We start from the raw sequence: 57,671 nt of genomic DNA on the forward strand, positions 1-57,671 counted from the left end.
CTTTCCGAGGCCGCAGTGAAAGGGCCCATACGACTGTTTACTAAAAACACAGGTCCCTGCAAAGTCGAAAACGACGTATAGGGACTGACGCCTGCCCAATGCCGGAAGGTTAAAGCAAGGGGTCATCGGGAGCAATCCCGAGAAGCTCTGAACTGAAGCCCCGGTGAATGGCGGCCGTAACTATAACGGTCCTAAGGTAGCGAAATTCCTTGTCGGGTAAGTTCCGACCTGCACGAATGGCGTAACGAGATGGGCGCTGTCTCGACGAGGGGCTCAGCGAATCTGTAGCACCGGTGAAGATGCCGGTTACCCGCAACTAGACGGAAAGACCCCGTGCACCTTTACTATAGCCTAGCAGTGAATTTTGGTGCTGTATGTGTAGGATAGGTGGGAGGCTTTGAAGCGTGGGCGTCAGCCTGCGTGGAGCCAACGGTGAAATACCACCCTTACGGCTCTGAGATTCTAACCCAGGACCGTCATCCGGTTCGGGGACACTGTTAGGTGGGTAGTTTGACTGGGGCGGTCGCCTCCTAAACTGTAACGGAGGCGCCCGAAGGTTCCCTCAGGCTGTTTGGAAATCAGCCGTAGAGTGCAAAGGCACAAGGGAGCTTGACTGCGAGACCTACAAGTCGAGCAGGTGCGAAAGCAGGGCTTAGTGATCCGGCGGTCCCGCATGGAAGGGCCGTCGCTCAACGGATAAAAGGTACGCCGGGGATAACAGGCTTATCCTCCCCAAGAGTTCACATCGACGGGAGGGTTTGGCACCTCGATGTCGGCTCATCGCATCCTGGAGCTGAAGCAGGTTCCAAGGGTTGGGCTGTTCGCCCATTAAAGCGGTACGTGAGCTGGGTTTAGAACGTCGTGAGACAGTTCGGTCCCTATCTGTTGTGGGCGTAGGATACTTGAGAGGATCTATCCCTAGTACGAGAGGACCGGGATGGACGGACCTCTAGTGTACCAGTTGTCCCGCCAGGGGCACCGCTGGGTAGCTATGTTCGGAAAGGATAAGCGCTGAAGGCATCTAAGCGCGAAGCCCCCCTCAAGATGAGGTATCCCTTCCACCTTCGGGTGGACTCAAGACCCCTTGTAGACCACGAGGTTGATAGGCCAGAGGTGTAAGTGGGGTAACTCACTGAGCTGACTGGTACTAATCGGTCGTGAGGCTTGACCATAAAACTCTAGACCCGCCGTAGCTCTTCCCGCATTCGCGCCCAGATTCTCCTCCCGACGCTGTCGTTCTGCAGCAGAGCCCGGCGTTTCCAGGTTGACTGGGAGGAACTCTGTGCGTACGCTTTCAAGGAAGGTTTCAATTGTCAGGGCGAACCGAGGTGAGCATGCGGTTTCCATCAGCCTTAGTGGCGGGCGGGGTCATCGTGACGGTCCTTTCGGGAACGCCTCTCAGGGCTGAGGACACGCGCAAGAAGTGGCAGTTCGGAGGCGGCTTCTCCTACTGGTCGACGGATGACAATATCCGCAGCAACGCTACGACGGCGTTCGCTCCGATCGACGCCAGCCAAGCCCAGAATCTTCCGTCAATCCGTTTCTCGGACCCCAGGCCTGATGCCAACGAGCTCAACGAGCCGACCATTCAAGACAACTTCAAGCTCGACTTCCAGTCGAGCTTCGGAATAACTCGCTGGGTGGCCCTTCAGCTGGATATGAGCTATTTCAGGGGGGACGTGGGGAACATCGAGTTCTACTCGGAGGACACCACGGTTCCGGTAGACCTCTTTGCCCAGGCTCCGGATGATAACCTTCCGCCGAACGAACGCACCCAGCCTCGGAATCCTCTCGATCCGACGACATCGATTTGTGCTCCGGTCCAAAGCGGAATCCCCGCGCCCCCCGGAACGAAACGTTGCTACGTGATGAGCCCGCAGGCGTCAAGCACGGTGCGGCGCAACGGGTTCCTTCCGGTAGGGCAGATCACGGAGATTCCAGTAAGTATCTCCGGGCTGGTCAGGTTCCGGCCCGAGAGTCCCTTCGATCCCTATGTCGGTGCCGGGGTGGGTTACATCTTTACGAGCCTCGACACGAGCAAGAGCCGGATTGGGACTCCACTCGTACTGACCTCCTCGAACAGCGCCGGCAGCAACAGGATTTTTACCATGAACGGATTCGATGATGTCAGCGATTTCACCAACGGCCTGGTGGTCCAGGCGATTCAATCCGGGGCTCGGGGCGTACTGAGCTACCCCTGTCATCAGACTTTCAATCCGAACGGCTGTATCGCCGATCCGAATCGGCCGGCTGGAGGAACACCGCTCACGGCACTAAGCGCTTCGGTAGATGACGGAATGGAGTACCATCTGACGGGGGGAGTGGACTATTATTTCTCCGATCGTTGGTCCATCTATATCGATGCCCGGTACGTCTGGGCGCAAAGCAAAGTTAAGGTGCGAATCAATAATGAAGAGCAGGTGCTCACGAACTACCAGGATTACGGATGTGTGAATGGAGCTCCCACCTGCCGCGCCGTTTCCGGAGTGACGGACATTTCGAATGCGATCATCCTTAACCCTACGGTCGACGAGGCCAACGATATCATCCTCATTCAGGGAGGCGACATCCGGCTCGGCGGATTCTCCATAGGAGTAGGCGCAAAAGTCACTTTCTAAAAAATCAGGCTTTCCCGGTGATTCTAGCGGAGGGGCCACACCCGTTCCCATTCCGAACACGGAAGTTAAGCCCTCCAGCGCCGATGGTACTGCACGGGCAACTGTGTGGAAGAGTAGGCCGTTGCCGGGGAGTTAATTAGGCTCGCATGGTACTCATGCGAGCCTTTTTTTTTGACTCCGTCAAGCCGTGCAATGAAGGTCATTTCGAGCCAGCCTTCAAAGGCGGGGATCAACTTCTATGTTATCATACGCCCAAGATCGAGGAGCCTGGGGAGGAACTGATGTCCGGCCATTCCAAGTGGAGCAAGATCAAGCACGTCAAGGGCGCTCAAGACGCGAAACGGGGAAAGATCTTCACGAAGCTGATCAAGGAGATCACCGTTTCCGCAAGACTTGGAGGGGGAGATCCGGGCGGAAATCCGCGGCTGCGGACCGCGATCGAAGCGGCGCGGGCGGCGAACATGCCCAGCGACAACATCAAGCGGGCCGTCCAGAAGGGGACCGGCGAACTTCCCGGGCAGCAATACGAGGAGATCGCCTACGAAGGCTACGGTCCGGGGGGCGTGGCCATCTATGTCCAGGCGATGACCGACAACAGGAACCGCACCCTTCCCGAGATCAGGCACCTGTTCGCGAAATTCGGCGGCAATCTGGGTGAGCAGAATTCGGTGGCCTGGATGTTCGAAGCGAGGGGATACCTCGTCGTCGACAAGGGTCCCCTGTCGGAAGACGAGCTCATGGAGACGGTGCTCGAGGCGGGAGGGGAGGATCTCCGGGATGACGGCGAGAGCTATGAGGTTTTCACCGCGCCGGAATCCTATCAGCGAGTCCGCGAAGCCCTGGAGAAGAAGGGCCTTCCGATTGCCACCGGCGAGGTGGCCATGATCCCGAAGAACCGGATACGGGTCGAGGGTAAGAAGGCGCAGAACCTCCTGAACATGATGGAAGCCCTCGAGGATCACGACGACGTCCAGCACGCCTATGCCAACTTCGACATTCCGGACGAAGAGCTCGATCGAAGGGCGTCCTGAACCAAGAGACGTCTTTCGCATCCTGGGAATCGATCCCGGCTCTCATTCCACCGGTTATGGCCTGCTCGAGGAGAGCGGGGGACGGCTGCGTGAGATAGAGTCCGGAGCCATCCGCCCGGGCCGGGACAAGCAGTTTCTGCATCGCCTCTCCGACATTCACGACGCCCTTTCAGAGTTGGTGATACGGTTCAGACCCGACGCCGTTGCGGTCGAGAATCCGTTCCTGGCGCGTAACGTGCGCAGCGCCATGCAGCTCGGTGAGGCGCGAGCGGCGGCGCTGCTGCCAGCCGTCAGGGCGGGAATTCCGGTCTTCGAGTATGCCCCGCGCCACGTGAAGGCGGCGGTGGTCGGGCACGGCGGTGCCGAGAAGGCCCAGGTCGCACGCATGGTCGGGCTCTTGCTGGGCCTGTCCGCTTTGCCCATGCCCCTGGATGCCACCGATGCGCTGGCAGTCGCCATCTGTCATGCCAACCGCTCGTCGGGACTGAGACGTCTGCAAAAACTCACATGACCTCTCCGGCCCCGCGGCGGCTCGTCCTGATCGCCCTCCTTGTCCTCCTCATCGCGGCCGTCTTCGTCAGAATCGTTCCTGCCAAGCGGATCTCCGTGCTGCAGAATCGCGTGGGCCGATCCAACCCTCTCCTCCTTTCCAAGGGAGTTCACTGGCGAATTCCCGGGTGGGAGGCCATCTACGTCTATTCCGCGGAACCTCTGACCCTACGAGGCGAGATCCCGGCGATCAGCAAGGATCGAATCAAGGTCGCCGTTCCCTTCGAGTTTCGGGTCCGTCTCGACGACGGCATCGTTCTGAAGGCCCACCGTGAGCGCGCCGCAGGCGAAGATGCTCCCGGCTGGATTCGCAGGCAGGCGGAGGGCTTCATCGTCCGGATTGCGAAGCGCACTCCGGCCTACCAGCTGTGGAGGGAGAATCTTCCGTCCCAGCAGAGGAGCATCCTGAGCGAGGACCTGAAGCCTCTGGGTCTCGTGGAAGACAGTCTTAGAGTGGGTTCCGGCAAGACCGATCCCAAGATCCTGGCCTCCTATGGCACGGAGAAGCTCGCGGCAATGAGAAGGAACACCGGAGCTAAGATCGCCGTCATCGGTCTGGACGGCGCCGACTGGGATTTCGCCCTCCCCATGATCCGAAAAGGCGAGCTTCCCAACCTCGCCCGCTTGAGGAAGGAGGGAGCGTACGGAGAGATTCGAACCAACAATCCTCCGCTCTCCCCGCTTCTCTGGACGACGATCGCCACCGGGAAATCGCCCGACGTCCATGGAATCAATGACTTCCTGGTGCTCGATGCGAAGACGCGGCGCATGGTCCCGATCTCCAGCGAGTTTCGCAAGGTCAAGGCGGCCTGGAACATCGCCTCGGACGCCGGACTCACGACGGAGTTCGTCGCTTGGTGGGCTACCTGGCCTGCCGAGCCCGTCCGCGGGATCATGGTCTCCGATCGCGTCTCCTACTCTCTCTTCAGCTTCGTCTCGGGGATGAGCTTGAGCGGGAAGGAGACCTTTCCGGAAGGCTATTTCAAGGAGATTCAACCCTTCCTGAAGAGCGAAGCGGCCGTCACGCTGGACGACATCTCGGGCATGGTGCACGTGACGCCGGCGGAACTGGCGGCGGCGCGGACGCCGGAGGCGCGGCGAGGCGCGAAGGGAGAGGATCTGGAGTCTCTCGCCACGCTGATCCGAGTGGTGGCCAGCACCGAGAACTACTCCCGCATCGCGCAGGATCTCCTGCGCCGCAAGCAACCCGATCTCTTCGCCGTCTACTTCCAGGGAATCGACGAGGTGAGCCATCGATTCGCCCATCTGGAGCCGCCCCGAATGCCCGGGGTCCCGGCCGAGCGCTATGCGAAGTACTCCCAGGCGGTCGCCGGCTTTTACCGCTTTCAGGACCGGATTCTGGGAGAGGTGCTCCGCCTGATTTCTAGGGACACGACGCTCATCCTGCTCTCGGACCATGGATTCGATTCGGGAGAATCGCGCCCGAAGGATTTTCCTCCGTTCATCGAGGGCCAGCCCGGACTCTGGCATGCTCCTTTCGGCATGCTCGTTCTACACGGCGCCCACGTGAAGCCAGGCCCGCTTCCGACGTCGAGCCTCTACGACGTGCTGCCCACGATTCTGGATTTGCTGGGCCTTCCACCCGCCGAGGACCTTCCCGGCAGGAGCCTGCGCGTTGGCCTTGATCCCGGTTTCGTGGGAGGAGGCGCCCTGCCCAGAATCTCGTCCTATGAAGCCTACGGGGACCCGCTGCGACCCGCCCGGGAAGGGGAGAGCGAAGCATCCGGCGCCGCCGGAAGCGAGGCGATCGTCGAGACTCTTCGTTCGCTCGGATACGTCGGAGCGCCGCCGGAGCCCAAAGACTCCGGCAAGCCGGGCGCGTCGGGCGCCGTCAACGCCGCGACCACGGCCCTCTATCACGCCAATCTGGCCTCGATCCTGGCCGCCAAGGGGGACCTCAAGGGGGCCGAGGCCGAGCACCGCCTGGCGCTGCAGAGCAACCCCGACACCGTCTCGGCGCTCCTGGGACTGGCCCGGATCGAAGAGATGAAGGGCCATCCCGACCAGGCGCTCGCTCTTCTCCAGCGCATCGTGTCCCGCGGCCTGAAATACGAGCCGCACGTGCTCCTGCGAATCGCCGAGCTGTTTCACAAGTCAGGACGCGACGAGGACGGTCTCGCCTATTTCGACCGCATAGCCGGCACGGGAAAGAACGAAGCGATGATTTCAACGGCCCGTGGGGTGTTATACTCGCGCTCGAATCAGCCCCAGAAGGCGGAGGACGCCTTCCGGCGCGCTCTGGCCGAGGAGCCTCTGTCCCTTTCCCCGATGGAAGAGCTCTTCGTGCTTTACGATCAACAAGGGAGGGTCCCCGAGCTGATTCCCGAGCTCCAGGCGGCCATCCGCCGCGAAGAAGGCTCTTTCATGCACCATAACTGGCTGGGACTCGCCTACCGGCGGCAGGGCGATCTCGGTCGCGCCGAAGAAGAGCTCCGACGCGCCATCGAGCTGGGGCCGGACCAAGTGGGGCCAGCTGCCAACCTCGGAAGCATCTATCTCCAGGACGGCCGGGTAGATGAGGCGGCCAAGCTCCTCGAAAAGGCGCTGGGAAGAGATGCGGCCAGCGCCGAAGTTCGGACCAACCTGATCGTCGCCCTCGGCCGGCTCGGACAGGTGGACAAGGCGCGCGATCTCTTCGAGGAGGGGATTCGCATCACCCGGCGCCCTTCCCTCTACAACGCCATGGCTTTTGCCTATCAGATCAACGGGCGGCCGAAGGACGCGGCCGGCCTTCTCAAGGTCTCTCTCAAGATGGACCCGCACCAGGCCGATGCTCTCCGGCTTCTCCGGCAGGCGGAACCCGCGGCGCCGGTTCAGCCGCGCTAGGAGGCCAGCCTTGATCGCCCGGCTCTCCGGCACCCTGCATGAAAAGACGCCCGAGCGGGTGATCCTCGACGTTCAAGGCGTCGGCTACGATGTCAGAGTCCCGCTTTCGACCTACGGCTCCCTGCCGGCCATCGGAGCGGAAGTCCGACTGCTGGTGCACACCCATGTCCGCGAGGACGCGATCGCGCTCTACGGATTCGCCACCTCTCGGGAGCGGTACCTCTTCGAGAAGATGATCGGGGTCAGTGGCGTCGGCCCCCGTCTCGCCATCGCCCTCCTCTCCGGGCTCGCGCCCGAAGATCTGCAGGAAGCGATTCGGGGAGGAGAGGTCGCCCGATTGTGCAAAGTCCCCGGCGTGGGGCGGAAGACCGCGGAGCGACTGGTGGTGGACTTGCGCGACAAGATGGAGAACACGGACACCAAGGAGAGGGGGGGCGGCAAGCGAACCGAGGCGGTGGAGGGGCCGAGCGCCCTCGCCGCGGACGTGCTTTCGGCCTTGGTGAACCTCGGGTATCCGGCGCGGGACGCGGAGCGGGCCGTCTCCGATGCCCGCCGATCGCTGGAACCTGTGGAGTCTTCCGGCGTGAAGACCGTCACCTTCGAGCGACTGCTGCGCGACGCCCTCCGGACCGTGTCGGCATCGAGGTAGCGGACCGGATCAAGCAGCACGGGCGCGCGGGCCGCCTTTGCCGGCCGTTTGCCGGGTGAAAGGACAATGGTGCCTTCGGGAGACGATCGGAGAATCCTCTCGGGCGCGAGCCGGGACGAAGATCGGGATCTGGATCGAACGCTGCGCCCCCGGACGATGGAAGAGTACATCGGCCAGGAGCGGATGAAGCAGAACCTGCGCGTCTTCATCCAGGCCGCGCTGGAGCGGGGAGAGGCGCTGGATCACATTCTCCTGTACGGGCCTCCGGGGCTGGGCAAGACGACGATCGCGCACGTAATCGCCCACGAAGTGGGGATGCCCATTAAGGCCACGTCCGGACCAGCCATCGAGAAGGCCGGGGACCTGGTCGCGCTGCTGACCAACCTGGAGGAGAGGGGAATCCTGTTCATCGACGAGATCCATCGCCTGAGTCCCACGCTGGAGGAGGTCCTCTATCAGGCGATGGAGGACTATAAGCTGGACATCACGATCGGCCAGGGCGTCGGGGCGCGGGTCGTGAAGATCGATCTTCCTCCCTTTACGCTCCTCGGGGCTTCCACGCGCATTGGGCTGCTCACCGCTCCCCTGAGGGATCGATTCGGAATCGTCCACCACCTTCACTTCTACGGCCAGGAAGATCTCACTCGAATCATCCGGCGGGCCTCCCGGATTCTGGCGGTGGACATCGACGATCCGGGGGCGGAGGAGATTGGCCGGCGCGCGCGCGGCACCCCCCGGGTGGCCAACCGGCTGCTGCGACGGGTCCGCGATTTCGTCCAAGTCAAGGCGGACGGCCGCATCACGGGAGAGACCGCCGAAAAGTACCTCGAACGTCTCGAGGTCGACCGTTACGGCCTGGACGAGGTCGACCGGAGGCTGCTCCTGACGATCCACCAGAAGTTCGACGGAGGGCCGGTGGGACTGAATACCCTGGCAGCGTCCATCGGCGAGGAGCGCGACACCATCGAGGAAATCTACGAGCCCTACCTGCTGCAGATCGGTTTCATCGACCGGACCGCGCGGGGCAGGCGAATCACGCGCCTTGCCTGCCAGCACCTGAAGCTATCCGAATCCCCGGCCCGGAAGGTCGCTCCCCAACCGCCTCTCTTCTGAGCCGGCCGGCCACCTCTCAAAGCCCACTGTGACTCCTGCATGTAGCGCGCGGCGGAGCCGGCCCCCAGGTTGTTCCGGGCGCGGGCGGCCAGCGGTTCGTTGGCCCCTCCTTTCCTGATTCGCCGGTCGCGACGATCGTCTCAACGATTCCGGTTCCTGACTCGGGCGCAGACCCCCATCGTGCTTCTGGGGAGGCGCCTCCTCCCCCTCCTTGGCATCGCGTTGCTCCGGCAGCCGAGCACTCCTGCGGCCTGGCCAGCAGTCTGCTCATCACGGCCCTGCCTGGCGCGCTTCAGAGGCGAGATCATTTCCTCCAGGTGTGTCTCCGAGGCGTCTGCCGCTGGGCGTCGCCGATTCGGAGCAGGGTGCCGGATCGTGCCGATGTCGCGGGAGCTTGGAGAAGGCTCGAAGCTCGCCGGCATTCCGGACCTAGGATTTTGAGCAAAAAAAAGCGGGGCCCGGAGGCCCCGCTTGAGTGCCCTATCTGTCTAAGTTACGGGCAGCTAGGTGTGGTGGAACGCGTCCCGTTGGCACTGCTGCAAACGCCCCTTGACGTGTTGTTGCAGGTCTCGCCTCCGGGGCAGTCGGCAGTAACGTCGCAGCGGGTGGCCGTGGTAATCGAGCAACTCAGGCAGCTGCTCTTCACACCGGCCCCTCCTGATCCACCGCAATGGTCGGTCGGACTCAAGCTGCAGGATTCGGTCCTGGCTTGACCGTAGGTGGCGAATACCTTCGTCACTCCCGCGGGAGTCGTGAAGATGTTCCCCAGGTAGTAGTACAAGTTGGCCGACAGCGGGTTGCTGGCGCTGTCGTCCAGACTGATCTGGCTGGGCGTCGGCGGGTTGCAAGCGTGCTGCACCGCGTCGATGTCGCAGGAGCTGACCCCGGCCAGTCCGTTCGTCGTGAACGACGCGACGTTGCTGAACCCGGCCGCGGGAGTGCAACCGGAGACGGTGCAGGTTCCGGTGAGGCCACCATCGGTGCCGCCGGCCACCAGCCCGTTGCCGACGCCAAGAGCCGCGGTCCTGACGAAGGCATGACCGTACACCGGGCGCGGCATCGAAAGGTGCGGAGGCGTGCCCGGTCCGTTGAGCAGGTAGTTGGAGATGGTGACTGCCGCTGGCGCAGGCACCGAGCACGTGCCGCCGCCGAGGCACTGGGCGGCCGCGGTGCAAGCCGTACCCGGATTGGTGCCACCGGCGCAGGTGACCGCGCCGAAGAGCCCACCCGAGAGACTCGGCTCGGTGGCGGCCGGAGGCGGTCCGGCGTAGACGTTGCACCCACCTGCGACCGCACCGACCGGCGGACCGACCGGAGCGGTTGTGCAGGAGAAGTCGGAGCTGCAGCGGACCTCGACCTGATAGAGGTCGCCAGCGTTGTTCGTACTGGTAGAGGTGGTGGCCGTGTTTCCGAGCTTCAGGTTGCCGGAGGTGGACCAGTCTTGGAGAACGGTCGTTCCTCCCCCGTCGACCTTGGAGAAGCGGAACTGCGCCACGCCGTCGGCGCACCCTCCGGGGTTCGCCGTCTGCGAAGCGTCGAGGAGGAGAGACTCGCCGACCACGATGACGCCGTCCCCGTCCGCGTCATTGATGCGGAAGTCGACGGTGAAGCCGTTCGTGCCGAGGGCCTCGTTGCACTTGGCAGCCGCGGTCGCCGGACACTGGCTGGTGAGCGGGATCGAGGTAGTTTCGACCGCCGGAGCGATCGGCGTGGTGACGGCGCCGGTAATCTGGATCGAGTCGATCCACCAGCCGTCGTCGCGCGTCCCGATGTCGAACGGATTAGCGGCTCCGGGCGGCTCGAGATAGGAATCCCAGCCGTTGCCGAAGTCCCAGCCCTGGCCGACCCAGCGGAACTTGACGCGCTGTCCGAGGAACAAGCCGAGGTTGAACTTGCTCTGGACCCAGATACCCTCACCGATGCTGCCGAGAGATCCCGGACCCTGGGCATTGAAGAACGAGAAGACGTTCGTCCCCAGGACGTTTCCGGAGTGCGACCAGACGCCGTCGGGGAAGCACATCGTCTCCCCGAAGGAGCCGGGGACGTTCGCGTTGGCCGCGTCGGTCGGGGTGAATTCGCAGTAACCGAACCAGGACCAGACCTGGGTCGTGTGGTCGTAGACGTTCTGGAACGGAATCAACTTCTGCCAGCGGCCGAAGTTGTCTCCCGCACCCGGATCCTGATCCACCGAGATTTGAACGTCCGCGTGGTCTCCCGACTGGTCGACCTGGAAGTTGATCGCGTTGTCGTCCGCGAAGTCGGCGATGTGCCAGAAGGACATGAACAGGTCGCCGATGGTCGCGTTCGGCAGGATCGTCAGGTTGATCGGGTTCGTGTCGAAAGCCTCGATTTCGCGAAGAGGCGTGGTGTCGAATTTCCTCTCCGCGGCATCGGTGTGACGGCCCCAGTGCGCCGACTTGGTGCCGTGGAACGCCTTCTCCGCCGGAATCGGCCCGGTGGTGCTGTCGAAGTGCCAGTCGGTGTCGAAGTCAGGGTCGATCTGACAGCCCTGAGGACCGGTGCGGCCGCCGATCTCCATGAACCCGAAGCAGGCCTGACCCACCATCGAGGTGTTGGAGTCCGCGGCGGCATTCCTCTCGATGAACCCGAAGGTGGAGCTGAAATCGTTGTTCTGGCTGATTCCGCCCGTACCGGTCGGGCTCGGCCCCTGGATCTCGAAGTCCTCGTAGATCAGGCCGGGCTTGCAGGAGGTTGGGACGTTGCCGCAGTTCGCGTCGGAGGCGCAGGCGGCGCCCGCGAAGCTCGGAGCGAGATCAGCGTCGCAGCGGGAGGCCGTCGGTGTGACCGTGGCTCCCGTCGGAACGTCGATGTCCTCCAGGAAGGCGACGGGGATCGGCACGGTCGTGCCGCCCACCTCGTTGGAGTTCATCGTCAGGGTCAGGTTGCCGCGGGCGGGAAGCGTCCCGGTGTTGGTGGTCGTGGTCGAGGCGATGACCACCTCGAAGAACTTTCCGTCGGTCGGCTGGGCGGCATCGTCGACCGGGGTCAACGTGCGCGTATCCAGCGTCGTGCCGTTCGGGAAGCTCGCGATGGTGATCGCGGCATCGAGGATGCACGCGATGTCGGGATCGCCCGTGGAGAGCGAGAGGTTGATGCCGGTCAGGTTGATCCCGGTGATGTTCTGGAGCACCAGGCCCAGCCGGACCCTCTCACCCGGGTCGCCGAACGCATCGCCGTCACCGCAGGCATTGGCCACGTCGGCGCAGGTGGCGCCGCCGGCGCACGTCGCTCCAAGCGTGGTGCACGCCTTGCCGACGTTGGGCCCGGACAGGCAAGCGCGAACCGCCGGATTGGCGCTGGGGCAGGCCCCGAGCTCGGCCCGGTCGCGGACGAGCGGCGAGAGAACGACGAGCTCCGCCAGAGGAACGTTCTTGCAGGTCGCGGCCATCGCGAAGAACGGACCGTTGGCCACGTCGTCGGGAATGCCGTCGCGGTTCTCGTCGAAGTGCCCGACGGGGTCGCAGGCGTTGCCGATGAGGTTGAAGTTGTCATCGGACTGCACCGGCGGGTCGGAGCCGGGCAGGATCGTCTGGTTGTAGGTGACGGCGCAGTTGTCCTGGTTGTCCTGGACGAGGTCGCCGTCGGCGTCGTCGTTGGTCCCCGAGCAGACCCGGCTGACGGTGCAGGTGCCCGGAGAGACGCAGTTCGAGTTGACGAAGCACCGCTTGGTGGCATCGTTGGAACAGGTGCCCAGGCAGTCGCCGTCGCAGGCATCGCCCAGACCGTCGCCGTCGGCGTCGGCCTGGCCGCTGTTCGGCGTCAAGTCGCAGTTGTCGGTCTCGTCGCACACCGCGTCGCCGTCATAGTTGTCGGGACCGACGACATTCGGAGTGCAGCCGCTCGGCGGATCGTCGTCGCAGGCCTCTCCGTGTCCGCCGCCGCCCAGGACTTGTCCGGCCACGCAGGTTCCTCCGACGCACGCCGCCAGAGGACCACCGTGGGTGCTACAGGGAATCGTGGCGTCGTTGGTGCAGTGCCCCTCATCCGGAACATCCGGACAGAGGTCGGTGGCGTTGATCAGGCCGTCGTTGTCGACGTCGTCGTTGTCGCAGACATCCCCGACGCCGTCCAGATCGCCGTCGGCCTGGCTCGGGTTGTAGATGAAGGGGCAGTTGTCGCAGCCGAAGTAGGTGCCCCCCACCACGGTGCCGCCGACTTTGTCCCCGTCGTCATCAACCTGAAGGGGGTTGTAGACGGTGGGGCAGTTGTCGGAGGGGCCGGCGGGCGCGGTGCAGACGTCGTCGATGGACCCGGTGGCGGGGTTGAAGCCGCAAATGCCATCCAGTCCGTTGCAGGTGGTGATGTCATCCGAGCTTCCGGGGATGCCGTCGCGACCGGCGCAGGACGGCACGCCGTCACCGTCCAGGTTCGCAAAGCTCGACTGGCCGGCGATGTGGTTCTGGTTGGAGTCGCACTGGCTGTCCTCGTAGGCGACGAAGACGTTGGTCTCGGTTCCGGGAACCGTGAAGACGACGCCCGGGGAGTTGAACACCCCGGACACCTGGATCTGGCCGGTAAAGACACCCGCGGTCGCCGATTCGGCGAGGCTGATGGTTTCACCAGGGAAGGGATCGGAGTTCGACCAGACCTTGACCTGGATGGTGTCGTTGCTTCCACCCGCGGTCCCCGCGATGCAGGGAGAAGCGGCGCCCGCGCCGTAGCGGGAGTCGTTCACCGTGACCCTGAGGGTCTCGTTGCAGTCGTACAGGTTGGTCCTGTCCACCGAAAGGGTGGCGCACTTGCAACCGGCGGCGATTTCGCCGGCACCGATGCCGATGCGGCTGCAGGAGGGGGTCGCCTCGGCAGCCGGATGGACCTCGTCCCACTCGAAGACGACGTCGTCGACCGACACGCCGAAGTCGCCGTCCGACGCGCTGGGGATGATCGGATTCTGCTCCACGTACAGGAACGCGAGGCCGATCTGGAACCGGTTGCCCGCGTCGCCGGGCGTGAAGAACTGCAGGCCGTTGTCCTCGTAGTCCACCGAATCGAACTCCAGCCCTCGGCTGGGGCCGGCCACGGTGTCCTCACCCACGTGCGGCTCGGCGGCACCGGCCGGACAGCTGCCGGCACCTCCCTGGCAGGGGCCGGGGAAAGGCCGCAGGTTCGTGGGGGCGGTGGGGATGATCGGCTTGATGGCGTAGTAGTCGTTGCCGCTGGCGTTGTCGAAGCCGGTGAAGCCGGTCTCGTCGCCCGTCAGGGTGGGGGTCCCGGCGGAAAGCGATCCGTCGGGGTCGGTCCGGGGACCGAACGTCACCTGGTTGTAGTAGAACACGGTGTAGTGGGGATCGATCGGTCCGGTTTGGGTCGCGATGTAGTACTGCGTTCCGTCACCGCGAGGGCCGTTGCCAGGCCGGACGATCGCCTTCGGCACGTCGTGATCGATGTCGTTGTCGACGTCGATGTACAGCGTCGGCTCGTTGTAGTAGAACTGGATCGACTCGTTGAAGCCGAGGCGCTGGAACTCGACGGTGAACGGGTTGCCGTTCGCGTCGGTCCCCTGGTTGACCTTCTCGATCACGGGACTGATGAAGTAGTCGAGGAGGAATTCGGCGCGCCGGCCCGTCAAGTCGTTGAACGCCAGGCCGTAGTTGCCGCACTCCGGGTTGTCCGCGCCGCCGTTGCAGGGACCGTTGGCGCCGCAGTCGCTATTCAGGTAGCAGGCCGCGCCGCCGACGGCACAGGTACCCGTCACGCCGCTTCCAGTGTGCCACACGCCGCCCACGAAGGCGCCGGCGGGAATCGCCACGCAGCCGCCGCCGAGACCGTTGTCGAAGCCCGGCGTGCCGTTGGCCTGGACGCAGTTCGACTTGGACTGGGTCTGGAACCCGCAAGTGCCGTTCTGCACGTAGTGCCAGACCGGCAGAGTCGCCGCCGAGGCGCCGATGTTGCTGGCGGCGTCGCGCTGCGTGTACCAGCCGCCGTTGTTGGCATCGAAGTTCCACGGAATCAGGTCGGTGCCGGCGGGGTTCGTGTCGGTCAGGACATGCCGGTCGACGATGCCGTTGCTGTCGCCGGTGCTGTTGAAGATCCCGAGCGCCGGATACGCCTCGTCGGCCGCCACGCAGCCCGAGGGGTTCCCGGCGCCGATGCAGATCACGTTGGTGATGGCGCCGTTGTTCCCGGGCTTGCCGGCCAGCGGGGTGAACATGCTGGAGAACGTGACCGTCTCATCCAGCAGCCCGAGCGTCAGGCCGGGGCGGTCGTTCGGCTCGATGACCAGCGAGCGGTTGATGTCGCGCTGGATCGAGCCGCTGCCGTTCGGGAAGTCGGTCGAGTAGTGCAGGCTCGCCCGGTCCGAACCCAGCGCATGCTGGAAGTTGAAGACCTGGCGGCCCAGGACCGTGCCGTTGCTCGTATTGGCCAGGGTCAGACGCAGGAAGAGCTGACCCGACACCGCCACGTCGTTGACTTTGATCGAGAAGGTGACCGCCTCCGGCTGTCCTTGAGGCAGACGCCCGATGTTCTTGGGCGAATCGAGGATCGACAGCGGCGCCGGGGTGCCGCAGCTGTTGTTCGCTCCGAAAGGCACCGCGCAAGCCAACAGCGTGGCGGTGACGTCGGTGTACTCGTCGAGCCGCGAGTTGTTGACCACGGCCACCGAATAGGTCACCAGCTCGTTGCGGTCGAAGAACTGGTCGGTGTCGCAGCCGCCGAACAGCAGGTCGGTCTTGTTGCGCTGTCCCGGGATCACGAAGATGCCGCCCAGGAAGTTGGGCTCGCAATCCATCGGGGCCCGTCCGAACGCGGTCCGCGAGCCGCCGGTCGCGTCGACGTAGGTCACCTCGACAGTGTAGCCGGTGTCGCCCTCGATGACGCCGTTGCCGGGGGTCCCGACCGCGGGGGAGCCGCTGCCGAGCCGCACGGCCACGGGAATCGAGGAGAAGACGTGGCTGGCGCCGTTGAACTTGAGGTTCGCCTCGGTGTCGACGAGGGCGCCGGAGGTGTTGTAGACCCGGACGGTCGTCGCCCCGCTGATCTGGAGGGCTGAGGCGTCGGACTCCCAAACGTTCACGGCCGCGTCGTCGGAGCAGCCGTAGCGGATCTTGTCCAGCCGCGCCATCGACTGCGGGAAGCTGGCGAACTGGGGCGCGGTGTTGGTGCCGTCCTTCTCGACGACCAGCGGACCGGCCACGGCCAGCCCGTAGACCTGGCCTCCCTTGTCCAGGAAGGTGTCGCCGTCGGTGTCCTCGCCGGCGTCCAGACGGTTGTTGTTGTTGGCGTCCTCGTTGGCTCCGGTGATCTGGCTGATTTGGCCGGCCACGGCGCCTCCGGCGCCGCGCTTCACCCGCACCGTCCAAACTCCGTCGACGATCTGGTTGTCGGCGGTCCCGGGGTTGGCATCCGGGTTGTCGTGCAGGTGAACGCACTCAATCGCGTTGAAGTGATCGGCCTGATCCGGATCCCCGCCGGCCCGGCCGAGACCCCACTGGCCCACCACCTGGTTGAAGGCGTTGTAGACGTTTCCGTCGTAGACCTTGCCGGTCGGATCGATCAGCTCCAGGTCGAGATCGTTGACCAGCAGATCGCCCGGCGGATCGGGCCACGCGACGCAGGCCCGGATCTGGCCCGCGTTCCCGAGAACCCGGAAGTGATGATCGTGCTGGGTGCTGGCATTGCTGATCGCCGGCTCGGCCGTGGCGGCTCCCCCTCCGTCGGGATCCACGCCGTCCCAGACCACCAGTCCGAGGGCCGGCTTCTCAGGCGTCCCGGCGCTGATGACTGCGAAGTCCTCCGGCACCGTCTCGTTCGGCCAGTTGACGATCGGCAGGACGTGCGACGCCACCGAGCGTCCATACCCTTGCTGATTGTTCCCCAGCACCTGGGGCGAGCCGCTCACCGTCACGAGCGAGGCGCGCGACCGGGCCACCTGGTCGTCGTTAGGATCCAACCCGGCGGTGTTCCCGGCGTTGCCGAGCTGCTCTTCGGAGAAGTCGGCGGAGGCAGCGAGCATGGCCTTGACCGCGGCGCCCGAAACCGCCGAGACCCGGTCCCCCTGGACCCGGTCGCCGGTGGGGTAGAAGCCCTGATGGAAGTAGTCCTCCAGGATGGTGGCGATGCTGGCGATCGACGCGGCGCCGAAGGAGGTGCCGCGGGCCTGCTGGTCGATTTCCGTCTCCACCGGCCCGCCCTGGTTGTTGTCACGGCTGCGGACAGTGTACATGCCCATCGGCACCGGGCCGCCGCCCGTCGGGGCGCGGTCGTTGCCGACGCCCGTGACGATCGGAACGGCGCGCAGGGAGGCCGCGCTGGCGGGACCCTTCGCCGTGAAGTTCTGGGGGTTCTCCTCCTCGTTGAACGGTCCGAACATCGTTCCGGTGTCCTCGCAGGTCGCCCCGGCCGCCACGACGTTCTTGGCGGTGGAAGGCGGCGACGCTTGCAAGGGGCGGAAGATGGGACCCAAGGGGGGGGTAAGGAGCTGTTGCGCGTCGCTCCCCCCGCTCGACTCGCCGTCGAAGAAGTCGCAGATCAGGTCGCGGCCGTTGGTGAGCGAGAAGCCGCGGTTGCCGACCGGGACGAAGACCTGGTACTCGAGGTTGTTGACCAGGTACTTGTCGAGCTCGCTGGATTCGGCCGTGTAGGTTCCGGCCCCGGTGGCCTGTCCGTTGGCGACCCAGTTCGGGATGCCGAAGGCCATGACGTGCAGCCGGGCGCCGGCGGTGTAGGCGGCGTCCATCCGGGCGGTCAGCGAGCCGGGGCTCACGTTGGCGCCCCGCTCGACGATCTCGGCCGCGGTGCACTGCGACGTCAGGGCCGCATCCTGGATCGCCAGGCGCGCGCCGCGGGCCGCGCCGTCGAGGTTCAAAGCGCGCGGCACCGAGGTCTGGGAGACCAGGTGGCTCATCGAGAACTGGAAGCCCAAGGCGCTGGCGTTGCCGGCGATCATCCCGGCGATCACGTTGCCGTGGGTCTGCGCGCCGGAGAGCACGCTGTCGCAGGTCGAGCCGATGGGCACCGTGTCGGCGACCACCAGCTGGTAGGCCGCGATCTTGCGGTGCGTCCCCCCCCCGATCAGGGCGCTGATCTGCGCCTCGGTCAGGGTCGCGGTGCTGTGCGCCAGGGTCGCCGCGTCGGTCGACGCGCCGTTGTCCAGGACCGCCACGATGGTCGCCGGGACCGGCGTGGAGCAGTTCCGCGGATCGGTGTTGCCGACGGCGCCGTTGCCACAGCCGCCACCGTCCACGTTGGCGTCCCAGTAGGGCGTCGCCGAGCCGGTGTTCTCGTTCTCACCGACCTGCACGGTCGGCGGATGCTCCTTGAACACGAACGCCGAGAGCTGGTACTCCGGAACCTCGCTGATGTTCCGCACCCGCTCGTCCCGCGCCAGCTTGCGCAGATCGGCGACCGACAGGGTCGCCAGGATCGTCGCCCCGTCCTCCACCATCGACACGTTGTCGTGGTGGCCGTTCTTCATGTCCTTGAGCAGGCCTTCCACCTCCGCCGGGTCCCAGGCGGTGACGTGGACGTCCAGCTCCTTCTTGTTGGCCCGCACCTTGTCGAGCAGCATCTGCCGGCCGGCGTTCACGTCGATCTTGAACGCTCCCGCGTACGGCAGTGACGCCTCGACGAAGGAGGCCTTGACGAGCTCGGCCATCGCCTTGTCGCTGCCCTTCACCACCAGCGCCCGGTCGGCGCGGGTGTCGAGGATGCGCACGCCCATCCCCTTCAACTCGGCCTCGATCGCGTCGTAACCCTTCACCTTCAGCGCGTCGGCCGAAATCTGGATGATCCCGACGCCGCTGCCCAGACCCAGACCCTTGCCCGCCGGCGCTGCGTGGGCGGCCGCGGGGCGCAAATCCGCAGGAATCGCGTCAAACGCGTGCGGATTCTTCGGGTTGAAGAAGCCCTGCTGCGTGAAAATCAGCCCCTTCCGCTGCTGACCCGGTGGCGGAATGTTGGGGTTGAAATTGCCGAGAGGGGCCACGTCCAGCGGCCGCTCATTGACGGCATCAATGGAAGTGCGCTGGAAATAAGCCAGCGCATCCGGATCGATATCCCGCTTGTCGAGCTGACTATTGGGATCGATGCCGGGTTTTGCGCCTCCTTTAACCGCCCAGGTATAGACGGACGGCACCAGGAGGGTCGCCACCAGAGCAAGGGCCACGAGGAGCACCCCTTTCCCGCTCTGCGCAGAGAACCTACTAGGCATGACTTCCTCCTAAAAGGGTTACGGGGCAAAGGTATTGAGTGCGGGCAACGAGAAGTGACATTCCTGACCGAGAACCTTCTGAGTCCAAAGCTGTCTTGAGCAAAATCGCGTTGGGTAAGCGGCTATGTACGTTCAAGCGACACACCTGTCAAGAAGAAAAAGAGAATGACGCGACGAGGAGAGGGTGGCCAGCGTCGAGACCTCCTTAGGGGGGAGTGCCGTTGAGTTGTTTTTAACGCAACCGAGAGAGTGGCCGAACGTTATCGATCGGCAGCCGGGAATATACCGTGAAAGAAAATGGTGTCAAGCAAAAAATGTCAGAACGTCATTTTCATGACCATTCCGTGTCGTCAGCCGCCCGGTCAAAGCCGTTGACTTGGAGATCGTGGGGCGGCTATTATGACGTACGGCTGAAAACCGGGCTCCCGGGCACGGTCAACTTGCCGGCAATCTGGTAGTTCCATGCACTCGGAGGGCGGATCGATGGAATGGAGGGCTACCGGGCATCCCCGGCTGGTGCAGGAATCTCGGACTCGGAATCTCGTGCTTCTGGGCGGAAGCTCCCTCGGATTCGCGCTTCTGATCGCCCTGTCGGCCCGCATCCGGCTCGACCTCCCGGGCACCCCCGTCCCGGCGACGCTTCAGACCCTGTCGGTGCTCCTGGCCGGGGGGCTCCTCGGACCGTGGGGGGGGGTGATGGCGGTATGCAGCTACCTGGGCGCGGGGCTGTCGGGGGCCCCGGTCTTCGCGTCCGGCGGTGGGCCGGCCTATCTCCTCGGGCCGACGGGCGGCTATCTGATTGGCTTCATTCCGGCGGCCTGGCTCGCCGGCCAGGTTTCTCGGAGAACGCAGCGATTGTCATGGCTCGCTCTCGGCTTCGCCGCCGCCACCCTGATCATCCATCTCTTCGGCTGGGCGCAGATGGCGGTTCTGGCGGGGCCCGCCGGGGCCGTCAAGATGGGAGTGGCGCCCTTCGTCGCGTTCGACATCCTGAAGGCGCTCCTCGCCGCCTCGGCGGTGCGACTTTATGCCAAGCGGGAAGAAAGGCCGCCGGAGGACCGGCAGCCAGGAGCTTCGCGTTGAGCCTCCCGGACGGCCTCGAGCGGCTGCGGGATACGATTTCCCGTATCGGCCCGATGGCCGTGGGCTTCTCGGCGGGCGTGGACAGCACGCTTCTGCTGTGGGCGGCCCACGACGTTTTGGGGGAGCGTGCGGTGGGAGTCACCACCGTCTCCGCCAGCCTTCCGTGGATCGAGAAACAGGAGGCGGCGCGGATCGCGCGCGAGATCGGCGCGCCGCATCGGTTCGTCGACTCGGGCGAGATGGAAGACCCCCGCTTCCTTGAGAACGGGAACCGGCGCTGTTACTTCTGCAAGACCGAGCTCTTCCAGATTCTCCGTCAGGAGGCCGCGAGGCTCGGGCTCGGCGCGGTCGCCTACGGAGCCCAGAAGGACGACCTCGGGGAGTTCCGGCCGGGCATGGAAGCGGCCCGCGAGCACGGCGCCCGGGCGCCGCTTCTCGAGGCGGGGCTCGGCAAGGCCGAGATACGGGAGATCAGCCGGCACCTCGGCCTTTCGACCTGGAACAAGCCCGCCATGGCCTGCCTCTCGTCACGCATTCCCCACGGCACCCCGATCACCCCCAAGGTCCTCGGGCGCGTGGAGCGCGCCGAGGAGGCGGTGCGCGCCGAGGGATTCCGCCTCTTCCGGGTCCGGGCCAAGGGCGACGCGGCGCGCCTCGAGCTGGCCCGCGATGAGATGGGAAGGCTCGACGAGAACGGCCTGCGGCAGCGGCTGATCGAACGAATCCTGCAAACCGGCTATGCGAGCGTCTTCATCGATCCGCTCGGCTACCGCCCCGGAGGGGCGGCCGCGTTCGGAAATGAAGCGGGGTGGGGGCTTGAAAGCCCGGGATGAGACCCTCCCGGCCGCCGGCTCGCCCGGCTCCCGGGATCCCGCCTCGGGCCGGAGAGATCTTCTTCGATCGGTTCTCGAGATAGCCTCGGCCCTGACCAGCAAGGAGGACCTGCCCGGGGTCCTCGGCACGATCACCCGCGAGCTTTCGCTGCTGGTTCCGATCGATCAGGCCAGCATCGCCCTCCTCGAAGAGAACACCCAGGATCTTTCGATGCGCCTCACCTACTCGCGGGGTGCCACCCTGCTTCCCGCCGAGGGGAAGAGGGTGCCGGTGGCCGTCGACAATCCGCTGGGCTGGGTGGTGCTCCACCAGCGGCCCCTCTGGAGGAACGATCTCGAGGCCGATCTTCGCTTCGCCGAGAATCCCGAAGGGGGCGGGATGAAGAGCGACATGGTCGTTCCCCTGGAGATCCACGGCCGCACCCTGGGAACGCTGAATCTCGCCTCGAGCACGCGGCACGCCTTCACGGCCGCCGATTTTGACATTCTGCAGCGCTGCGGGCAGCTGGCGGCGGTGGCGGTGGAGAACAGCCTCCTCTACCGGCAGACCCGGGAGCTGTCGCTGATCGATCCCCTCACCGGAATCTACAATCACCGTCACTTCAAGCACCTCCTCGGCGTGGAGATAGGCCGGGCGCAGCGCTATTCGCGCACCATGTCGCTGCTCATGATCGACGTGGACAATTTCAAGAGAATCAACGACACGCTCGGCCACCCGATCGGCGACCGCGTGCTGCGCGGCATCTCCCGGATCCTCGGAGAGGGGTTGCGCCGCTCCGACGTCCTGGCGCGCTACGGCGGCGAGGAGTTCGCGGTCATTCTGCAGGAAACCGAGCACGACGCGGCCCGAGGAGTCGCCGAGAAGCTCTGCCGGGACGTCGAGCAGAAAGCCTCCTTCCCGGACGGCCGGGAAGGGCAGGTGCGGGCTACGATCAGCCTGGGTCTGGCCTTCTTTCCGCAGGACGCGCAGAACGAAGAGGATCTCGTGCGCCTCGCCGACGAGGCGCTGTATCGCGCCAAGACCTCCGGCAAGAACCGCGTTTCCTCCTAATCCGCCGTCCCTCCCCTCAGCCCACCCGCGTGATCCTCGGATCGGTCGAATCGCGGTAGCCCTCGGCCAGGAGGATGCATCCGAGCACCGTCGCGAACAGCGCCATCGAGGGAAAGAGGACGAGCCACCAGGCGGGGACGACCTGATCGCGGGCCTCCGCCAGGATGCTTCCCCAGCTCGGCGCGGGAGGCGGAAGCCCCAGGCCCAGGAAGCTCATGCCCGCCTCAAGGAGCACCGCGCTTCCCACCGAGAAGGCGGCCGTGATCAAGATGGGCGAGAGGGCGTTGGGAAGGATGTGCCGGGCCAGAAGGTAGGATCGCCCGGCTCCCGCCGCGCGCGCCGCTTCGCAATAGGAGAGATCGCGCTGCCGGAGAACCTCGCCTCGAAAGAAGCGGGCGATGCCGGTCCACCGGGTGGCGGCGATCGAGAAGACCAGGACGCCGATCCCAGGCCGGACGGAGGCGGCCACGAGCGCCAGCGCCAGGACCAGAGTCGGAAAGCAGGCCACCAGATCGATCAGGCGCGACAGGGTCAGATCGGTCCATCTCCCGCCCGCTCCGGCGAACGCTCCCAGAGTGATTCCCAGGATCAGCGCCAGCAGGGTGGCGAGTCCGCCCACGGTGAAAGCGACGGGAATGCCGTGGACCAGGCGCGAGGCGACGTCCCGTCCCAGCGAATCGGTTCCCATCCAATGCCTGGGGGAAGGTGCCTCGAAGATCGAATCGAGATCGGAGGCGTACGGCCCATAGGGGATCGGCAGGCTCAGGAGGATGCCGTCGCCTCCCGCCTTGCGGACGGCCGCCCAGTCGATCGGATCGCCGCCGGGACAGTCGAGACCCGTTCCAACCAGAGGAACACCCGCCAGAGCGGGGAAGCAGAGAAGCCCCGCGCGGCGCGCGGCGAGCGGGGCTTCCCCCGCCAGAAAGGGCGCGCCCAGCAGGGCCAGGAGGGCCAAAGCGGCCAGAAGAAGCCCCCGGCGCGCGCTGCGTGCTGGCATCACGTCTCCTCCCGTCGCAGGCGCGGATCGGCGAGCGCGTAGAGGAGATCGGCAAGGAACGACCCTCCGAGCGTCAGCAGGGCGGCCAGCGTCGTCAGGGCGAGGATCACCGGGAAATCGCGGTTCGTCAGGGAATAGAAGTAGAGCCGCCCGAGACCGGGCCAGGAGAAGATTGTCTCAATCAGGACGCTCCCGCCGAGAAGGGCCGGAATGAGGAGCCCCACCAGCGTCAGCAGCGGAATGGCGGCGTTGCGCAAGGCGTGCTTCCAGGCGAGGAGCCGCTCGCCGAGGCCCCGGGCGCGGGCGGCGGTCAGGTATTCACGGCCGATCTCCTCCAGGAGGTTGGCCCGGGTGAAGCGGGTGAGGTAGGCGAGCGAGCCGTAGCTCAGACAGAGCGCGGGAAGGGCGAGGTGGCGGAGGAAGTCGGCGGCCCGGACGAGCGGCCCCGCTCCCGCCGAGGCGCCTCCCAGCCCCTGCAGGGGAAACAGTCCCAGACGCACCGAGAGGAACTGCTGGAGCAGCAGCGCGGCGGCGAAATTCGGAAAGGCGTACAGCAGCAGGAACAGCGTCGTTCCCGCCCGCTCGGAGGCCGTGCCGCGGCGCCGCGCCCAGCCGACTCCGAGCGGAATCGACACGCCGAAGGCCAGCAGCAGCGCCGAGAAGTTCAGGAGAAACGTGGGAAGCGCGGCGGCGGCGATGATCTCGCCGACCGGACGGTGTTCCAACATCGACTCTCCGAGATCCCACCGGGCCAGACGGAGCACCCAGCGCGCGTACCGCCGGGGCACCGGCTCGTCGAAATGATAGGCGCGGCGCACCTCCTCGAGAGCTCTCACGGAAGGCAGTCCCGCCCCGGGGGATCCGACGAGCGCCATCTCGCGCCCCGGCAGCTTTTCCAGGAGCAGAAACGTGATCAGCGTGATCCCGAGGAGGGTCGGGACGACCGAAAGGATCCGGCGGATCAGGAAGCCCGCCATCAGGGTCGCGCCCGGGGCTTGCGCAGCTCGGCCGGAACGTACCAGTTCAGGATGCCGGGGAAGGCCCGCAGCGGACTGCCCGCGGCCGTAACCCGGGCGCCTTCAAACCGGGAGTCCAGGGCGAGCCTCTGGATCGGGAAGAACAGGAAGGTGTAGGGCTGGTCGCGGCCCAGAATTGCCTGAACGCGCCGGTAAATCGCGCTCCGCCGCGCCGGATCGAAGGCATGGCGGCCCTCCACGAGGAGCCGGTCGAGCTCCGCGTCCGAGTAGCCGACGTAGTTCGAGGGCCCCAGGATGGGGTCGGAATGGAAGAAGGGAGTCGGATCGGGGTCCGGCGTCAAGGACCACCCGGAGAAGGCGGCCTCGAAGTCGTGGCGCTGCAGACGGTCGAGAAGCGCCGGAAAGTCGAGAGCGCGAATCTCCATGTCGATGCCGAGGCGCGCGAGACTCTCCTGGAGCAGAGCGGCGATCTGTTCCTGCACCGGGTTCGCCTGGAATATCAGGAGCTCGAAGCGGAAGCGTTTCCCGGCGCGGCGGCGCGGACCTCCGCCCGGGTCGCGGCGCCATCCCGCCTCGTCGAGCAGGGCCGCCGCGCGCCCCGGATCGTGCGGCAGGGGAAGGAGCCCGGGGTCGAAGCCGAACTGCCGTGGATGGAACGTGGTGACCGCCACGATGCCGCCCCCACGGTAGGCTTTCCGGACGTAGCCCGCCCGATCCAGGGAAAGGGTCATGGCGTTGCGCACCTTCGCATCGGCGAAGAAGGAGGTCTTCTCGTTCCAGGCGAGGTAGTAAAGATAGAGGACGGGGTATTCGAAGAGGTGATAGCGGCGGCGGAATTCGGCCTGCGACTTGCGCGCCTCCCATTCCTCCGGGGGGATGGAGGACCAATCCACCTCACCCGTCAGCAGCGCCTGGAACTGGGTGGCGCGAGACGGCATGATCTTGAGGATGATCCGGTCCAGGCGGGGCGGCCCCAGGAAGTAGTCGCGGTTCGCCGAAAGAACGATCTCGCGGCCGTGCTTCCACGAATCGAAACGGAACGGTCCGGTTCCGACCGGCGACTGGTGGACCGCCGAGGCCAGGAAGTCGCCCCGGGAGAAGAGGTGCTCCGCGAGGATCGGGAATTTCCAGGCGTCGAGGGCCAGAACGGTCGGCTCCCGGTAGACGACCCGAAGCGTCAAGTCATCGGGAGCCGTCACCTCCGCCACGTCCTGGAGGAAGTCGGCGCGGGCGTGCGTGGCGGGATCGCGCAGCTTGGCGTAGGTGAACAGGACGTCCCGGGCGGTGCAAGGAAGGCCGTCGTGCCAGCGGACCCCCTGCCGCAGATGAAAGGTGAGGACCTTGCGATCCGGGGAGAACTCCCAGGAGGAGGCGAGCCGCGGCACCGGCTCGAGCGCTTCCCCGTCGTCGACCAGAGAATCGGCGACGAAGCGGGCGACCAGCGACTGCCAGACGTCGGTTCCGGTGACGAAATTGAGCGTGGCGGGGTCGGAATCGATCGGCAGGACGAATTCGACTTTTTCGGCCGGCGGGCCCGTCGGCCGCGTGGGCTCGCGGGTCCCGCATCCCGCCCAGAGCAGCGCCGCGCCCAGCAGGCAGCAGACCCGGCCAAGTCGGTTGGCCACGCGCGCGCGCCCTTTCCGTGGAGGATCTCGTGTCAGGTCTTGTCTAGCTGCCGGACAGAGGCACCTTCTCGGTGCCCACGTTCCCCTCGGTGTCGGTCGCCTTCAGGAGCATGGAGTGGTTGCCCGCCGGAAGCTTGTCGAGCGGGATCCGGTATTGCTCCGACGCCGAGTCGGCGATGCCGTCCGTCGGGACCGCCAGGATCCAAGGCGCCGCGTCGAGCGAATACTCGAGGGAGCGCACCGGGCTGGCCGAGTCGCTGACGCGGACGTCGATGCCCATCCTCTTGTCCTCCTTCTTCACGGAGGCTTCAATCCGTGGAGGCAGGTTGTCGACCACGAAGGGGGGGCTGACTTCCTCGCCAATCTTCTCCCCGCCGGGGGGATTCGAGGGGGCGTCGCTTGCCTGGACCTTGATCCGATAACGCCCGTCGGGCATCCGCGTCGAATCCCAGGCGAAGTAGCCTTCCCTGACTCCCCGCACCAGCGGTTTCCAATCCGAGTCTCCGTCGACCCGGTAGTAAAGATCGTAGCGCAGCGCATCGGAATTCGGATCCGATGCCTCCCAGCTCATCGAGCGCATCCCCTTCTGGAAGATCTTCTTGCCGGGAAGGGCCGGGAACGGGGAGGCGAACTCCGTTCCTTCGGGGGGAACCGGCTGCCCCGAGAAGGCGGTTTCGGCGGCCTCGGGTTCGGCAAGAGGCGGAGGCTTGAGGATGACGACCCCGGGCGGATTCACTTCGAGCTTGCGCACTTCCGGCGGGAGGTTCGCGGGAAGGTAGACCAGTGAGACCGCTTCGAGAAGGGGAGTCGCTCCCTTCGTCTGTCTCGACAGACGGGCCCTCCATTGGATGAACCGCGCCGCCGGGCTGACCACGCCGCTGCCCCCGGGCGTCGAGTAGGCGGGCGACCAATCGCTCCAGGTGGTGTCGGGCAGGGCGCTGTTGCCGGTCCGGGTGAAGACCTCCACCTTCGTGCCGGCGGGCGCCGATCCCAGCCAGTTGATCCGCCCCCAGCGGGAAATCGTCCCGGCGTCCCGGGGGGGCGAGAGGTAGGTTCCCGAATCGGCCACTTCCTTGTCGAGCAGGTAGACCTTCCCCGAGTTGCTCGCTGCCGCGTAGAGCGATCCGTCGGGGGAGGCGAGGAGGGAAGTTATCTGGGATGAGGAGAGGCGGGCCACCAGGCTCGAGGAGCCGTCCGGCTCGACCCGGCGGATCTTGCCGAGATCGCCCGTCCCAAGATAGAGCTCGGTCTCCCCGGAGACCGCCAGAGAGAAGACCGTCTCGCTTTCCGAGCTCCAGATCGGCCTGGAGGTACCGTCCGGGTCGACGCGAAACACCTGGCTGCGTACCGGGCGGGTCTCGGGCCCCGCCGGGAGAGTCGCCTCCTCGGTCCTTCCGGTCTCTTCGCCAATCGTCTCCGACAGCGACGGCCCTCCTTCGGGAACCACCGTCGCCACCACCGCCTCCTGCGCCCCGGGCGCCGAGACCCGCACCCCTTTCGGGATCCTGGCGGCGGGCGACTCGCCCTGGATGGCGGAAACGAAGATCCGACCCGCGGCGTCGAGAGCGATGGAGTTCACCTCCTTCAAAGCGGTGTCGAGCACGACGCTCCCCTTGCCGTCCGGGGCGATCCGGTAGAGGAGACCCTTGCCGGAGGAGCCGGCCAAAAGGCCTCCCTGCCGGTCGAGCGCCAGCGCCACGATGTGGGACTCCTCGCTGTCGTAGAAAGGAGCTCCCTTGCCCCGCTCCCCGACTTTGTAGATGATGCCGTGCTCCCCGGTGGCGACGAAGAGATTTCCGGAGCGATCCACCGCCAGAGCCCAGATGTAGCGCTCCTCGGGATCGAACCAGACCTCGGACTTGCCGTCCGGCGTCAGGCGGTAGACCTTACCTTCCGGATTCGTTCCGACGAAGAGGTTGTCCCGGGCGTCGACCGCCAGTGCCTGCACCGCCAGCTCGCCCGAGGAATAGAACAGGCTGCCGGACCCGCCGCGGGCGATCTTGAAGACCCGGCCGTCGTTGCCGCTTCCCACGTAGAGATTCCCCTTGGAGTCCAGGGTCTCGCACCAGAGGAACGGCTGCGAGTTTTCTTCCAGCGCCTTGACCGGCAGCTCCCGGATCGTCCGGGCCAGGAGGATGCCTCCCCGCGCGGTCACCGCCACGCCGTCGGGCTTGCCTTTCTCGAAGTCGGCCAGGCTCTGCTGCGTCCAGAGGACGGGTGAGACGGCATAGATCGATTCCGATCCCGCGACCAGGCAGCCGGCCGCCGCGAGCGACCGGAGCAGCCTGCGGATGCGCGAAGGGCTGCGCCACGGCATCATCGGGCTCATTCCTCCACTTCAAGGGTAAGGGTTTTGTATCCGTCGATGGCGTAGGAGGTCGGAATCGATTCCTCGGCGACGCCGCGGAAACCCACTCGAAGGAAGTTCCCTTCCGTCTGGGGGCGGAGCATCACGAGCGCCTTGGAGGGGGGAAGGTCGGGCATCCGGGCCCCCTGGAAGAACAGCCCGTTGTCGGGACGGGTGAGAATCACGTAGAGATGATCGTTCGGCCGGATGTGGTTGATCAGCCAGATGAGCTGCGGCAGATCGCGCGGGTGAAGCTCGGGAGCGTCGGCTTCCTCCTTGCGGCTGACGGTCGCCCCGTCCCCGACCTGGAGGATCAGCTTGCCCGGGGTCAGCTCCTCGGGAATGGTCAGCTCGAAGGTGCGGGTGATCTCCTGACCCCGGTACGGCTGCAGCGTGACGGTGAGGGGCATCTTCTCCCCCGCCTTGACGCGGTCCTTGCCGCACCAGACGCGCTCCACCCGCGCGCTGCGCTTCTCGTCGGAGTATTCCAAGAGCAGGTTGATCCCGTTGATCCGCGCGGGATGATACTCGTTGTTGAGGATCAGCTGCGAGATGTAGGCGACGGTGCCGGAGGCGTAGAAGGGCGCCTGGTCCCCGGAGAAGAGATTCTTCAGGACGATGTCCTCCTCTCCCGCCACCTTGATGACCGAACCCTCCTGGAGCCGGACGGTGATCTCCCCGTAGTCCTTCTGGGCGCTGCTGAGGATGGCGTTCAGCGAGGCGTACAGGATGTAGGGAGTCAGGAAGGAATCCTCCATCACGTCGAAGGCGTAGCGCTCGGGGCGGGAGAGATTCCCCGACATCTCGACGCGCACCGGGATGAGGCGGGCGGGCGCGGAGAGCGATCCGGCGATCGCGACCGCGCGGTCCTGCTGGATCGAGCCGATGTCGCCGGACACGGGAGAGGCGATCTTGAACGACGAGTTGAGGGAAGGCATGAGCGTGTGGACCACGGCGGCGGACATCGGCATCGAGATCGGACCGAGGTTCATGAGGGGATGGCCGAAAGCGAGAAGGCGATCGCCGTCCCGGTAGGTCACCGTGCCCACGGCGCTGATCTCCACGTCCCCTTTGGCGAGCTTGACGGCCACCGCGGAGCCCGGCGCGAGCGCGTCCGCCGACTCCTCGGACTTGCCCGCCACCCCCACTTGCACGGGGACCAGCCCGGCGCTCGCCAGGTCGGGCGCCAGCCGCGCCAGGAGAGGCGCCGAGAATCCGGAGAACGCCAGGGGGGTTCCGATCGGGCTGAAGGAAGCGAGCGGCTCGGGGGCGATGCCCGCGGCGCTCAAGTAATGATCGAAGTGGCCGAGAAGCGCGTCAGGATGCAGCAGGGGAGTGAGAGCCGATAGCCCCGGGAGGGAGGGAGCGGAGCGCGAATGGCCGGGCGAGCCCGCCCCTCTCTTCTGGACGTCCAGCATCTCCTCGATCGGAGTGACCCCCGCGATCGCCTCCTTCGCGAAAGCCCAGCTGTAGGCCACCGCCCCGATCACGCGGCCGTTGACGTAGATCGGCGAGCCGCTCATCCCTTCCAGGACGCCGGTGCGGTCCACCGGATCGCCGCTGAGGCGGACCAGGATCAGGTTTCTCTTGGGGGCGATGTTCTCCATCAAGCCGGTGATCTCGGCGTTGAACTTCGTGATGCGGGTGCCCTGAAAGACCGATCGACCCTCCCCCTTCATGCCGATCTTCAGCTCGGAATAGGGCAGGATCTCGTCGGCGCGCGCCGGCAGGGCGGGCGCCGACGCGAGGGCGAGAAGCAGGAGGAACGAAGCGCGTCGACTCATAGAACTTAAATCATAACACAGGGATGAGAGCCTCCCTACATGAGCCGCGGGACGGGGATTCCCATGAGATCGAGGACTCTGGTCAGGCGCTCTCGGAAGAGCCAGGTCAGCAGCACGCGCCCCCATTTCAGGCGCGCCTCCCTTTCCTGCAGGACCGGGTGCTTGTGATAGAAGGCATTGAATTTCTGAGCCAGGACGAAGGCGTATTTCGCCAGCGCCGACAGCTCGAGGCTCTCCACCGCCTGCTCGACGGTGCCGCGGTGCCTTCCCAGCAGCGCCAGGAGCTCCCATTCCTCCCCGGAGGACTCCTCCCGAAGAAAGCCTCGATCCGAGGCCGCGGCGCGGGTGACCAGATCGCTCTCGGAAATCCTCTCGGCCGCCGCCACTTTGGCGAGAATTCCGGCCGACCGCACTGCCGCATACTGCACGTAAGGGCCCGTCTCCCCGTCGAAGGAGAGGGCGTCGGCGAAATCGAAGGCGATCACCTTGTTGCGGGTGAAGCGGAGCATGTAATAGCGCAGCGCTCCCACCGCGATCCGGCGCGCCACTTCCAGCCTCGCGGCCGGGTCGAGGTCGGGATGGCGCGCGGCCACCTCCTCTTCGGCGCGGCGGATCAGGTTGTCGATCAAATCGTCGGCTTTGACCCCAACCCCCTTGCGGCCCGACATCTCCAGGAACGGCCGTCCTTCCTCTTCCTCCGGGACGGGAATCCCCATCTCCTTGGCGCAGCGGGGAGAGAGCGCCACCATCTCGTAGGCGAAATGGATGGAGCGCTCCGCCTGCGCCGCATGCCCCAGGAGGCGGAGGCTCTCGACGACGATTCTCTGAAGATAGGACTGCCGGACGTCGATGACGTTGTAGATCGTCTCGCCGCGGCCGAACGGCGGATGGTCGGGCTCTCCCGCCACGTCGGTCGCCCACAGAACGGCGCCCCCTTCGTAGGCGTGAAACCGCCGGTAATGGAAATCGGAGCCGAGCAGACCGAACTTCCAGAGCTGGTAGGCGATGTCCTTGCCGACATAGGTGACGGTATGGTTCGAGCGGACGAGGATCTTCTCGCCTTCGGAGAGGTCGGCGAACTCCGGGCGCGAGGCGAGGTCCATCACCCAGCAGCCGGCGTTCTTTCCGGCGGCTGACAGCGACACGGAGCCCGAGGCCTTGAGCTGCTCGAACGCTTTCTCCCAGAAACGGTGGGCCAGGATGTCGCTCTCGCGGGGCAGGAGATCGTAGGCGACCCCGATGCGCTCCATGGTGGCGAGATGCAGCCGGACGATCTTTTCGGAGAGGTAGGCGGCGATCTTCGCCAGCGGCGTCTTGCCTTCCTCCATCTCATGGAGCGCGGCGCGGCGGAGCCCCTCCTTCTGGGTCGGGTCGTCGAAAGACTCGTACCAGTCGGTGACCCGCGCGTAGAGATCCCAGCAGTAATGATCCAGCCGCTGCGCGCTATCCGCGAGATCCTCCTCCAACCGTTTCACTCCTTCCAGGTCCAGCCGCTCGAGCTGGGTGATCCCGAGCGCCAGATCGGCGACCTGCACGCCGGTGTCGTCGATGTAGTTCTGCACCTCGACCCGGCGGCCGAGAAAGCGCAGCGCGCGGGCGAGCGTGTCTCCCAGCACGGCGTTGCGGAGGTGTCCGATGTGGGCCGCCTTGTTCGGATTGATGTTGGTGTGCTCGACGATCACCTTCCCCCCGGAGGGGGCCGCGTCCGGGGAGCGCAGCTCCTCGAACACGGAGGCGACGTACGTCGGGCGGTCGAAGAAGAGATTGACGTACCCGGCGCCGGCCACTTCGGCGCGATCGATTCCCGGACACGCCGCCAGGGAAGCGACGAGCTCGGCGGCGATGGCCCGCGGCGGCTTCCGCAGGCGCTTCGCGAGATCGAAGGCCAGCGCCAGCGCCAGATCGCCGTATTCGGGATTGGGAGGGTAAAGAAATCCGGGGGGGGCGACCTCCAGGGCGTAGGTCTCCCGCACGAAACCCACCAGCCGCCGCGAGACCTCTTCCTTGATTCGATCCATCATCCGCTCCCGGCCGGGCTGCGGGACCCCCGGGGGGCGCGAAGTATAGCCGATCTCGCGGATCCCCCCGCGGCCCCGCGCCACACTCCGACGCACGCCCCCGCCATGAAGAAGGCCGCCGTGGCTCCTCCGGAGTAGGGCTCGCCGTCCCAGAGGGCGGCGACGACGACCGCGGCGAAGGCGGCGAGGGAGAGTCCGACCGCGCCCCGGGCGAGCCGGGGAGACCGCGCGCGGAGCCTCGGCGCGATCCGCCCGGCGAGCCAGCCGGCGGCGGCCGCGATCCCGAGGTAAACCCCCAGGACGACGATCCACAGACGCACCTTGAGGGCGCGCGCCGCGGCGACGCCGAGGTAGAGCGGCTTGGCGTCGGACGGCAGCAAGCGGTTCAGAAGTGGCGGCGTGATCTGCCAGAGAAGGGCGTTGCGGTTCCACCAGAAGCGGCCGGGACCGAGATCGCCCGACGATGCGGCGGCCGCGGCGATGCCGACGATGCGCAGATCTCCCTGGCGGGAGAGCCAGTCGAGGAGGCTCTCGAAGCCGCCGAAGTCGATCCGGCCGTTCTGCGGGCTCGACTCCCTGAAATCGTAGTGATGGAAGAGAACCACGATCAACGCCTCGCGATCCTTGACGCGCCGCGCCGACGCCACCGCCTCCCGCAGATCGGCCACGTCGCAGGTCCGCGGAACGAAGCGCAGCGGCGACGAGGCGAGGACCAGTCCCCGGCGGGCGGCCGAGAAGTTCTCGAAGCCCAGATCGGCCGCGACGGTCAGCGTGTTCCAGTCATAGGCGTTCCAGGGCGGAATGAAGGTCTTGACGGGGACGCCGAGGGTTTCCTCCAGGATCCTCTTACCTTCCGCCATCTTCCTCTCCTGCTCCGGACGGCTCACGCCGAAGAACTCCGAGTGGTAGCGGCCGAAGGGCTTCATGAAGCCCCCGTCGATCTTACGGCGCACCGTCTGGTGGGAAAAGCCGTGCAGGGCCACCTCGGCCGTCCCGTCGGAGAGGGCGTCCTTCAGCAGCGCGATCTTCTCGGGCGGCAGCGGCAGCCCTTCCTGCTGGGCGGGATCGAACGCGCTTCCGGCCACGACCCGCGGAGTGACCCCCAGCGTGCAGCGCATCCCGCGAGAGCGCAGCGCGGAGAGGATCCTCGCCTCCAGGCCCATGTCGCTCTTCGCGTCGACGTCGTCGTAACGAAGCACGATCGTGAGCCGGGCGCCGTCGCCGGCGCAGTCGGCCGGGGAGGCCGGGGCCAGGAGCAGCAAGCCGAGGATCGGCGGCACGCGGCCCGCCCATGAGGAGAGCTTCGATCTGCTAGCATCCCCCCGCCCCGTCCGGGGCCGGGCGAGTCCCGCGCGAAAGGAAGCACGCATGAGTCGGATCAAGAAGGCCGGAATTCCGCTCCTGCTCATGACGCTCTCCTCCTTGCTGGCGCTGGGGCTCGCGGAGGCGGGATTGCGCCTGTTTCGTCCCGTGCAGTATTTGAAGCCGCCGAGCCGTCCCAAGGCGGCGGGCTCGGAGACGCTGTACCGTCCTTCGCGCGTTCCCGGACTGAGCTATGAAATGATCCCCGGCCGGAACGGCACGTTCGAGGGGATGCAGGTCCGCACCAACCGCCTCGGCTTCCGCGGCCCGGACCCGCGGCCCCGCGATCCGGATCTCTTCCGGATCGTGGCGCTCGGTGACTCCTTCACGTTCGGCTTCGGGGTCCGCGAGGAGGAGACCTATCCGGCGGTCCTCGAACGGATTCTGAACGAGAGCCCGGGGAGGAGCGCCGCGCGGTTCGAAGTTCTGAATCTCGGCGTCGTCGGCTATGGCACGCGCGACGAGGCGGCCGTCTTCGAGCGCCAAGCGCCCGGTCTCGATCCCCGCCTGGTCATCATAGGCTATGTCCTCAACGATCCCGAAATCGATCCCCGCCAATCGCTGCACAAGTACTTCGACCCGCCGGAATGGTGGAGGCGCTCGCACGTCCTTCGCCTGCTCCACCTCGGCTGGAACTGGCTCGAGATCTGGAGATTCGGCGGCGGGGATTACCTGCGCTATCTGCATGCCCCGGGGCGGGAGAAATGGGGGAGCGTCGAGAAGGGGTTCCGCTCGATTCGCCGGGCGGCGGAGCCGCACGGGACGCGGGTCGTCCTGGTGATTTTTCCGCTGGTGCGCTGGAGCGGATGGGCGGCCTACCCGTATCGCGACCTTCACCTGCAGGTGGCGAAGAGCGCGCGAGCGGAAGGGTTCGCGACGGTGGATCTGCTGCCGGTCTTCGCGCGCTACGCCGCGCCGGACCTCCGGCTCTCCGAGCAGGACGATCACCCGAGCCCGGCGGCGCACGCGCTGGCCGCCCGGGCGATCGCCGACGCGGTTTTCCCGCCGGAGGAGGCGCCCGCTCCGTGAAGCTTCGGGGCCGCCGGTCGGAGCACGCCGCCGGGGGCGGGCGAATTGACGCACGCGGCGAATCTGCCTATCGTTGCGCCGCTCGGCGGACGCGCCGTGAGTCGGCCGTCCCGCGGCGCCGGAGGGGAAGAGTCGGTTGAGCCGGACAGGTCGCTGGCTGCGAGCGGCGGGGGAAGGGGCGCTGGCGGGGTGGGCGGCCGGTTTCGCCCTCGGCTACTGGCAGGTCCTGTTGAACGAGGACCTTTCACGCCGGATGTTCCACCTGGCGGGCGAGCGTTTCTTCCCCCCCCTCCTGGCGGGAACGATCCTCGGGGCGCTGCTCTCCTTAGGCGTCGAGCTTCTCTTCGCGGCGTCCGAGCGGACGAAGCGCGGCCCCCTTCTCTGCATGGCGATCCTGGCGATCCTCTATGCCGCAGGGGTCGCGCTCGCCGCCTTCCCGCTGCGGCCGCGTCTGTTTCCCCTGAGAATCTTCAGCGGCAAGCTCGTCTCGCTCTGCTTCTTCGCGATGATCGCCGGCCCTCCGGGAGCGCTGCTCGCCGCCCGGTTCCGTGAAAGTTTTGGACGAGCCCGGCGCGCCACCGCCGGCGCGGGTCCGGCGCGCCCGGGGCTCGCCGCGACGCTCGGGCTGTCGCTCGCCGTCCTGTCGGCGGCCGCCGCCCTGGGGGCGCCGCGGCTGTCCGCCTCCCGTCCGGGGAACGGCCTGTCGGTGATCCTGCTTTCGCTGGACACCCTGCGCGCCGATCGCCTGGGAGCTCTCGGTTGTCCCCGGCCGCTGACGCCCCGGCTCGACGCGCTGGCGCGCCAGGGGACGGTGTTCGAGCATGCCGAGTCCGCGGCCCCCTGGACCCTCCCGTCACATGCCTCGATCTTCAGCTCGCTGCTGCCGTACGATCACGGGACGCGCTGGGAGCACAAGCCGCTGCGCCCTTCGATTGCCACGCTGGCGGAGCACTTTCGGGAAGCCGGATTTCGCACCGCTTCCTTCAACGGAGGCGGCTACATCTCGGCCTATCTCGGCCTGTCGCAAGGCTTCGAGATCTACGAGGAGCACGACGAGGGGAAAGAGGGAGGTCCGGAGCGGATCGCCGCCGCGGCGCTCGCCTGGATCCGCTCCCGCCGCGCTCATCCCTTCTTCCTTTTCCTGCACACCTACGAAGTGCACAGCCCCTACACCCATTCGGAGCTGGCCGACCCGCACGATGCGGGCGGGCTGGCGCGGACGTTCGAGGTGGCCGACGTGGTCGCGGTGCAGCGGGGCGAGAGGTTCCTGACGCCCGGCGAGCGCCGTTACGTGGCCGCGCTCTACGACGGGGACGTGGCGCACGCCGACCGCGTCATGGGCGGCCTGCTCGAGACGCTCCGGGAGGAAGGAATCCTGGACCGCGTTCTGCTCGTCGTCCTCTCGGACCACGGCGAAGATCTCTGGGACCACGACATGCGGCGCAGCCCGGGACACGGCCACTCCCTTTATGAAGAGCTGCTGCACGTGCCGCTCTTTTTCCGCGCGCCGGGCAAGGTGGCCGCCGGAGCGCGGATTGGCGCGCCCGTCAGCCTGCTCGACGTCGCCCCGACGGTTCTGGCGCTTGCCGGGCTTCCCCCCGATCCGCAGCATCGCGGCAGAAGCCTGGAAAGCGCGCTGCGCGGCGGCGCAGAGCCGGCGCTCGCGCCGATCGCGGCGGAGTCGACTGAGTACGGCCCCGAGCGGTTCTCCCTCAGGCAGGGAAGCTTGAAAGTGATCCTCGCCCCGCGCCCCGAGCAGGCCAATGCCGGGATCGCGATTCCGGGGGTGCGCCCCCTGGAGATCTTCGATCTGGAGGCCGACCCGGCGGAGAAGACCGACCTTTCCTCCACCGCCCACGCCGGCGCGGCCGCCGCGGTGGAGAGCGTGTGGAAGCGGGCCGAGAAGGTGGCCAAGCCGGGGGGCGACGAGAAGGGGGGCCGCCGGCGGCTGCCCGCGGAGCTCGAAGAGCAGCTCCGATCGCTCGGCTACGTGCAATAAGCCGGGCTCATGGGGCGGCGGCGGGCGAGAACGGCCTGAGGATGCGCTGGCGAAGCTGGGCGTGCTCCTCCGGCGTGGCCGCGAAGAGGTCGTGCGGATATCGTCGCGAGGCGGCCATCGAGGCGTAGATGCGGTTCGCGAGCTGGAGATTGAGCGCCAGCCCCGAGAGGTACTCGAGCTTGAGGCTGAGGTCGCGGTTCACCGGCGTCCCCTCGAGCCACTCCCCGAGATCGGCGGCGCGCGTCGCGTAGGAAGCCAGGAGATCGACCGCCGTTCCCAGCCCGACCTCGGCCAGGGAAGCCTGCAGCCGCGGATTCCGGTCGATGCGCTCCTGAACGCCGTCCAGCGCGATGCGGGTCGGCTCGGCCTGACCGAGCAGGACGACGTCGTACCCCGCGCCGCCGGCGCGTGAGTTCCAGACGGTCCCGCCCGGAAAGGCGTCGAAGAAGGTCCGCATCTGGATCTTGACCGCCTCGGCGCTCGTTTCGTACAGCGGCACCCACTGCGTCGCCACGCCCCCGGGGTTGAGCCGCTGCTTCACGATCTCGTAGTACTCCCGCGAAAACAGGATCGAGTTGCCGCGGACCCATGGGTGAATCGGGTCGGAGGTGATGACGTCGAACTTCTCCCGGGTCGTGGCCAGAAAATGGCGCGCGTCGTCCTCGATCACCTCGACGCGCGGGTCGGAGAGCACGGCGTGGTTCGCTTCCGAGAAATAGCCCGACGCGGCCCCCACGACGCGCGGCTCGATCTCGCAGATGACGATCCGGCGGACTTCCGGGTGCACGACGAAGGATCCCGCCGTCACGCCCGCTCCCAGCCCGACGACCAGGACCGAGCCGGGGGAAGGATGCACGAGCGCCGAGAGATGCCCGAGCAGGCGCTGCAGGCGCATGTCGGCGGGGGCGGTGGAGGCCTCCACCTTACCCGCCACGTGGAAGTGGCGGGTCCCGTCGGGAGTGAGGCGCACGGCGACGGTCGAGGTGACGCCTTCCTCGACGTACGGGAAGAGGGCGCGCGGCTGAAATCTCCAGATGTACCTGCCGATCGCCTGAAACTGGCTTGGCAGAGCCGGCATGAGCGCCGCTGCCGCGATCGCCACGGCGACCGCCGTGGGCGCGAGGAGGGCGGCGCGCCGAGATGCTCGCGAACGGCGGTCCGGATGGCCGGCGGCACCGCCGAGCAGGACCAGGCAGGCCGCGAGCGCGGCGACCCCCGAGGCGGCGGCCAGGAGGCGCTGGGAGCATTGCGTTCCCCACCGGGGAATCGCGAACAGGCCGACGCCGAGCGCCCCCGCGACCGCGCCCAGCGTGTTCGCCGCGTAGACGTTGCCGGTCGATCGGCCGGTATCGTCCTGCGCGGCAGCGGCGAGCGCCAGCGGGAAGCTCATTCCCCAGAGGAGCGTCGCCGGCAGCGCGGCCTCCAGGCAGCGCAGCAGGTGGAGCGCGTGGACGATGCCGATCGGCGTGAAGCGCAGCGGCGCGGCGTAGGGAATGAGCCGGGCGATCACGAACGCGGCGTAGAGCAGTGCGGGAGCCAGGAGAAGCTGGCAGCGCGCCAGCAGCTCGACGCTGGAGCGCCCGCGCCGGAGGAGCGACGCCGCCCAGGCGCTGCCGATCGCCAGGCCCGCCAGGAAGACGGCCAGGATGATCGCGAAGGTGTACGTCGTTCCGCCGAAGAGCAGCGCCAGCAGCCTCGTCCATACCACCTGGCTGCCGAGCGCGGTCATTCCGGATAGTCCGGTCACCAGGTAGACGATCCCGATCCGCGGGCCCGCTCGGAGAACTTCCTCCGCCGGACCTCGCTCGGCGTGCGGCGCGCGCCGGGAGGCCCGCCGGGCCAGCCACAAGGCCGTTCCCCCCACCACGAAGTTGAGGGCGGCGGCTACGCCGGTGGCCGTCTCCACGTCCCACCGCGGCAGCAGGTAGAAGCCGGTCAGGCCGCAGCCCAGGACGGCCCCGGCGGTGTTGGCGCCGTAAAGGAGCCCGATCCGGGAGGCCCCGCCCGGTCCGCGCCGGTACCGCCGGGCGATGGCGGGCAGGGTCGCTCCCATCAAAGCGGTCGGCGGCAGAATGAGGACGGCTGCCGCCAGCCCGCGCAACGAGATGTCGAGGATCCCGTAGCCGAACCAGGCGAAGTAGACCGAGCGGACGGCGGGCAGCGCCACCGGCAGGAAGAGCCCGAACAAGCCGATGCCGACCTCCAGCGCCCCGTAGACTCGCAGGGGATGGGTCTCGCCCGGGACGACGCGCGGCAGCAGCACGCTGCCCAGGAACATCCCGCCCATGAAGGTCGCCAGGAGAATCGCCAGCGACAGAGCCGAAGAGCCGATGACCAGGCGCAGAAGATGAATCCAAATCACCTCGTAGATGAGCGCGGCGCAGCCGCTGGCGAGAAAGAGAGCGCCGAGCGCGGCGTTCACTCGTCCTTCGGCATGCGCCGGCATCTCTTCGCCTCTCTTCCATCTCATCGGGTCGTTCCCCGGGGGCGCTCGACGACGACACGGGCGCCGGCGCCGGGCGCGGTGGCTCGCTTCACCGGCCGGGGCCAGGCAAGTCCCGGTAAGGATACCAAGTTACGTTGGGCATTGTGACCGCTCGCCGGAGCGGCCGGAACGGCGGCGCCCGCGGCGGCGGAAATTGCCCTGTGCTATCATCTTGTCTCGCCTTCATGACAGGAACTCCACAGGCTGCTCGTCGATATGGGTCCTGCAAAAACCTGCACGCTTCTTGCCGCCCTCGTGGCGGCGGCGCTCGTGATCCCGGGGTGCCGGAAGGAGGCCAAGTCCTCCCCGCCTCCGGAAGCTGGGCTGGGCGAGAACCTCCCCAAGGGGCCGGAGCGCGGCGGGCTGCTCTTGAACCGCGGCATCCGGTTCCTGGCGGACGGCCAGAACGACGAAGCGATCAAGGTTCTGGAGATGGCGCGGCAGGCCGATCCCTCTGCCGCCCGGATCGCCCTGGAGCTGGGCCGGGCGTACCAGAGGGACGACAAGTTCGAGAAGGCCGAGGCGATCCTCCGCGAGCTCCTCGACGCGCCCGCCACCCGGGCGGAGGACAAGCTCCGCGCCCGCGAGCTTCTGGTCGAGGTCCTGCTCGCCAAGGGGAGCCTGCCCGAGGCGAAGAAGGCCTGCGCGCCGCTCCTCGAAGGGGACGACGTCAGCGCGACCGCGCGGCGGCTCTCCGGCATGATCGCCTATCGCGAAGGGGACGTGGGGCGCGCGGTGGCGGAGCTCAATGAGGCCGCGCGGCTCGCTCCTGCCGACGCGGAGACACGGACGGCGCTGGGCGTGGCGCTCCTGCAGGCGGGCGATCTCCCCGGCGCGGCGGCCGCGCTCGAACAGGCGGAGAAGCTCGATCCCGACTCGCAATCGGCCGTGAGCAACCTGCAAAAAGTCTACGAAAGACAGGGGAAGAAGGCCGAGGCGGAAGCGGCGCGGAAGCGCTTCCAGGAGATCTACGATCGGAAATCGGTGCGCCAGAAGGTCGGCCCGCTGCGCTCGAAGGGAGTGGAGGCTTACAACGCCGGGCGCCTGGACGAGGCCCTGGAGGCGTTCCAGGAGATTCTCAAGATGGCGCCGCGCGATCCGCAGGCGCTGGCGCACGCCGGCAGCGTCTATTTCTCGATGCAGAAGCTCGGCGAGGCGGAAGACTATCTCAAGCGGGCGCTCGACGTCCGTCCCGACGATGACTTCGCCCTCACCCAGATGGCCCGAATCCGCGCGCTGCGGGACGATCTTCCGGGAGCCATCGATCTCCTCCAGCGCGCCGCCCGCAGCAACCCGGAGTCTCCCGAGCCTCACTACTTCCTCGCCGGGATCTACTACGCGCAAGGGAGCAAGGGGGATTTCCTGCGGGAAAAGGCGGCGTTCGAGCGTCTGAGGATCAACACTCCCATGCCGGGGGTCATGGAGCTTCCGGAGGTTTCCGGCAAGTGAGGCGGCTGCTCACTCTCCTGGCGATCGCCCTGGCGCTGGGAGGATGCCGCGGCGGCGATCCTTCACCGGCCCAGCCGGTCGCGCGGGCAGCCCCTCCCGTTTCGGTCATCCGCTTCGCCGACGGGGCGTCCCGCGCCGGCATCGTTTTCGTCCACCGCAACGGCGCGACCGGCCAGAAATACATGCCCGAGACCCTGGGATCCGGGGTCTGCCTCCTCGATTACGACTCCGACGGCTGGCTTGACGCCTACTTCGTTCAGAGCGGGGCGCTGCCGGTGGATCCGGCGCGCGCGGGCCGCGCCGGCTCGGTCCTGTACCGCAATCGGGGTGACGGCACGTTCGAGGACGTCACCGCCCGGGCCGGGTTGGGAGGAAGCGGCTACGGCATGGGGTGCACCGCGGCTGACATCGAGAACGACGGCGACCCCGATCTGTACGTGACGGCTTTCGGAAAGAACCGCCTTTATCGCAACAACGGCGACGGAACCTTCACCGATGTCACCGATTTCGCCGGGGTCGGCAAAGATACCTGGAGCGCCAGCGCCGCCTTCGGAGACTACGACGGCGACGGCCTTCCCGACCTGTACGTCACGACCTACGTGGATTTCACGCTCGACCACAACGTCTATTGCGGCGAGAAGAAGCCCGGCTACCGGAGCTACTGCCATCCCCAGAACTTCCGGGCCCTGCCCGACGTCCTGTACCACAACGAGGGCGGGGGAAAGTTCCGCGACGCGAGCGCGGCGGCGCGCCTCGACGACGTGACGGGCAAGGGGCTGGGTGTCGTCTGGGGGGACTTCGACAACGACGGCCGCGAGGACCTCTACGTGGCGAACGATTCCACGCCCAACTTCCTGTATCACAATCGCGGCGACGGCACCTTCGAGGAGGTCGGGCAGAGAGCGGGAGTGGCGCTCGGGGAAAACGGCCTGCCGCGCGCCGGCATGGGGATCGGGGTGGCGGACTGCGACGGCAACGGCCGGCAGGACCTGTTCGTGACGAACCTGTCCGAGGAGAACAACTCGCTTTACCGCAACGTCGGAGATCTTCTCTTCAACGACGAGTCCTACGCTTCGGGCCTGGGCGCCGTCAGCCTCCTGTTCCTCGGCTTCGGCGCCAGCTTCTTCGACGCCGACGGCGACGGCGACTTCGATCTGGCCGTCGCCAACGGGCACATCCTTGACAACGTCGAGCTGTATTCCGACACCATCACCTTCGAGCAGACGCCGTTCTTCTTCGAGGCGCTGGGCGGCTGCCGCTTCCGCGACATCTCCGCGCAAGCCGGCGATTACTTCCGGAGGCGGGACGTGGGACGCGGCACCGCCGTGGGAGACCTGGACAACGACGGCGACCCCGATCTGGTGATCAGCTCGAACAACCGTCCGGCCCATCTCCTGTGGAACGAGTCGGAGCGCGCCTCCCATCGCCTGTCGCTTCGCCTCGTGGGGCGAAAAGGCAGGGACGGACTCGGAGCCCGGGTCGAGGTGACGGCCGGCGGAGCCCGCCAGATGCAGGAGGTGCGCAGCGCCTCGAGCTACCTCAGTCAGGGCGAGACGGCGCTGCACTTCGGACTGGGAGCGCAGCCGGCCGCGGACAAGGTGCGCGTTCTGTGGCCCGGCGGGCGGGAGCAGGATTACGGAAGGCTCCAGGGCGATCGCTTCTACGTGTTGCGGGAGGGAGAGCCGGCGGGGGAGGGGATCTTGCCGGGGAAGCCGAGACGGTAAGTCCGGGCAAAGGCGGCGATCAGGGGAAGGGCTCGGCGGCGGCCGCCTCCGCCGACACCGGGAAGGAGCGCTCGGGCAGGCCGCGCACGGTGATCCCTTCCACGACGTAGTAGTATCGGTGCCCTTGCGGCGCGGAGGCGTCCTGGTAGACGTAATCGGTCTCTTCACGGCTGTCCCCGCCGCTCGGCAGCGTCACGGGGTTGATCCGCAGGAAAGGGCCGCCGGGCGCCGCGCTGCGGTAGACGTTCCAGCCGAGCAGGTCGGTTTCGGCCGACGTCGACCACTGCAGCGTGACTCCGCCGGCCGCGGGAAGGGCCGCGAAGGAAGAGAGATCGTAAGGGAACAAGGGATCGATCTCGGCGGCGAAATGGAACCGGCCCGGGGTGCCGCCGGTCGAGGGATTCCGGACGATCATCATCGCCTCGGCCACCCCGCGCCACGGGATGCCGGCCTGCGCCCGCCCCGAGGCGTCGGGCTCCATCTCCACAAGGTACGGCTGGCGGTTTCCCCCCGCGGGGGTGATGACGAGATCGGCCTCCAGTCGCGCCGGCGCCTCCGCTTCGAAACGGACCTGAAGGCCTCCCCGGCTCCCATCTCCCACGAAGCGATAGACCGCCGCACCGAGAGGCTCCACGCTCTCGCTTCCGGCCGATGCCGCGGGAAAGACCTCATGGGTCGCCCGGGGGACGAGGGGCGGGAAGAGAGACCCGAGCCGGAAGTGCTCGCCGTCGTCGCGCGGTCCGGTGAACAGCGCCCATCGCGTGAACTCGCGAAACGCGCCCGACAAGCCGTCTCCGCCGTTTCTCCGGAGAATCTCGTCGAGGAGGGCGGAAAGGGGATCGGCGCCGCGAACCGATTGCTCCTGCCAGATCTGCCGGACCGCCGGCACGTCGCCCTCGCGGCGCTCCGCCAGAAAAGAGACCCACAGGGAGTTGCCGCGCGCCAGCAGCAGGGAGTCGCCGACGAGCGACCGGTCGAGCCGCTCCAGACGCCGCGACATGGCGTCGCGCAGCAACGAGGGATCTCCGGTGACGCTGCTTTCCAGCCAGGAAGCGGTCGCCTCGGACCACCAGGCGGGCGCGCGGGTCGAAAGGGCGAGGAGGCTGGCGTGAGCGAACTGGTGGACGACGGCCGACTCGAGCCGGGCCGGGTCGCTCTTCGCGTCGATCAGGATGTGACTGGAAGCGTCGTCGGCGGGGGTCCCGGGGATCTCGCGATCCAGCGCCGTGAAGCCGCCGCGCCCCGTCCCGAGATTCACGAGATAGACGTCGTACTGGCTCGCCCGCGGTCCCGGCACGGGAAGCGGCCATCCCATCCGGGCGCTCAGGATTTCCGCGGCGCGCGCCAGGGCCGCCTCCACGCGGTCGACCGGATCGGGCGTGCCGTTCAGGTCAGCGTCGGCGCCTTCGATGGCATCGGGGGAGAGGGCGTCCACGGTATAGTGGATGACGAAACGGCCGTCCCGGCTTTGGTGAATCGCCTCCTGGGAAAGCGACGGGCGGAAGCTCAGGGCGCGCAGCGACTCGCGCAGCGGGAAGGGGAGGCTCTCCCGATGCCGTCGCAGCTCGAGGAGGAGTGGAGAGACGCAGGCGATGGGAAGCGGCCTGCCGGCGAGCAGGAGGTCGAGGGTCCTCCCCATCCCGTCCCCTTTGCGCTGCAGACCTGGCGGGCCGGGAGCGCTGAGCGATTCCTTGATGAACTCCGAGATCCGGAGATCGCCGTCGCCGGACGCCGAGAAAGCCGCCGGCGCCAGCAGCGACAGGGAGATCCAGAGGACGAGGATATTCCGTGCTCTCAGCTTCACTCCAAATGCTCCTCGGGTCGGGGTAATCCCCGTAAATATAGAACGGGACTGGCCTTCCGTCAAGAAACGAGTCGAGCGAAACAGGCTCAGGCCGCGGCCCATCCCCCGGACGGCATCGAGGCGACTCCGTTGATTTCAAAAACGTCATGAAGAACTCCGCGAAGCGCCGGCTTCATGCGGTGCTGTTCGGCGCGCTTCTGGCTCTGTTCCTGATCCAGGGCCTCTGGTTCATCCGCGCCAATTCCCAGACCAGCGACGAAGCGGTGCATCTCACGGCCGGCTATTCCTATCTGGCCCGCCGCGATTTCCGCCTGAACCCGGAGCATCCCCCCTTGATCAAGGAGCTGTGCGCGCTGCCTCTCACCTTTCTCTACCGCCTTCCCTTCCAGCCCGACGCGCGCCTTTGGGAGCAGGCGGAGGAGTGGCGCATCGGCCGGGACTTCCTGTATCGATCCGGGGCGGACGGGGACCGGATCCTGGCGGCGGGACGGATGCCCAACCTGCTTCTCGGGGCGGCGCTCGCCGGGCTGACGGGGTGGTGGGCTTTTCGTCTGTGGGGCCGCGGCGCCTCGATCCTGGCTCTGAGCCTGGCCGTCTTCGAGCCGAACCTGATCGCCCATGCGGCGCTGGTGACCACCGACCTGGGGGCGGCTCTCTTCATCTTTCTCACCGTGTATCTTCTCTGGGAGCATGCCAAGGCCCCTTCCTGGCCCCGCATTCTCGGCGCCGGCGCTTCCGCGGGGCTGGCTTTGGGATCGAAATACTCCACCGTGATCCTCGCGGGGATTCTCGCGGCGGTCACGGTGCTGCTGGCCCTCACGGGAGGAACCCTGGCGGGCGGAAAGCCGGGGAAGAAGCTGAAAGGGGCGGGGCCGCGCCTGCTCCAGTCTTTTCCCCCGCTGCTCGCCGCCGCCCTGGTCGCGCTGGCGGCCGTCCTCTCGGTCTATTTCTTCCAAGGGCTGGGCACCTGGTGGACCGGTCTGAACCGCGTCCTGACGCATCAGGAGGCCGGGCACCAGGCGTTTTTCCTGGGGGAGTATTCGACCGAAGGGTGGGTGAGCTACTTTCCGGTCGCCTTGCTGATCAAGACCCCGGTCGGATCGCTGCTGCTCATCGCCGCCTCCCTGCTGCTCTTCCGGCAAGGCCAGGCCATGACGCGGCGCGAGGCGATCTTCCTGCTCGCACCGGCGGCGCTCCTGGTGGCCGCGGCGATGCGGGGAAGGATCAACATCGGGCTCCGGCACATCCTTCCCGTCTATCCCTTTCTCTTCGTCGTCGCGTCGCGCCTGGCGACGCTGCGCTTCAGGACTCCCTGGCGGAGGGCGCTGGCGCTGGGGCTTCCGGTGGCGGCGACGGCGCTCTCCTCGCTGCACGCCGCGCCGCACCAGATCGCTTATTTCAACGAGCTGGTGGGCGGCCCGGGGAACGGCTACCGCTACCTGAGCGATTCCAACATCGACTGGGGGCAGGATCTCAAGGGAGTGAAGGAATTCATGGAGCGCGAGAGGCTGCCGATGATCTACCTCTCTTATTTCGGGAACGCCCCGCCGGAGGCGTACGGGATCCGCTATCAATACGTGCCTGCCTTCGGCCACCTCGAGCGGCCGCCCGCCGATCTTCTGCCGCCGGGAGGCGGGCGGGAGGTCCTCGCCATCAGCGTCAACAGCCTCCAGGCGGTCCACTTCGAGGACAAGAATCTGTTTCGCTGGCTCTACGCCAGGAAACCGATCGAGAAGATCGGCTACTCGATCTACGCCTACGACCTGACGGGGGACGCCGAGGCCCACTTGCGCCTCGCCGAGGTCTACGCCAAAGCGGGGCCGAAAGCTTTCGCGGTCCCGGAGCTGCGGCGCGTCCTGGCGATCGATCCGGCGAACGCCGAAGCCGCCCGGCTCATGGCGCTGCTTTCCGGCCCCCCTCAGCCCTGATCCCCGTCAATTCGACAGCTCATCGAGGACCGCCCGGGCCTCGGGATCGAGGCCTCCGGCGATCAGCGAATCGGCGCGCCGAAGCCGCTGCGCCGCCTCCTCGCGCCGCCCGGTCCGCGCCAGGAGAAGCCCCAGGCTGCGCAGCAGAGGAGGGGAGTTGGGCGAAGCGGCCAGCGCGATGCGCAGCTCCGCCTCGGCGGTGGCGAGATCGCCGGCCGCCTCGGACGCGAGCGCCAGGTTGGCGTGATACGAGGCGTTCGCCGGATCGAGCGACAGCGCCTTCCGGTAGGCCTCGGCCGCTTCCCCCGCCCGGCTCATCGCGAGCAGGCTGGCGCCGAGGTTGTTGTAGAGGGCGGCCGCTTCTCCCGTCGAGCGAATCCTCTGGCGATACAGCTCGACCGCCTCGGCGTGGCGCCCGGCGCGATCCAGGGCGTATCCCAGATTCAGGGCGAATCGCAGCTCTCCGGAGAGGGCGACGGCCCGCCGGTACTCGGCGATCGCTTCGGCCGCGCGTCCGAGCCGGAGCAGGACCCCTCCCCGGTTGTAAGGAGGATCGGCCCAATCGCGCGCGAGCGACTCGGCACGCCGGTAGGCGGCTTCCGCGCCGCGCAGGTCGGCATGCTCCTCGAGAAAGACGCCGAGGTTGAATTGGGCCTTGGCGCTGCGCGGGGCGTCCCGCGCGGTGGCCAGGGCGAAGGACGCGTCATCGTGCCAGACGCGGTTCCGCGCCGCCGTTCTGGCGGCGAAGGCGAGCAGCAGCGCCGTTCCCAGGAGGAGCGCCAGGCGGCCCTTTCTCCGATGCAGCCGGGAGAACAGGGCGCCACCCAGCAGGCAGAAGCCGACCGACGGGAGGTAGAGAAGCCGCTCGCCGAAGATCGTCCCGATCAGGAACGGGAGATTCGAGACCGGCAGGAGCGCGGCGGCCCACCAGAGCAGCGCGACGGCGACCAGCCGGAACCGGCTCCAGGCGAGGACGGCGAGGACGGCGGCCGCCGAAAGGATGGCCAGCGACGCGACCAGCCTCGGATCCAGGATCCCGGTCGTCAGGGGGATCTGATCCCGCGAGTAATCGGCCGAAAGATGAAAAGGCCAGAGGAGCAGCCCGAGGTATTTTCCGGTCGTGATCAGGGCCGTGAGGCGCGACGTCACGAAGCCGGCGCCGGCGAGCGGATTGTCGAGTGTCCGGATGTCGCTGCGGGCCAGCGCGCCGAGGACCGCGACCCGCGCCGCCAGATAGAGCGCCGCCGTCGCCGCATACGAGGCGTATGCCTTCAACCGCCGGGCGCCGCCGGCGCGGGGCGGAAAGCCCGCGTCGGCGAGGAGCATCAATCCCGGAAGCACCAGGGCGTTCTCCTTGGAGAGAAGCGCGGCGAAGAAGCAGGCGGCGGCCGCCGGGACGAGCGCTGCCGCCCCCGGCGGCTCGGAGAGGGCCCGGCGATGGAGCAGGAGCGCGGCGAGGGCGAACCCCGCCCCAAGGAGCTCCGACCTGCCCACCACCGGCGCGACCGCCTCGGAGTGGACGGGGTGGATCGCGAAGAGCAGCGCCGCGGCCCAGGCGGCGGAGGGGGGGCCGCCGAAGGCCAGCGCCACGCGGTAGACCAGCCAACAGACCCAGGCCTGCAGAAGGAGGTTCGCCAGGTGGTAGCCGAAAGGCCGCAACCCGCCGAAGAGGTGATTCATCGCGAAGCTGGCCACGACGAGCGGGCGGTACAGCTCCGGGACGGAGCGGTCCCGGGTGGTCCAATAGCCTGACGCGAAGATGCGCCCCAGATTACCGGGATCGCGAATCAGCAGGTTCTGCGCCACCAGCGGCTTGTCGTCGTGGACGAAGCCGCCGAGGAGGGAGTTGCCGTAGACGAGAAAGGTGATCGCCAGGAGGATGAGAGCAGGGGAAAGTCCTTTTTTTCCCGGCATGAAGCAGGGGGCCTCCGCAGCGTGGCGAAGCCTATCGCAGCGCCGTTGCTTCGGCAACCGGGCCGTCTTTCGCGGCCTGGGACCGTGTGATAGCATCCGCGCATGTCGAGCTCCGGCAGGCCCAGCGAAGGAAGTCCGCGCTGGCAGACAGCTCTCGGCCCGCTTCTCCTCGGCGCCGCGTTCCTCCTTCCCCTCGTGATCATGGGCGGCAAGTCGGCCACGTTTGACGAGGTGGCCCACCTGCCGGCCGGCTATTCGTATTGGAAGACCCACGACATTCGGATCAACCCGCAGCACCCGCCGCTGATCAAGGAGCTTTGCGCCCTGCCGCTGCTCTTCCTCGACGTCGTGATGCCCGTCGACGCCGCGACGCTGGCGAAATCTCAGGTGCCGCTCACGTTCCAGTGGGGATTCGGCAAGCGCTTCCTTTACACCCAGGACGCCGATCGGATCCTGTTTTGGGGCCGCGTCCCGGCGGTGCTGCTGTCGCTGGGCCTCGCGGCGCTGGTCATGGTCTGGGCGGGACGGCTCTGGGGCGGCGCCGGCGCGCTTCTCGCCCTGTTTCTCTACGTTTTCGATCCGACGGTGACGGCGCACGCACAGCTGGTGACGACCGACGTGGGGCTCGCCTTCTTCGCCACGCTGTTTCTCTTCGCGTTGCGGCGCGCCCTCGATTCTCCTTCCGTGCCGCGGCTGATCCTGTCGGGAGCGGCCCTCGGGCTGGCGCTGGGCGCGAAGTTCTCCGCGGTGATCCTGATTCCGATCGCCGCCCTGCTCGCCGGCCTGGCGGCCTGGCGCGGCGCGCCTAGATCGGCTCCCTCTCAGGGGTCGAAACAAAAGGCCGGCGAAGGCGGGCGGCGCGCCGCGAGCCCTCCCAAGCCGGGCTCCGCGAGGGCGCTTCCGGGAGGAACGCCGCTCGGAAGAGTCGCTTTCTCCCTGGGCGGGGTCGCGGCGATGACCGCGATCGCCTTCCTGGTGGTTTGGGCCCTCTACTTCTTCCCCGGCGATCCCCTTTTCTACCTCAAGGGATACCAAGTCGTGAACCGGGACCACGATCCCAACTACCTCCCGTATCTCCTCGGGGAGCTGCGGCCGGGAGGCTGGCGCTCTTACCTCCTGATCGCCTACCTGGTGAAGACGCCGATTCCGACGCTGCTGATCCTCGCCGCCTCGGTCGTGGTGTTCTTGCGCGGCCGCCGGGCGTCCTTCATCGACGAGGCTTTTCTCCTCGTTCCGGGGCTGGCGTTCTTCGCCGGCTACTCGCTGACTGCCGACAACCTGGGGGTGCGCTACCTGATCCCCTGCTTTCCCTTCTTCTTCATCTTCGCTGCCCGGCTCGTCCCCGCGGCCGCCGCCGGGCGGCGCCTGGCGAAAGGGGCGCTGGCGGCGGCGCTCGTCTGGATCCTCGTCGAATTCGCCGCCGTCTGGCCGGATCATCTTTCGTACTTCAACGAGATCACGGGGATCCCGCCGCGCGGGACGGAGTGGCTCGACGACTCGAACGTCGACTGGGGGCAGGGATTGATCCAGCTGCGGGACTATCTCGGCGAGCATCCGATGGAAGGGTACCGCTTCTGCTACTTCGGCAGCGGCGAGCCTTCCTACTACCGGATTCAAGGGACGCCCATCTCCGTCCGGGCGCTGGCCTCCCCCCCGGCGCCGGGGAGCTACATCCTCAGCGCGCATTGCGTCGCCCGCGCCCGCGCCGAGCTGGTCCGGCTCTACGGCGAAGGAGCGGGGAACTGGCTATCGCACCGGAAGCCGGCCGCGGTGGTGGGGCACGCCTATTACGTTTATCAGGTTCATTGAATTGATTTGAGTGTTAGGAGGCTTGGATCAGGACGGCGGTGACGTTGTCCCAGCCGCCGTTCTGGTTGGCCAGGGCGACGAGGGACCGGCAGGCTTCGCTCGGGTCGGGATGTTTCTCCACCGTCTTGAGGATCGCCTCGTCCTCGACCATGGAGCTCAGGCCGTCGGAGCACAGGAGAATCCGGTCGCCCGGCTTGAGCGGGGTCTCGCTCAGCTCGACGTGCAGCTCCTCGCTGCTCCCCACGGCGCGGGTCAGGATGTTCCGGGCCGGGTGCTTCTCCGCTTCCGCGCGGCTCATGAAGCCCTTCTCCACCTGCTCGTTGACGAACGTGTGATCGCGGGTGAGCTGGCGAATCTTGTGGTCCCGGATGAGATAGGCGCGGGAGTCTCCCACGTGGCCGATGTAGCAGGCGTCGTCCGCGACGACGGCGGTCACGACGGTCGTGCCCATCCCCCGCGTGTCCTCCTTCGCCTGCATGTGCTGGACGATCTCCCGGTTCGCCAGCTTGATGGCCGCCTGAATCCGGTTCTGTCCCGCCGAGAGGTTCTCGTCGAACTCGAACGGCCAGGTGATCTCCGAGTCGTCGTCAGAGATCCGCATGAAGTCCTGAATCGTGTCGACGGCCAGCTTCGAGGCAACCTCGCCCGCCACATGCCCCCCCATCCCGTCCGCCACGATGAACAGGCCCCGCTCCGGATCGATGTGGTAGCTGTCCTCGTTCGTCTTCCGCTTCCTCCCCACGTCGGAGAGGCCGGCCGCCGTCACCTTCATATCCGGACCCTTTCCTCGGGACTCAGCTCCTCCAGCTTGGCCCGCGCCGCCTGGTTCGTCGGCTCCTTGGAGAGGACCGCCTTCAATTCCATCACCGCTTCCTTGACCTCGCTCCCTTCGGAGAGGGTGAACGCCAGGTTCAGCCGCGCCGCCAGGTAGTCGGGGTTGCAGTCGATCGCCTGCCGAAACTGCGCGATCGCGGCCGGTCTTACGCCCAACTCGCCGAAGGCCACTCCGAGGTAGTTGTGGACGTCGGCGAAGCGCGGGTTGAACAGGACGGCCTGGCCGAGGTCCTCGGCGGCCGCCTCGAAGCGGCCCGCCTGCAGGGCCTTCAGCCCCCGGCGGTAATGATACGCGAAACTCTGAGGCCGGCGCTGGAAGGCGTCGCGCATGCGCTCGGCCGTTTCCGCCAAATCGCCGCGGGACGCGGCTTCCAGCGCCCCGCGGTAGGGCTCTTCGATGGCGGAGAGCATCAGGGCGCGGACCTGCTCGAATTCGGCGAGGGCCTCCTGCGTCCGGGCGCAGGACAGCAGGGTGAAGGCGAGCTGGACGTGCGCCTCCTGGTACGCCGGGTGCGCCTCGACGGCGCGGCGGAACGCGACCACCGCCTCCTCCATCTCGCCCAGCCGGACGCGCAGCTGCCCGACACGGAAATGGAGATCGGGGTATTCGGGGGAATCGGCGATCGCCGACTCGTAGCACTCGATGGCGCGGCGCAGATCGCCCGACTCCTCCGCCCCTTCCCCGGCGGTGATGTGCGTCTGCGTGAGGTAGTACCGGGTCATCTTGAGGTCAGCCTCGTCCAGCTTCTCCGGGGTTTGCAGCGCCTTCGCAAAGAACTCGATCGCCTGCTTGAACTCGTTGCGATAGAAGTGATAGATGCCCGACTTGAGGTGATAGTTTCCCAGATGGCTGCGCACGCTCTTGAGCAGTCGCATGATCTACTTCCTTTTTCCCTTTTCCGCCGGTTTCGTGCGGAGGTCGAAGAGCCGCTTGGCCGATCGACGGATGACCTCGGGGATGTTCTTGTCGGTGCCGAGGTTCTTGAGGTCCTTGTTGACGAGCCGGTTGAGCATTGTCAAGGAGATTCCCGTGGGAGTCCGCGGGTTGCGCACCAGGGAGTGGGCCACCCCGTAGGACTTCGTCCAGTCGCGGTGCGTCCCGATGATCCGGAGCACTTCGTCGTTCACGTTGCGCAGGTTGGCGTAGTTTTCGATCTCCTGCTCGTTGAGCTTGGGGCTCTTCAGGACGGTCGTCGAGACGATCCGGCTCGGATCGCGGATCAGGATCGCCCGCTCTTCGGCATTTCCCTTGATGGCCGCCTGGATCTTCTCGGCGACGTTCATCCGGACGATCCGCAGGAAGACCGGCGTCCGGCGCAGCGCCTCTTCGGCCGCCTGCTCCTCCGGCGTGAGCGGGATCTCGAGAACCGGGGCCGGCGTCTCCTCGACGAGCGCCTCGGGCGGCGGCAGCGGCACGTCGCCGGCCGGCTCCTCGGTGGGCGCGGGCGCGACGCGGGCCTGGAAGGCGATCTCCTCGTGGCCGACGACGTGCTCCTCCAGCTCCGTGAGGCGGCGCCGGGCGGGGCGCGACAGGGCCTGATTGGCTTTCAAGATTGCCGCGATCGCCGGATTCCTCGCCAGCCGGGACTCGTTGCCGATGATCTGATCCAGGACGGAGGCTTCGGAGACCCCCGCGAGATGGAGCAGCGCCTCGTCGCTCAGCGAAGGATTCGTGACGAGGCTCGCCAGGAGCGTCGGCGAGGTCCCGGGTCGGCGCGCGAAGTGCTCGAGGACGGCGCCGTCGGTGGCCGGGTCGCCGAGAATCGCGGCGAGCGCGTCCGCGGGCCAAACGGAAAGCGAGCGCTGCGCCTCGGCGGAGACCTCGGGGTCGCTGTCGGCCGACAGGCGGACCTGGGCCAGGATAGTCTCCTGTCTTCCCAGCGGCAGGGCGCCGCGCGCCGCCGCCAGCCGGGCGGCCTTGGGCGCCGCCGGATCGAGGACCCTCGCGAGGAGAGAGGCGTGGTCGGTTGCGGGGGCCGGCGACATCAGCGCTCCGGGGTGTTGGGAGGGCAGAGCTCGGCCGCCCGTTCCCGATCGAAGAGGAAATTATCGAGCGCGGCGCCGCGCTCGCCCAGCGGAAGGCAGTCGTTGCCGTTGATCCGCATCGTGATCGCGCCGGCGTCGGCGCTGCTCAGGCGGATCTCCTTGCGGCAGGTGAGGCGCACCGTGTCGCCCGCCGCAATCTCCCGGTTGAGGCGCTCCGTGCCGTCGCAGGCGAGCGCGACCCAAGTCGGCTCGGACACCGACAGCGACAGTCCCAGATCGGCGACGCGCCACGCGGTTTCCCTCGAGGCAGGGGCGCCTGGCGCGGCCGCGGCGGAGTCCGGGGTCTCGGGGCGCGGGGCCGGCTCAGGGTTCGCCAGGACCGGCGGCTGGGCGGCGGCGTCGAAGGGGAGGGTCTCCTTGTTCTCCGCGGACGCCGGAGACGAGATCGGGTCTCCGCCCACCTGCGCCTTGGCGGAGCGTTTCGGAAGCGAGCCGGCCGGCCGCGTCTCGATCGAGGGGCCGCGGAAGGCGATCAGCCAGACGCCGCCGGCGGCCGCCAGCGAGATCGCGGCGAGGCTGCCCGCCCAGGCCCAGTGCCGGGGGGAGACCTGCCGCCGGCGCGGCGCCGCGGGAGCGGGCTTTGCGGCGGGGATCTCCGGGACCGCTTCGATGTCGGCGCCGACGTAGCGGGGACGGATGGGCTGAGGGTTCTGCTGGACTCCGAGGTCGAAGAGATAGGAGGTGATCAGCGCCTCGGCGTCGAGCCCGATGAACTTGGCGTAGGCGCGGATGAAGCCTTTGTTGAAAACGCCTCCCGGGAGCTGGTCGAAGCGGTTCCCCTCCAGAGCCTCCAGGTAGCGCAGCCCGATCTTCGTGGCTTCGCAGACCTCACGCAAGGAGATCTTCCGGAGCTCTCTCTCCCGTTTCAGGGTCTCGCCGAAAGTCGCCATGGAAGCCGATCCAACGCGGGCCCGAGCCACAACCGGCGCGGGTGAGGACTCTGGGAGAAGGCCCGCATTCTAGGAAACCACTCCATTTCTGTCAACGGCGGCGCGGCGGCTCTGGAGGAGCTGTCTCGCCGTGGCCCGCACGAGACGCGGCACGACGGCCGAGGAGGCGATTTCCGCCAGCTCCCCGGGGGAAATCCATTCGAGAAATCTCAGGGAAACACCCGGCGGGGTCCTGGGATGCCGCAGGAGGGATATCCTCACCGCGTGGCGATCCCGCCAGCGCGGGTGGCTTCCCACGGCCGCCAGCACCGGCGCCGGCGCGCGCTCCTCCGAGCAGAGGGCGACCACTTCGTCCTCGACGAGGCGGGGATTGCCGAGCAACGCCGTGATCACCTCCTGATGAGCATCTCCGCGCAGCAGGGAGATGATCCCGGGGCCGGCCAGCCGGGCCAGCGCGATCCTCTCCCCCAGCGCCATCTCCTCGACCTTGCTCTTGAGGACCGTTTCCGCCTTCTTTTTCACGGGAGGAGGGGAGAAAGGGTCCTCGGCGACCTTCACCAGGTCCTTCCAGCGCAGAAAGTGGACCAAGTTGAGCTTCAGCGCCAGGGGGGAGTTTCGATGGACGACGATGTCGCGCTGGATTTCATATCGGGAGAGCCACTGCTTGTGGGCGGCGATCTTCTGAATCAGGCTGGACGGAAGCGACGGGTTCGAGAGGACGGGGAGGACGTGCTCTTCGCCGAAAAGGGGATTCTGCAGAGCTCCTTCGAGGTACCGGACGCCGGCGGCGGCGATCCGGAACCTGAGCTCCGCCGCGCCGGCCGCTTTCCCTGCCTGGAACTCCCCGTTCGATTTCGTATCCGAAATCATCCGGCCACCCGCGAGACGCAAGCGTCCAGCGGTCGAATATAGTGCCGGGGGAGGGGAAAGCAAGAGGAAGCTGTGGAGATCAGGGGAGTTAGCGAAGTATATAACCCGTTTTGACCTGACGGCTGGAAGTCAGCCGCAGGGCAAACGGGTGGCCGGTTTGGACCCGACGGCTGAGAACCTGCCGCGGGTCAACCCGGCCGAGGGTCGAAACGGGTCTTGCTGGCGGACCGGGGTCTTGGGTTTCCGAAGCGCTCGTTCGAGAGGCTTCCTAGAAGCGGTACCTCAGAAGGAAGCTCAGGATGTGGTTCGAATAGTCCTCGAAGTCCAGGCCGAGGTAAACGGCCTCCCGGGAGCCGGGATCGTTCCCCGGATCGCCCATGTAGGCCCGGTTGAAATCGGAAGCGAAGTTGCGCTCGTGCCATTTCTCATACCAGTAGCGGAACGCGAAGTCGAGGTTCTCCCGCAAGGCGCAAGTCAGGCCGGTCTGAGCGATGGCGAGCGTCGTCTTGACTCGCGGGAACTCGGTCAGCGTCGTGTCGCCGGAAGCCGCCCCTCCGGGAACGAAGTGAGTCTCGATCTCGCCCGTTCCCTTCGACCAGGTGTACGCCCCATCCAGGCGCCAGCGGCGGTCCTTCGTCAGATCGAAGTTGAAGCCGGCGTTGGCGGTGTCGTAGCGATCCTTGGAGTCGCTTCCCCAGTCGTCCAGCGGGTTGTCGGTGCCGATGCCGCCCGACACGTTGCGATAACGGCTGGCCATCCGGTACTCGCGGTCCTCCCAGGTGTAATCGGCGTAGAGGTTCCACCGGTCGCTCGGCGTGAATCTTCCGCCCACGGCGTACGTGGTGATCTTGTCGTCGATCCGGCCCGCCAGCAGGAGCACGTAGGTCTCGTCGATCGTGTCGAAGTTCCGATCCTCCGTGACGGTGAACGACTCCCCGATCTTCTTGCCGGTGTTCGGATCGAGATAATCGTCGCGGGCGAGGGTGGCCTCTGAGAAGAGCGTGAGCTTCGGACCCGGGGAGAACTCGGCCGTGAGCGTCGCCATGTCCCGGTCCCGATCGGTCCAGAGGTATTTCCGCTCCCCTTCGTTGGCGGCGGCGATGTTCGCCTCGCCGATCGGAAACGACTCCTCGAAATACTCGGCGTCGTACTCGTCGGCGCGCCGCTCCTGGTGGCGGCCCCACACGCGCAGCGTCAGGGAATCGGACAGGTCGAAGTCGAGGGCCAGCTTGAAGGAGTCCTCGTCCGAATCGGTCACGGCGGCGACGTTCCGCTCGAGGCCCTCCCGATCGAAAGCCGCCGTCACGCCGAGCCAGGCGAGGGGCTGGAAGCCGGCCGAGGCGCCCAGGTTGGTCTTTTCGTAGGAGTAGGGAAGGCTCCGCCGCTGGATCGGGTTGGTGGTGGCGCCGCAGGCGTTGGCGTTGCCGCACAGCGGAATCTGGTAATCGGTCATCACGTAATCGGTGAACACCAGGCTCGGGGTCTGGTTGTCGAAGTGGTAATCGCGGAACCAGGCGCTGTACCGGAGCCACGAAAGGGGCCTTGATGAGAGGCTGACCGACCCGAAGCTGATCTCGTGCTTGCCGTCGAGGCTCGAGGCGGGCAGCGGCGCGGTCGATCCGATCAGCAGCGTGTTGACCGTCTTCGGCAGGAAGGGATCGTCCTGGGTCGTCGTGTTGCGGGAGAACGTGGCGCTGACGCGGCTGTGGCCCGCGAAGTCGGCGCCTCCGTAGACCTCCCATTTGAAGAGCCGGTTGTCGCTCCAGGGGGACATCTGCATGCGGCCGGGATTGGCCGTCGTGGCGTTGACCGCGACGTCGGTCAAGAACAGCTGGTCGTCCCACAGGATGCGATCGGTGCCGGTCTCGAACTCCGAGAAGATCGCCCGCGCCCCGACGTTGAAGTGGCGGCTGGCGTACTCGGCGCCGACGCGGGCGTCGTCCGTCCGGAAGTCGAGCGGCGCGGCCACTTCGGCGGGAGAAAGCGCGAAGTACATACCCAAGGACTGAGGTGCCGTTCCGGTCCGGCGCTCGCGCTGGGCGTCCACCGAGAAGGTCCAGTGGCGGGTCGGCGTGAACTCGGCGCCGATCGAGGCCGTCTCGCGCTGCCACCCGACCGACACGTCGGGAGCGCTCGTCTGGACGGCGCTCTTGATGAGCGCGCCCTTCGTGCCGGCGTCCCACTCTCCGTCGGCGGGCGTCGTGTCGGCGCTGGCCGGAGCCGCCTGCACCGCGGCCTGGAAAGCGTCCTCCAGCATGAAGACGCCGTGATCGTGATGGGTGAAGAGCTGGTTGGCGTGATCGGTCCACCGCCGCGGGTTCTCCGCCCACGCGAAGCGGAACTTCCAGACGTCCTGTTTCCCCAGATCGAGCCAGACTCTTTGATCGAGCTGGCCGACGTCGCGCGCCGCGAGATCGAGATAGCGACCGCCGCCGCGCTCCCACGAGAAGAGGAGCCTCTCCAGGACGAACCCGTTGGGGACGTCGCGGTACTCGAGGAATTTGGCCGAATCGTTCGGATCCTCCCGCACGTACCACTGCGGACCCGCGAGGATCTCGCCTTCAATCGAAGAGTCGGTGATCTTTTTCGTTTCCTCCGCCGCCGCCGAGGGGAGCGCGAGGACGAGAAGCACCAGAAGGGTCACCTTCGCGTGCGTCGAGATTTTCATCGTCCCCCCTCTACCGGTTGAACCGGACGCCCGAAGGATGGTTCGAGCCGTGGATCTGCGAGTGGCAGTTCATGCAGCCGCGGTCGAACATCCTGGCGTTCGGGAAGAATTCGGGCGCCGTGGAGGCGTCCGAGTAGGGTTGCGTCGGGTGGCGCGTCTCGTCGTGGCATTGCTGGCAGAGGCGCGGCAGCTTCGCCACGAGCAGCCGCGGATGGAGCGACCCGTGCGGGTCGTGGCAGTTCGCACAGCTCTCCTTGACGGGGGGATGCTCCCACAAGAAAGGAGTCCGCTTCTCGGCATGGCACGCGTAGCAGTTCTCGTTGATGGAGTACTGCTTCAAGAGCGACGGCCCGGGGCCCCCGTGCACGTTGTGGCAGGAGCTGCACGTCATCTGCCGCTCCCGCATCGGCATGTGCGAGGAGCGCGCCAGCGACGCGTTGCGCCGCAAGTGGCAGCTCGTGCAGGTCGCGAACTCGTCGCCTTTCGTGAAGAGATGCGGCGGGGGCGTTCCAGTGTGGTGAATCTTGTGGCAGGTCAGGCACGACAGCCCTCTTCCCTCGTGGGCGCTGCCGAGCCAGTTCGAGCGATCCTGGCGCTCGTGGCAGGAGAGGCAGATCGCGTTGACCTCCACCGGCCGCAGGAGCCGCGGATTGCGGATCTTCGTCTTGTCCCCTTCGGCGGCGTGGGCGGCTCCCGGGCCGTGGCAGGTCTCGCAGCCGACCGCTCCGTCCCAATTCGCGACCCCGGTCTTCCCGTGGGGATTCCTCTTCAGTCCCGTCGCCATGTCCTCATGGCACGTGGCGCACGTCTCCTTGCCGACAAACTCGGAATGGCCCGGCGGTGGTGCGGTGCTGGGAGGCTCCGGCGGTTTGGCGGGCTCCTGCTCCTGGGTGGGCTGCTGCTCCTGGCCGCGCGCGGGCTGGAGGGAGTCCCAGCACGTCAGGCCGACGATGAAAGCCGGGACGACGATCCGCGCGAACCCCCGGAAAGGCATGACCGCGCTCCTTGAGATTGAGTGATAACCCCTAGTGCTGGAGGGAATATGCCACGGAGAATACAGCCGTTCCATCCTGCATTTGCATCAATTGCATCGGTTCGTATGGTGCGATTGCATTAGAGAACGGGGATTTCGAAGAGCTGCCTCTTGAAGGCGTAGGAAACTGCCTC

At 67.0% G+C, this 57,671-nt stretch carries 34 protein-coding genes and 2 rRNA genes (1 of these 36 running past the window's edge); 17 read left to right on the forward strand and 19 right to left on the reverse strand.

Annotated features, from left to right (window positions below):
- The 8 genes from VGR67_05780 to ruvB form a co-directional block, all read left to right on the forward strand.
- Positions 1-1,172 (forward strand): 23S ribosomal RNA (locus VGR67_05780); the annotation flags it as partial.
- Positions 1,173-1,334: 162 nt separating this feature from the next.
- The gene (locus tag VGR67_05785; GenBank protein ID HEV8335906.1) at positions 1,335-2,618 is read left to right on the forward strand and encodes a hypothetical protein; all 1,284 of its coding nucleotides are present in this window, start codon (positions 1,335-1,337) and stop codon (positions 2,616-2,618) included.
- Between the two features lie 13 nt (positions 2,619-2,631).
- Positions 2,632-2,748, forward strand: a 5S ribosomal RNA gene (rrf, locus tag VGR67_05790).
- A 151-nt stretch (positions 2,749-2,899) separates the two neighbouring features.
- Positions 2,900-3,649: a YebC/PmpR family DNA-binding transcriptional regulator gene (locus tag VGR67_05795; protein ID HEV8335907.1), complete on the forward strand. Its 750-nt coding sequence runs from the start codon at positions 2,900-2,902 to the stop codon at positions 3,647-3,649.
- Entirely contained in the window at positions 3,600-4,160 is a 561-nt protein-coding gene (ruvC, locus tag VGR67_05800; protein HEV8335908.1) for a crossover junction endodeoxyribonuclease RuvC, read from the forward strand. Before VGR67_05795 ends, ruvC begins: the two co-directional genes overlap by 50 nt.
- On the forward strand, positions 4,157-7,045 hold the full coding sequence (locus VGR67_05805) for an alkaline phosphatase family protein (GenBank protein ID HEV8335909.1): 2,889 nt from the start codon (positions 4,157-4,159) through the stop codon (positions 7,043-7,045). Before ruvC ends, VGR67_05805 begins: the two co-directional genes overlap by 4 nt.
- Positions 7,046-7,055: 10 nt before the next feature.
- Complete coding sequence (ruvA, locus tag VGR67_05810) at positions 7,056-7,694, forward strand: Holliday junction branch migration protein RuvA (GenBank protein ID HEV8335910.1); 639 nt, start codon at positions 7,056-7,058, stop codon at positions 7,692-7,694.
- 66 nt (positions 7,695-7,760) lie between these two features.
- Positions 7,761-8,807 carry a Holliday junction branch migration DNA helicase RuvB gene (gene ruvB, locus VGR67_05815; GenBank protein HEV8335911.1) on the forward strand — a complete coding sequence of 349 codons (1,047 nt, stop codon included), beginning with the start codon at positions 7,761-7,763 and terminating at the stop codon, positions 8,805-8,807.
- A gap of 493 nt (positions 8,808-9,300) precedes the next feature.
- Here the strand turns inward: ruvB and VGR67_05820 are convergent, their stop codons facing one another.
- Positions 9,301-18,978: a thrombospondin type 3 repeat-containing protein gene (locus tag VGR67_05820; GenBank protein HEV8335912.1), complete on the reverse strand. Its 9,678-nt coding sequence runs from the start codon at positions 18,976-18,978 to the stop codon at positions 9,301-9,303.
- A gap of 483 nt (positions 18,979-19,461) precedes the next feature.
- On the opposite strand from VGR67_05820, the gene VGR67_05825 reads away from it, so the two are divergent.
- From VGR67_05825 to VGR67_05835, 3 genes are read left to right on the forward strand one after another with little or no spacing between them, the layout of a single operon-like run.
- Positions 19,462-20,061, forward strand: a complete 600-nt coding sequence (locus VGR67_05825) for a biotin transporter BioY (GenBank protein ID HEV8335913.1) — start codon at positions 19,462-19,464, stop codon at positions 20,059-20,061.
- Positions 20,058-20,894, forward strand: coding sequence for an ATP-dependent sacrificial sulfur transferase LarE (gene larE, locus VGR67_05830; GenBank protein HEV8335914.1), 837 nt, complete (start codon positions 20,058-20,060; stop codon positions 20,892-20,894). Before VGR67_05825 ends, larE begins: the two co-directional genes overlap by 4 nt.
- On the forward strand, positions 20,878-21,945 hold the full coding sequence (locus VGR67_05835) for a sensor domain-containing diguanylate cyclase (GenBank protein HEV8335915.1): 1,068 nt from the start codon (positions 20,878-20,880) through the stop codon (positions 21,943-21,945). Before larE ends, VGR67_05835 begins: the two co-directional genes overlap by 17 nt.
- A gap of 16 nt (positions 21,946-21,961) precedes the next feature.
- On the opposite strand, the gene VGR67_05840 is transcribed toward VGR67_05835, so the two are convergent.
- From VGR67_05840 to VGR67_05870, 7 genes are read right to left on the reverse strand one after another with little or no spacing between them, the layout of a single operon-like run.
- Positions 21,962-22,942: an ABC transporter permease gene (locus VGR67_05840; protein HEV8335916.1), complete on the reverse strand. Its 981-nt coding sequence runs from the start codon at positions 22,940-22,942 to the stop codon at positions 21,962-21,964.
- On the reverse strand, positions 22,942-23,919 hold the full coding sequence (locus VGR67_05845) for an ABC transporter permease (GenBank protein ID HEV8335917.1): 978 nt from the start codon (positions 23,917-23,919) through the stop codon (positions 22,942-22,944). The genes VGR67_05840 and VGR67_05845 overlap by 1 nt, the downstream gene beginning before the upstream one ends.
- On the reverse strand, positions 23,919-25,544 hold the full coding sequence (locus tag VGR67_05850) for a peptide-binding protein (protein HEV8335918.1): 1,626 nt from the start codon (positions 25,542-25,544) through the stop codon (positions 23,919-23,921). Before VGR67_05850 ends, VGR67_05845 begins: the two co-directional genes overlap by 1 nt.
- A 43-nt stretch (positions 25,545-25,587) precedes the next feature.
- Positions 25,588-27,873, reverse strand: a complete 2,286-nt coding sequence (locus tag VGR67_05855) for a hypothetical protein (protein HEV8335919.1) — start codon at positions 27,871-27,873, stop codon at positions 25,588-25,590.
- The gene (locus tag VGR67_05860) at positions 27,870-29,675 is read right to left on the reverse strand and encodes a SpoIVB peptidase S55 domain-containing protein (protein HEV8335920.1); all 1,806 of its coding nucleotides are present in this window, start codon (positions 29,673-29,675) and stop codon (positions 27,870-27,872) included. Before VGR67_05860 ends, VGR67_05855 begins: the two co-directional genes overlap by 4 nt.
- A 35-nt stretch (positions 29,676-29,710) precedes the next feature.
- Positions 29,711-31,693 (reverse strand): arginine--tRNA ligase, encoded by a 1,983-nt coding sequence (locus VGR67_05865; protein ID HEV8335921.1) that lies wholly within the window; start codon positions 31,691-31,693, stop codon positions 29,711-29,713.
- Positions 31,693-32,973 carry a DUF2334 domain-containing protein gene (locus VGR67_05870; GenBank protein HEV8335922.1) on the reverse strand — a complete coding sequence of 427 codons (1,281 nt, stop codon included), beginning with the start codon at positions 32,971-32,973 and terminating at the stop codon, positions 31,693-31,695. The genes VGR67_05865 and VGR67_05870 overlap by 1 nt, the downstream gene beginning before the upstream one ends.
- 88 nt (positions 32,974-33,061) lie before the next feature.
- On the opposite strand from VGR67_05870, the gene VGR67_05875 reads away from it, so the two are divergent.
- Both VGR67_05875 and VGR67_05880 read left to right on the forward strand, forming a co-directional pair.
- Positions 33,062-34,084, forward strand: coding sequence for an SGNH/GDSL hydrolase family protein (locus tag VGR67_05875; protein HEV8335923.1), 1,023 nt, complete (start codon positions 33,062-33,064; stop codon positions 34,082-34,084).
- 136 nt (positions 34,085-34,220) lie between these two features.
- On the forward strand, positions 34,221-36,083 hold the full coding sequence (locus VGR67_05880) for a sulfatase (GenBank protein HEV8335924.1): 1,863 nt from the start codon (positions 34,221-34,223) through the stop codon (positions 36,081-36,083).
- A gap of 7 nt (positions 36,084-36,090) precedes the next feature.
- On the opposite strand, the gene VGR67_05885 is transcribed toward VGR67_05880, so the two are convergent.
- Positions 36,091-38,553, reverse strand: a complete 2,463-nt coding sequence (locus VGR67_05885; protein HEV8335925.1) for a fused MFS/spermidine synthase — start codon at positions 38,551-38,553, stop codon at positions 36,091-36,093.
- Positions 38,554-38,784: 231 nt separating this feature from the next.
- On the opposite strand from VGR67_05885, the gene VGR67_05890 reads away from it, so the two are divergent.
- Both VGR67_05890 and VGR67_05895 read left to right on the forward strand, forming a co-directional pair.
- A complete protein-coding gene (locus VGR67_05890; GenBank protein ID HEV8335926.1) occupies positions 38,785-40,017 on the forward strand; it encodes a tetratricopeptide repeat protein in 1,233 nt (410 codons plus the stop codon).
- Positions 40,014-41,741 (forward strand): CRTAC1 family protein, encoded by a 1,728-nt coding sequence (locus VGR67_05895; GenBank protein HEV8335927.1) that lies wholly within the window; start codon positions 40,014-40,016, stop codon positions 41,739-41,741. Before VGR67_05890 ends, VGR67_05895 begins: the two co-directional genes overlap by 4 nt.
- A gap of 19 nt (positions 41,742-41,760) precedes the next feature.
- Here VGR67_05895 and VGR67_05900 read toward each other — a convergent pair whose 3' ends face one another.
- A complete protein-coding gene (locus VGR67_05900; protein HEV8335928.1) occupies positions 41,761-43,545 on the reverse strand; it encodes a hypothetical protein in 1,785 nt (594 codons plus the stop codon).
- A gap of 146 nt (positions 43,546-43,691) precedes the next feature.
- Between VGR67_05900 and VGR67_05905 the strand changes: the two genes are divergently transcribed.
- Entirely contained in the window at positions 43,692-45,473 is a 1,782-nt protein-coding gene (locus VGR67_05905; protein ID HEV8335929.1) for a phospholipid carrier-dependent glycosyltransferase, read from the forward strand.
- 6 nt (positions 45,474-45,479) lie between these two features.
- Here VGR67_05905 and VGR67_05910 read toward each other — a convergent pair whose 3' ends face one another.
- Complete coding sequence (locus VGR67_05910; GenBank protein ID HEV8335930.1) at positions 45,480-47,387, reverse strand: DUF1736 domain-containing protein; 1,908 nt, start codon at positions 47,385-47,387, stop codon at positions 45,480-45,482.
- A 102-nt stretch (positions 47,388-47,489) separates the two neighbouring features.
- Between VGR67_05910 and VGR67_05915 the strand changes: the two genes are divergently transcribed.
- On the forward strand, positions 47,490-49,196 hold the full coding sequence (locus VGR67_05915; protein ID HEV8335931.1) for a glycosyltransferase family 39 protein: 1,707 nt from the start codon (positions 47,490-47,492) through the stop codon (positions 49,194-49,196).
- Positions 49,197-49,209: 13 nt separating this feature from the next.
- On the opposite strand, the gene VGR67_05920 is transcribed toward VGR67_05915, so the two are convergent.
- The 8 genes from VGR67_05920 to VGR67_05955 form a co-directional block, all read right to left on the reverse strand.
- The gene (locus VGR67_05920) at positions 49,210-49,968 is read right to left on the reverse strand and encodes a Stp1/IreP family PP2C-type Ser/Thr phosphatase (protein HEV8335932.1); all 759 of its coding nucleotides are present in this window, start codon (positions 49,966-49,968) and stop codon (positions 49,210-49,212) included.
- Complete coding sequence (locus VGR67_05925) at positions 49,965-50,906, reverse strand: tetratricopeptide repeat protein (protein HEV8335933.1); 942 nt, start codon at positions 50,904-50,906, stop codon at positions 49,965-49,967. The genes VGR67_05920 and VGR67_05925 overlap by 4 nt, the downstream gene beginning before the upstream one ends.
- 3 nt (positions 50,907-50,909) lie before the next feature.
- Positions 50,910-52,016, reverse strand: a complete 1,107-nt coding sequence (locus VGR67_05930; protein ID HEV8335934.1) for a hypothetical protein — start codon at positions 52,014-52,016, stop codon at positions 50,910-50,912.
- Positions 52,016-52,966 carry a RodZ domain-containing protein gene (locus VGR67_05935; GenBank protein HEV8335935.1) on the reverse strand — a complete coding sequence of 317 codons (951 nt, stop codon included), beginning with the start codon at positions 52,964-52,966 and terminating at the stop codon, positions 52,016-52,018. Before VGR67_05935 ends, VGR67_05930 begins: the two co-directional genes overlap by 1 nt.
- A 69-nt stretch (positions 52,967-53,035) precedes the next feature.
- Complete coding sequence (locus VGR67_05940) at positions 53,036-53,836, reverse strand: hypothetical protein (protein HEV8335936.1); 801 nt, start codon at positions 53,834-53,836, stop codon at positions 53,036-53,038.
- Positions 53,837-54,104: 268 nt separating this feature from the next.
- Complete coding sequence (locus tag VGR67_05945) at positions 54,105-56,504, reverse strand: MtrB/PioB family outer membrane beta-barrel protein (protein ID HEV8335937.1); 2,400 nt, start codon at positions 56,502-56,504, stop codon at positions 54,105-54,107.
- Between the two features lie 10 nt (positions 56,505-56,514).
- Positions 56,515-57,498, reverse strand: coding sequence for a DmsE family decaheme c-type cytochrome (locus VGR67_05950; protein HEV8335938.1), 984 nt, complete (start codon positions 57,496-57,498; stop codon positions 56,515-56,517).
- A gap of 119 nt (positions 57,499-57,617) precedes the next feature.
- Positions 57,618-57,671: the 3' end of a LuxR C-terminal-related transcriptional regulator gene (locus VGR67_05955; protein ID HEV8335939.1), read on the reverse strand. The gene runs 621 nt beyond the window's last position; 54 of the gene's 675 nt are visible here — the last part of the coding sequence; the start codon falls outside the window, past its right edge; its stop codon occupies positions 57,618-57,620.

This window comes from Candidatus Polarisedimenticolia bacterium (assembly GCA_036004685.1).
Lineage (GTDB): Bacteria > Acidobacteriota > Polarisedimenticolia > Gp22-AA2 > AA152 > DASYRE01.

What these genes read in the sequence shown, in the direction of transcription:
- VGR67_05785 (HEV8335906.1), top strand. Translation starts at nt 1,335, where the DNA reads ATGCGGTTTCCATCAGCCTTAGTGGCGGGCGGGGTCATCGTGACGGTC.
- VGR67_05795 (HEV8335907.1), top strand. Translation starts at nt 2,900, where the DNA reads ATGTCCGGCCATTCCAAGTGGAGCAAGATCAAGCACGTCAAGGGCGCT.
- ruvC (HEV8335908.1), top strand. Translation starts at nt 3,600, where the DNA reads ATGCCAACTTCGACATTCCGGACGAAGAGCTCGATCGAAGGGCGTCCT.
- VGR67_05805 (HEV8335909.1), top strand. Translation starts at nt 4,157, where the DNA reads ATGACCTCTCCGGCCCCGCGGCGGCTCGTCCTGATCGCCCTCCTTGTC.
- ruvB (HEV8335911.1), top strand. Translation starts at nt 7,761, where the DNA reads ATGGTGCCTTCGGGAGACGATCGGAGAATCCTCTCGGGCGCGAGCCGG.
- VGR67_05820 (HEV8335912.1), bottom strand. Translation starts at nt 18,978, where the DNA reads ATGCCTAGTAGGTTCTCTGCGCAGAGCGGGAAAGGGGTGCTCCTCGTG.
- VGR67_05825 (HEV8335913.1), top strand. Translation starts at nt 19,462, where the DNA reads ATGGAATGGAGGGCTACCGGGCATCCCCGGCTGGTGCAGGAATCTCGG.
- VGR67_05840 (HEV8335916.1), bottom strand. Translation starts at nt 22,942, where the DNA reads ATGCCAGCACGCAGCGCGCGCCGGGGGCTTCTTCTGGCCGCTTTGGCC.
- VGR67_05845 (HEV8335917.1), bottom strand. Translation starts at nt 23,919, where the DNA reads ATGGCGGGCTTCCTGATCCGCCGGATCCTTTCGGTCGTCCCGACCCTC.
- VGR67_05855 (HEV8335919.1), bottom strand. Translation starts at nt 27,873, where the DNA reads ATGAGCCCGATGATGCCGTGGCGCAGCCCTTCGCGCATCCGCAGGCTG.
- VGR67_05860 (HEV8335920.1), bottom strand. Translation starts at nt 29,675, where the DNA reads ATGAGTCGACGCGCTTCGTTCCTCCTGCTTCTCGCCCTCGCGTCGGCG.
- VGR67_05865 (HEV8335921.1), bottom strand. Translation starts at nt 31,693, where the DNA reads ATGGATCGAATCAAGGAAGAGGTCTCGCGGCGGCTGGTGGGTTTCGTG.
- VGR67_05875 (HEV8335923.1), top strand. Translation starts at nt 33,062, where the DNA reads ATGAGTCGGATCAAGAAGGCCGGAATTCCGCTCCTGCTCATGACGCTC.
- VGR67_05885 (HEV8335925.1), bottom strand. Translation starts at nt 38,553, where the DNA reads ATGAGATGGAAGAGAGGCGAAGAGATGCCGGCGCATGCCGAAGGACGA.
- VGR67_05890 (HEV8335926.1), top strand. Translation starts at nt 38,785, where the DNA reads ATGGGTCCTGCAAAAACCTGCACGCTTCTTGCCGCCCTCGTGGCGGCG.
- VGR67_05905 (HEV8335929.1), top strand. Translation starts at nt 43,692, where the DNA reads ATGAAGAACTCCGCGAAGCGCCGGCTTCATGCGGTGCTGTTCGGCGCG.
- VGR67_05910 (HEV8335930.1), bottom strand. Translation starts at nt 47,387, where the DNA reads ATGCCGGGAAAAAAAGGACTTTCCCCTGCTCTCATCCTCCTGGCGATC.
- VGR67_05915 (HEV8335931.1), top strand. Translation starts at nt 47,490, where the DNA reads ATGTCGAGCTCCGGCAGGCCCAGCGAAGGAAGTCCGCGCTGGCAGACA.
- VGR67_05920 (HEV8335932.1), bottom strand. Translation starts at nt 49,968, where the DNA reads ATGAAGGTGACGGCGGCCGGCCTCTCCGACGTGGGGAGGAAGCGGAAG.
- VGR67_05925 (HEV8335933.1), bottom strand. Translation starts at nt 50,906, where the DNA reads ATGCGACTGCTCAAGAGCGTGCGCAGCCATCTGGGAAACTATCACCTC.
- VGR67_05930 (HEV8335934.1), bottom strand. Translation starts at nt 52,016, where the DNA reads ATGTCGCCGGCCCCCGCAACCGACCACGCCTCTCTCCTCGCGAGGGTC.
- VGR67_05935 (HEV8335935.1), bottom strand. Translation starts at nt 52,966, where the DNA reads ATGGCGACTTTCGGCGAGACCCTGAAACGGGAGAGAGAGCTCCGGAAG.
- VGR67_05940 (HEV8335936.1), bottom strand. Translation starts at nt 53,836, where the DNA reads ATGATTTCGGATACGAAATCGAACGGGGAGTTCCAGGCAGGGAAAGCG.
- VGR67_05945 (HEV8335937.1), bottom strand. Translation starts at nt 56,504, where the DNA reads ATGAAAATCTCGACGCACGCGAAGGTGACCCTTCTGGTGCTTCTCGTC.
- VGR67_05950 (HEV8335938.1), bottom strand. Translation starts at nt 57,498, where the DNA reads ATGCCTTTCCGGGGGTTCGCGCGGATCGTCGTCCCGGCTTTCATCGTC.